The 57,671-nt window shown below is 42.1% G+C and carries 36 protein-coding genes and 1 pseudogene (1 of these 37 running past the window's edge); 25 read left to right on the top strand and 12 right to left on the bottom strand.

What is annotated here, in order from left to right:
• Window positions 1-1,906, top strand: the 3' portion of a protein-coding gene (gene katG, locus F9Y84_RS09890; RefSeq protein WP_147391013.1) for a catalase/peroxidase HPI. 281 nt of this gene lie to the left of the window's left edge; 1,906 of the gene's 2,187 nt are visible here — the last part of the coding sequence; the start codon falls outside the window, past its left edge; its stop codon occupies window positions 1,904-1,906.
• Between the two features lie 159 nt (window positions 1,907-2,065).
• Window positions 2,066-3,976 carry a S9 family peptidase gene (locus tag F9Y84_RS09885; protein WP_147391014.1) on the top strand — a complete coding sequence of 637 codons (1,911 nt, stop codon included), beginning with the start codon at window positions 2,066-2,068 and terminating at the stop codon, window positions 3,974-3,976.
• A 183-nt stretch (window positions 3,977-4,159) separates the two neighbouring features.
• On the opposite strand, the gene F9Y84_RS09880 is transcribed toward F9Y84_RS09885, so the two are convergent.
• A complete protein-coding gene (locus F9Y84_RS09880) occupies window positions 4,160-5,044 on the bottom strand; it encodes a LysR substrate-binding domain-containing protein (RefSeq protein WP_147391015.1) in 885 nt (294 codons plus the stop codon).
• Window positions 5,045-5,158: 114 nt separating this feature from the next.
• Here F9Y84_RS09880 and F9Y84_RS09875 point away from each other — a divergent pair, with 114 nt between their 5' ends.
• Window positions 5,159-5,464, top strand: coding sequence for a hypothetical protein (locus F9Y84_RS09875; RefSeq protein ID WP_147391016.1), 306 nt, complete (start codon window positions 5,159-5,161; stop codon window positions 5,462-5,464).
• Between the two features lie 388 nt (window positions 5,465-5,852).
• A complete protein-coding gene (locus tag F9Y84_RS09870) occupies window positions 5,853-7,544 on the top strand; it encodes a hemolysin D (RefSeq protein WP_147391017.1) in 1,692 nt (563 codons plus the stop codon).
• 642 nt (window positions 7,545-8,186) lie between these two features.
• Here F9Y84_RS09870 and F9Y84_RS09865 read toward each other — a convergent pair.
• The 5 genes from F9Y84_RS09865 to F9Y84_RS09840 all read right to left on the bottom strand — a co-directional run bounded on the left by F9Y84_RS09865 (window position 8,187) and on the right by F9Y84_RS09840 (window position 15,562).
• Window positions 8,187-9,320: a hypothetical protein gene (locus tag F9Y84_RS09865; protein WP_147391018.1), complete on the bottom strand. Its 1,134-nt coding sequence runs from the start codon at window positions 9,318-9,320 to the stop codon at window positions 8,187-8,189.
• Between the two features lie 1,279 nt (window positions 9,321-10,599).
• Window positions 10,600-10,974: a hypothetical protein gene (locus F9Y84_RS09855; RefSeq protein WP_147391259.1), complete on the bottom strand. Its 375-nt coding sequence runs from the start codon at window positions 10,972-10,974 to the stop codon at window positions 10,600-10,602.
• A gap of 24 nt (window positions 10,975-10,998) precedes the next feature.
• Entirely contained in the window at window positions 10,999-11,769 is a 771-nt protein-coding gene (locus tag F9Y84_RS09850; protein ID WP_128730117.1) for a hypothetical protein, read from the bottom strand.
• Between the two features lie 189 nt (window positions 11,770-11,958).
• Window positions 11,959-14,955, bottom strand: a complete 2,997-nt coding sequence (locus F9Y84_RS09845) for a DEAD/DEAH box helicase family protein (protein ID WP_147391260.1) — start codon at window positions 14,953-14,955, stop codon at window positions 11,959-11,961.
• Window positions 14,956-14,959: 4 nt separating this feature from the next.
• Entirely contained in the window at window positions 14,960-15,562 is a 603-nt protein-coding gene (locus F9Y84_RS09840; RefSeq protein ID WP_147391261.1) for a class I SAM-dependent DNA methyltransferase, read from the bottom strand.
• A 616-nt stretch (window positions 15,563-16,178) separates the two neighbouring features.
• On the opposite strand from F9Y84_RS09840, the gene dgt reads away from it, so the two are divergent.
• Together dgt and F9Y84_RS09830 are read left to right on the top strand one after the other, a co-directional pair.
• A complete protein-coding gene (gene dgt / locus F9Y84_RS09835; protein WP_147391262.1) occupies window positions 16,179-17,702 on the top strand; it encodes a dGTPase in 1,524 nt (507 codons plus the stop codon).
• A gap of 1,898 nt (window positions 17,703-19,600) precedes the next feature.
• A complete protein-coding gene (locus F9Y84_RS09830; RefSeq protein WP_147391483.1) occupies window positions 19,601-20,995 on the top strand; it encodes a hypothetical protein in 1,395 nt (464 codons plus the stop codon).
• A 482-nt stretch (window positions 20,996-21,477) separates the two neighbouring features.
• Here F9Y84_RS09830 and F9Y84_RS09825 read toward each other — a convergent pair whose 3' ends face one another.
• The 4 genes from F9Y84_RS09825 to F9Y84_RS09810 form a co-directional block, all read right to left on the bottom strand.
• Window positions 21,478-22,854 (bottom strand): glycerophosphodiester phosphodiesterase family protein, encoded by a 1,377-nt coding sequence (locus tag F9Y84_RS09825; RefSeq protein ID WP_147391464.1) that lies wholly within the window; start codon window positions 22,852-22,854, stop codon window positions 21,478-21,480.
• Between the two features lie 207 nt (window positions 22,855-23,061).
• Window positions 23,062-23,697 (bottom strand): thiopurine S-methyltransferase, encoded by a 636-nt coding sequence (gene tmpT / locus F9Y84_RS09820; RefSeq protein ID WP_168756753.1) that lies wholly within the window; start codon window positions 23,695-23,697, stop codon window positions 23,062-23,064.
• A 506-nt stretch (window positions 23,698-24,203) separates the two neighbouring features.
• Entirely contained in the window at window positions 24,204-25,505 is a 1,302-nt protein-coding gene (locus tag F9Y84_RS22400) for a methyl-accepting chemotaxis protein (RefSeq protein ID WP_147391477.1), read from the bottom strand.
• Window positions 25,506-26,205: 700 nt separating this feature from the next.
• Window positions 26,206-28,107 (bottom strand): M6 family metalloprotease domain-containing protein, encoded by a 1,902-nt coding sequence (locus F9Y84_RS09810; RefSeq protein WP_147390068.1) that lies wholly within the window; start codon window positions 28,105-28,107, stop codon window positions 26,206-26,208.
• Between the two features lie 505 nt (window positions 28,108-28,612).
• Between F9Y84_RS09810 and nudB the strand changes: the two genes are divergently transcribed.
• The 19 genes from nudB (at window position 28,613) to F9Y84_RS09715 (ending at window position 55,847) form a co-directional block, all read left to right on the top strand.
• Entirely contained in the window at window positions 28,613-29,065 is a 453-nt protein-coding gene (gene nudB / locus F9Y84_RS09805) for a dihydroneopterin triphosphate diphosphatase (protein ID WP_125251686.1), read from the top strand.
• Window positions 29,066-29,345: 280 nt separating this feature from the next.
• Complete coding sequence (locus tag F9Y84_RS09800) at window positions 29,346-30,296, top strand: SPFH domain-containing protein (RefSeq protein WP_125251687.1); 951 nt, start codon at window positions 29,346-29,348, stop codon at window positions 30,294-30,296.
• Between the two features lie 5 nt (window positions 30,297-30,301).
• Window positions 30,302-30,754 (top strand): NfeD family protein, encoded by a 453-nt coding sequence (locus F9Y84_RS09795; RefSeq protein ID WP_147390067.1) that lies wholly within the window; start codon window positions 30,302-30,304, stop codon window positions 30,752-30,754.
• Between the two features lie 366 nt (window positions 30,755-31,120).
• Window positions 31,121-31,807, top strand: coding sequence for an ABC transporter ATP-binding protein (locus F9Y84_RS09790; RefSeq protein WP_125251689.1), 687 nt, complete (start codon window positions 31,121-31,123; stop codon window positions 31,805-31,807).
• Window positions 31,789-32,739 (top strand): HlyD family secretion protein, encoded by a 951-nt coding sequence (locus F9Y84_RS09785; RefSeq protein WP_147390066.1) that lies wholly within the window; start codon window positions 31,789-31,791, stop codon window positions 32,737-32,739. The genes F9Y84_RS09790 and F9Y84_RS09785 overlap by 19 nt, the downstream gene beginning before the upstream one ends.
• Complete coding sequence (locus F9Y84_RS09780) at window positions 32,729-33,883, top strand: efflux RND transporter periplasmic adaptor subunit (RefSeq protein WP_128732393.1); 1,155 nt, start codon at window positions 32,729-32,731, stop codon at window positions 33,881-33,883. Before F9Y84_RS09785 ends, F9Y84_RS09780 begins: the two co-directional genes overlap by 11 nt.
• Window positions 33,880-35,070: an efflux RND transporter periplasmic adaptor subunit gene (locus tag F9Y84_RS09775; RefSeq protein WP_147390065.1), complete on the top strand. Its 1,191-nt coding sequence runs from the start codon at window positions 33,880-33,882 to the stop codon at window positions 35,068-35,070. The genes F9Y84_RS09780 and F9Y84_RS09775 overlap by 4 nt, the downstream gene beginning before the upstream one ends.
• Entirely contained in the window at window positions 35,070-36,305 is a 1,236-nt protein-coding gene (locus F9Y84_RS09770) for an ABC transporter permease (protein WP_128732391.1), read from the top strand. Before F9Y84_RS09775 ends, F9Y84_RS09770 begins: the two co-directional genes overlap by 1 nt.
• 241 nt (window positions 36,306-36,546) lie before the next feature.
• Window positions 36,547-36,801: a hypothetical protein gene (locus F9Y84_RS09765; protein ID WP_147390064.1), complete on the top strand. Its 255-nt coding sequence runs from the start codon at window positions 36,547-36,549 to the stop codon at window positions 36,799-36,801.
• 555 nt (window positions 36,802-37,356) lie between these two features.
• Window positions 37,357-39,774, top strand: coding sequence for a PAS domain-containing hybrid sensor histidine kinase/response regulator (locus F9Y84_RS09760; protein ID WP_147390063.1), 2,418 nt, complete (start codon window positions 37,357-37,359; stop codon window positions 39,772-39,774).
• A gap of 625 nt (window positions 39,775-40,399) precedes the next feature.
• Entirely contained in the window at window positions 40,400-40,936 is a 537-nt protein-coding gene (locus F9Y84_RS09755; protein WP_147390062.1) for a hypothetical protein, read from the top strand.
• Window positions 40,937-41,444: 508 nt separating this feature from the next.
• A complete protein-coding gene (locus F9Y84_RS09750; RefSeq protein WP_147390061.1) occupies window positions 41,445-45,128 on the top strand; it encodes a PKD domain-containing protein in 3,684 nt (1,227 codons plus the stop codon).
• Window positions 45,129-45,138: 10 nt separating this feature from the next.
• Window positions 45,139-47,088, top strand: a complete 1,950-nt coding sequence (locus F9Y84_RS09745) for a Hint domain-containing protein (RefSeq protein WP_147390060.1) — start codon at window positions 45,139-45,141, stop codon at window positions 47,086-47,088.
• 57 nt (window positions 47,089-47,145) lie between these two features.
• Window positions 47,146-48,387, top strand: coding sequence for an internalin (locus F9Y84_RS09740; protein ID WP_147390059.1), 1,242 nt, complete (start codon window positions 47,146-47,148; stop codon window positions 48,385-48,387).
• Window positions 48,388-48,398: 11 nt separating this feature from the next.
• Window positions 48,399-49,238 (top strand): GEVED domain-containing protein, encoded by an 840-nt coding sequence (locus F9Y84_RS09735; RefSeq protein ID WP_147390058.1) that lies wholly within the window; start codon window positions 48,399-48,401, stop codon window positions 49,236-49,238.
• Window positions 49,239-49,249: 11 nt separating this feature from the next.
• Complete coding sequence (locus tag F9Y84_RS09730; protein ID WP_147390057.1) at window positions 49,250-50,758, top strand: hypothetical protein; 1,509 nt, start codon at window positions 49,250-49,252, stop codon at window positions 50,756-50,758.
• 234 nt (window positions 50,759-50,992) lie between these two features.
• The gene (locus tag F9Y84_RS09725) at window positions 50,993-52,129 is read left to right on the top strand and encodes a hypothetical protein (protein ID WP_147390056.1); all 1,137 of its coding nucleotides are present in this window, start codon (window positions 50,993-50,995) and stop codon (window positions 52,127-52,129) included.
• Window positions 52,130-52,280: 151 nt separating this feature from the next.
• On the top strand, window positions 52,281-54,956 hold the full coding sequence (locus tag F9Y84_RS09720; protein WP_147390055.1) for a PKD domain-containing protein: 2,676 nt from the start codon (window positions 52,281-52,283) through the stop codon (window positions 54,954-54,956).
• Between the two features lie 354 nt (window positions 54,957-55,310).
• Window positions 55,311-55,847 carry a YaeQ family protein gene (locus F9Y84_RS09715; RefSeq protein WP_128731641.1) on the top strand — a complete coding sequence of 179 codons (537 nt, stop codon included), beginning with the start codon at window positions 55,311-55,313 and terminating at the stop codon, window positions 55,845-55,847.
• 133 nt (window positions 55,848-55,980) lie between these two features.
• Here the strand turns inward: F9Y84_RS09715 and F9Y84_RS09710 are convergent, their stop codons facing one another.
• Window positions 55,981-57,258, bottom strand: coding sequence for a hypothetical protein (locus F9Y84_RS09710; RefSeq protein ID WP_147390054.1), 1,278 nt, complete (start codon window positions 57,256-57,258; stop codon window positions 55,981-55,983).
• Window positions 57,259-57,270: 12 nt separating this feature from the next.
• Window positions 57,271-57,671 (bottom strand): annotated as a pseudogene (locus F9Y84_RS09705) (hypothetical protein); the annotation flags it as partial.

Below are 57,671 nucleotides of genomic sequence, written 5' to 3'. Positions count from 1 at the left end.
AATGGCATGGCATGCCGCTGGAAGCTACCGTGTAGCCGATGGTCGAGGAGGTGCAAATACAGGTAATCAACGTTTTGCGCCACTAAACAGCTGGCCAGATAACGGCAATCTAGACAAAGCACGACGTTTACTTTGGCCTATTAAAAAGAAATATGGCAACCAAATTTCATGGGCGGACTTAATCATATTAGCAGGCAACGTGGCATATGAATCAATGGGTTTCAAAACCTTCGGTTTTGCCGGTGGTCGAGAAGATATCTGGCATCCAGAAAAGGATACCTACTGGGGCAGCGAAAAAGAGTGGCTCGCGCCATCGGCTAATCCAGATAGCCGCTACCATGGAGAGCGAGAGCTTGAGAACCCACTTGCTGCGGTGATGATGGGACTTATTTATGTGAATCCTGAAGGCGTAGACGGTAACCCAGACCCACTTAAAACTGCTGAAGATATGCGAGTCACCTTTGCTAGAATGGCAATGAACGATGAAGAAACGGTCGCACTTACCGCAGGAGGTCATACAGTGGGCAAAGCACACGGAAATGGCAATGCTGATGAGTTAGGCCCAGCTCCAGAAGGAGCAGATCTGCATGAGCAAGGGTTCGGTTGGATGAACCATACATCAAGAGGGGTCGGGGCAAACACAGTCACCAGTGGCATTGAAGGTGCTTGGACAACCAACCCAACACAATGGGATAATGGCTACTTTTACTTGCTATTTAGCTACGAATGGGAGCAAACTAAAAGTCCAGCGGGCGCGTGGCAATGGCAACCTATCAACATTAAAGAAGAAGATAAGCCAATTGACGCTGAAGACGCATCCAAACGCTGCATGCCAATGATGACAGATGCCGATATGGCGTTGAAAATGGACCCTGCTTATCGAAAAATTGCTGAAAAGTTTTATGCCGAACCTGACTATTTTAACGATGTTTTTGCCAGAGCTTGGTTCAAACTTACTCACCGTGACCTTGGCCCTAAAAGCCGCTACCTCGGACCGGAAGTCCCTAACGAAGAACTACTTTGGCAAGACCCAGTCCCTAGCGTTAACTATACCCTAAATGACAATGAAATTAGTACGCTCAAGCAACAAATTCTAGCTACCGATGTCACTATTTCAGAATTGGTAGCCACCGCGTGGGATAGCGCCAGAACATTTAGACACTCCGACTTTAGAGGTGGTGCAAATGGGGCAAGGATCCGCCTTGCCCCGCAAAAGAGTTGGCTCGCCAATGAACCGGAACGCCTAGCGAAGGTCCTCACAGCATTAGAAACCGTGCAAAGTAACTTTACGCCGACCATAAGCATGGCTGATTTGATTGTGTTAGGAGGCTGCGCAGCTATTGAGCAAGCCGCGAAAAATGCTGGTGTATCAATTCAGGTACCCTTTGCTGCGGGGCGAGGCGATGCCACAGACGAGCAAACTGACATCGAGTCATTTGACGTATTAGAGCCTGTCCATGATGGTTTTCGCAATTGGCAAAAACAACATTACAGCGTAAAACCAGAAGAAATGCTGCTCGATAAAGCCCAGCTAATGGGGCTGACAGCCAAAGAAATGACCGTACTTATTGGTGGTATGCGTATGCTCGGCACCAATCATGGGCAAACAACCCATGGCGTATTCACCAATAATGTTGGTAGCTTAAGTAATGACTTTTTTGTTAACTTAACCGACATGTCATATATCTGGCAGCCTATTGAAGAAAACCTCTATGAGATCAAAACACGTGATACGGGCACAGTAAAATGGACAGCCACTCGCGTTGATCTCGTCTTTGGTTCTAACTCTATCTTGCGTGCTTACGCCGAAGTGTACGCACAAGATGATAGTAAAGAGAAGTTTGTTCGTGACTTTGTTGAGGCGTGGACCAAAGTGATGAATGCAGACCGATTTGACCTTAAATAATTACTCCCCCTAAACTTAGTATGTGATTGGCCTTTTGACTGGAAAGCCAATCACATACCAACCCTACATTGGTTTACATAAATCCTCGGTGAGACGCTTGCCATTGATTTCTATCGTTATATGCTAGAAATCAATAACAATAACGAAAGCAGGGAAATTATGTTTAAAAAATCACTCCTAGCATGTGCGTTGCTCGCGTCACTCACAGCATGCAATCAAACCAGTCAACAAGTTAATCCACCGCAAACTACTCAAGCTATCTCTGACTTTAAAACGTATTCGGCAGAAACATTTTTTGACACCACAGATATTCAAGGTAATGCGTTTCGCCCTGATGCAAAGAAAATCTTGGTGGCCTCTGATGAGTCAGGCATATTTAACCTCTATGAAGTTGATGTTAAAACAGGCAAAAGAACACAAATAACCGATGCCGCAGACTCAACCTATCCAGTTGGATACTTTCCCAGCGATCCCCGTATCTTATTCACCCGAGACGGCGGCGGTAATGAACGATTTCATCTCTTTGTCCGTGACGAAAATGGCAATGTTAAAGACCTCACACCAGGAGAAAAGGTCAGAGCAGGTTTTGTCGGCTTCTCTGAGGATAACAGCGCATTTTTTGTGTTAAGTAATAAGCGCGATGAACGCTTTATGGATCTATATCGCTTTGATGCCAGCACTTACGAAAGTGAACTTATCTATAAAAATGACAAAAACTTAAATGTCCAAAAAATGAGTGAGACGGACCGCTACCTTGCACTTGTCAATGCCCAAGGTAATAAAGACAGCGACCTATTCTTACTCGATTTACATAACCCAGATGCCCCACTCGTTGAGATCTCAAACGTGGAGCACGAGGCAAACTTTTTCGCTTCAGCATTTTCTAAGGACGACAAGTATTTATACTACAGCACTGATGCCCATGGTGAGTTCTCTCAAAGTTGGCGTTATGAAATCGCGACAGGTAAACACACACCCTACATCGTAAAAAATTGGGACGTACGATTTTTGTATTTCTCCGATTCCAACCGCTACCGCGTAGTGGGTGTAAACGAAGACTCCAGTATTAAAGTGACGATCACCGACCTGAAAACAGGCAAGGATATCAATTTACCCAAGCTCCCAGCTGGTAGCATAAACAGTGTTAACTTCTCTGATGACGAAAAGCTGATGACTTTTTATTTAAATTCAGATACATCACCAAATAACTTGTACGTATGGCAGGTTGGAAGTGACAAAGTTAAGCAACTCACCTCGACGTTAAGTGAAAAAATCAATACTGACCACCTGGTCGAAAGCACTATCGCTCGCTTTAACAGTTTTGATGGTTTGGAGATCCCTGGAGTACTTTATAAACCAAAACTCGCAAGCTCAACAAATAAGGTACCGGCACTTGTATTCGTTCATGGCGGCCCTGGAGGCCAGAGCATGACAGGTTATAGTGCACTTACTCAGCACTTAGTTAACCAAGGATATGCCATTTTTGCCGTAAACAACCGAGGTAGCTCTGGCTACGGTAAAACCTTCTTCCACTTAGATGACAAGCGTCATGGCGAAGATGATTTACAAGATATCGTTTGGAGTAAAAAATACCTACAACAACTGGACTGGGTCGATGCTGACCGCATCGGCATCATGGGTGGAAGCTATGGTGGCTATATGACAGCTGCGGCATTGGCATTCGAGCCGGAAGAGTTTAAGCTTGGGATCAATATCTTTGGTGTAACTAACTGGGTCAGAACTCTTGAATCTATTCCTGCTTGGTGGGAGGCATATCGCAAGTCACTGTATGATGAGCTAGGCGATCCAGCTACCGATAAGGAACGTTTGCATCGTATATCACCGCTTTTCCATGCTAAAAATATCACTAAACCACTGATGGTGGTACAAGGTGCAAACGACCCCCGAGTACTGCAAGTTGAAAGCGATGAATTAGTAGAAGCAGTTCGCTCAAACAATGTACCGGTCAAATACGTCTTGTTTGAAGATGAAGGACACGGATTCTCGAAAAAGGAAAATCGTATTGAGGCCTCTCAAGCCTATCTCGACTTTCTTAAAAAACACCTTTAATTAATAAGCCTTTGGATCTGAGCATATCGCTTTGAGTTATCTCGCTCAGATCCACTTTGGTCATATCTATTTGCGTTATTAACCTAATTCAGTCTCCTGTATGAAGACAAAAGAAGCTTATTCATAACACTGCTACTGCGTCTTACTGCCGTCAAAGCAAACTGGCATTATCCAAAGTATAAGCTAAATACTTGTCCTTAATTCAGCCACTAGCCAGTTTCGAAATGCCTTTAATTTTGGCCACTCAAAATGCCGTTCAGGTGCCACTAAGTAATAACGATATTCGCAAGGCCACGCAAAGTCAGGGTAGATCTCTAGTTGTCCAAGCTCCAAAGATTGGTTAACCAAACGTCGGCGCAATAGCGAAAACCCTTGCCCCGCCACCGTCGCTTGTTGTACCAATGCCGCATTATCTATTTTGAGGTTACTCACCGTATGCCCCATTAATCCAAGCTGCTGATTTAATGCAAGCCAAGCCTTTTCATTATCGCGCCCTTCGTCATAGATAAAATTCAATTTAGACAATTGCATGCGAATGGGCTGACTTGGGTCTATTAACCCCGGGCGATACGCAATAACTAGCTCATCTTCTGCGAGTAGTTCACTTTTTAAACCTGGATAGTCACCTAAACCAAAGCGGATCCCTATATCAATATCATCTTGATGGAAATCGACTAGCTGCTCTGTAGGGTCGATGCGTAACTGGTAGTTTGGCAACGCCTTATTAAAACTGGCCAAACGAGGTAATAGCCAACATGTCGCAAACGATGGCAAAACGGTAAGATTAATCGTCGACGGACTTGGATCGGCTTTAAGGGTTAATAAGCCCATTTCAACTTGGCCAAATGCTTTGTGTAAATAAGGCAGTAACGCGTGACCCTGTTGTGTCAGCATCACTTTCCTGGTTTGTCTTTCAAAGAGCAAAATACCCAGTTGTTGCTCTAATAGTCTGATCTGTTGACTCACCGCAGCTTGGGTAACAAATAACGCTTCAGCTGCCTGCTTAAAACCGCCAAGCTCAGCAGCGGTTTTAAAGTACCAGAGTCCTTTTAATGGCGGTGCTTTCATTCTAAACATACTTAACAAAAACTTAACTATAGTGCACAATTTCTCGTTTGTCAGTTTTATGAATACGCACAATACTTCTTAGCGTTTAAACCAGAGACGGAAGGAGTCTTTATCATGAAATACGCAATTATACTGGCATTTCCCATGGTTGTATTTTCATCGCATGCAATATCAACACCGGCCGAGAGAGTATTTACTGACGCAGGTTACCCTTATAAAAACTTAATTATGAAAGCGGAAAAAGTGGAGCTTATTTATTCAGAAGAACAAGATAAAACCACATGTCAGGTTAATGTATACAGCGGTGATTTATTACATCAAGGAGAAGCCAAGGAGGTGCCCGCCAACAAGTTTTTACGTATGCCAGTGCAAAGCTGCCTTTCAAGGGAAAATGCCAAGCGTATTTTGAGCTTGTTGTAGTGCTAAACCCCACTTGAGTATAGCAAAACGAATACTTCAACCTCGAGTGTACTTATGGTCAGAGTCCGACTTTACCTGCAAGATACACTCATTTTTTACGGTATTAAAAAGTAAGAGTAAGTGCGTGGCATAGGATAATGACGTATTTTCTAAAGCCCACTAAAATAATTTTAAATAACAAAATAATAAAACAACACCATATTATGCGAAGCGATGACACCTAATCACATCAACCCCAAAATAACCCCCACCAAGTTTACAAGTTAAACACCAAAAAACACTTTAAAAATAAAAATTAAACTGTTGAAACATTTTAATCACAAACTATAATCGCCACCAATATAGAGCACTTGCACTATTTTTAGCTTTTAATTTTCAAGGAGTAGATATGAAAATAAAGCCGCTTGCGCTGGTATGTGGATTAGCGCTCACCTCATCTGTCAACGCATTTACACAATTTGGTGGCCAAGGTGTCATGCCTATGGGTCACGAATGGCTAACTCGAACCGCTGCACTTGAAGTGCTAGATGCCGAGCATGTCATCAGTCCAGATCCAAACGATCCACGCCATACATGGCGCGATGGTCTTGCAAAAAATATTTCGCTAAATACCGCACTTAACGAAGTGTCAAAGCTGCAAGCAAATCTAAACAACAACGCACTATATGAGCCAAGATATGATAGTGTAAATTCAGCCATTGTTGGGGAGCGTTGGGTTGATATTGCAGGTTTTAATGTCACCAATGCAAGCATAGATCCGACTGGTCCGAATTGTTTCAGCGCTGTCTCTCAAGAGCCTGCAGATATTCAACTTGACCATTTTATGCGCCGTTATGATGATATTGGTGGTCAAGGAGGTGTTGACGCCGCATATCGAGCTCAAAAACGCTTTATTCAACACTTTATTGATGCAGCGATGGCGGAAGAAAAACGCTTGAAGGTATGGGATGGCGGCGGTCATTCAGCGCTCACAGAAGTTGACCATAATTATTTTTTATTTGGTCGCGCTGTGCACTTATTCCAAGACTCGTTCAGCCCAGAACACACCGTTCGGCTACCTAATGACAATTATGAAAAAATATGGCAAGTCAAAGCGTATCTTTGCTCAGAAGGCGCAGAGCAACATAGTCACGATACCAAGGATGTCTTGGACTTTTCCAGTGGCGACGTAATTTGGCAGCCCGACACAAGATTAGAGTCAGGTTGGCAGTCATACCGAATTAGCAGCATGAAACCTGTGGCAATTGTTGCACTTGAGGCCAGCAAAGATCTGTGGGCTGCATTTATCCGTACCATGGCAACGCCAAAAGCACAAAGACGTGACATTGCCGAACAAGAAGCAAAACAGTTAGTTGACCACTGGTTATCTTTTGATGAAGCAGCAATGCTGGCTTGGTATCAAGACGAGGATAAACGCGATGGTACTTATGTGCTTGCACCGAATGAGACTGGAAAGGGAAAATCCTTAGCGGAATGTATGGCAGAGCTGAATGTGGGGACAACCAATCAAGCTGAACGTGTTGCTCAATTAGAAGCCCAACGCAACCAATGCTTATATAACATTGAAGCTGAGCCAGGCTATGAAGATTTAAACGATCCCCACCTTGATATTCCTTATAACTGGCGCTGGAAGTCAATCACTTGGCAAACGCCACCAGCGGGTTGGACATACCCACAACTCCGCCCAGATACAGGTAAGCAGGTTGCTATAAAATCACCAGTTAACAACCAGTTTATGGCTGCACAGACGCTCACAAATAATGCGCCCGTAACATTAAGCCAAAACGAGCCGCTAATGCTAACAGAAGTCACCAGCCCACAAGGTTACCACTACTACAGAAGTACACAGGCACCGTCTTTGTTCTTAAGCTACAGCAGCAAAGCAAGTGGTTATTTAAAGTTAGTAGATTCGCCCAACCAAGCGATGTATTCGTTAATTTATCAAGGTGGCCTTTGGAACATCAAAAATGAATTTTGGCAGCAGTACATTTGGTTTAATCAAGCACAAGAGCGGCCAGAGCTAAACCGTCATGGCAAGCCAGAAAACTTAAACGCAAAATGGATGCTTGAAGCGCTATAACTCCCCAACCAAACGGCTCTATAGCATCATTTTATAGAGCCTTTTATGCTTTTAATGTAAAGGGGTTTGCACCATGTATTCAAGCCTACTAGCTTAAAAAGGATCAAACCAATTAACACCGCATTTAAGGTTACAGCTTGTAGTGACCACCTTATCGCCAGCCATAAAAAAAGACCCTAATAAATTAGAGTCTTTGGTGACAATGGTCACATGAGATTAGGTATAAACCAACGTATGTACCCGTTAGCTTGATGGTGACAGCGTCGTTATTTGCAAAATATCAAGGTGTTTTAGGCTGTTATTATTTTACTGCAAACACATTTATTCATTATGACGTAAAAATGAAAATGACCGCACCACCATAAAAAACAATTTTTTAACAGTAACGTTGCGATGTGGCCGGTGTATAGCAAGGGCCGTTATAGCTATTAGAACCCCCTGCAATTTTATTAGTAACCAATTGGCTCAACATTTTACTATCAATTTGTTTTATAACTTTTTTATTTAGGTTTAACGGTAACTTTTTATTGTTCATTTTTGTGTTTTTCCTTAGTGTCGATAGTTATAATATAACCATTTTATAAAGGAATATGGAAGTATAGGTACATTATCCTTTGGTCTAATGGGTAACATTATTTTAACTCAGAGACGATGTGGTTCTACCGGGCTCTGTACAAACAGTAAAAATCTGTCATGTAAATTTGGGAAATGCTCAGCTAGCAACTTGCTCGATTCTTGATGGTTGAGCGATCTGCAACGCTCAATTTGCTCGTACAACATTAATGCCTTGAGGCTCTGCCGCCCCTTGGCTGTCGACATCAAAAAGTGAATCGCTGCCCAGCTACTCTTATACATTAAGTCCGTATTATATGACTTCCAGTCAGACTCCGCGTTAAGAAGGTCATAAGGCGGTAAAATATTTCCCTTTATATAGCCACTATCTAGTCTTGCAGAATTTGGATAAACTGTGCCAACCTGCATGTTAACTTTTATGGTTTGAAAGTAACCTGCAAGCCCTTCATTTAACCAGCGCGGCGTATATCCAATTACAGCTTGATTGATTGCATGCACCGCTTCATGAACAGCAGTTTGCATCGTTGCGTATTGACTTCTTTGCTCAACCAAGGCGAGGTTATGCCTGCCAAAATAAATCCCGACACTTCCTTTTGGATCACCACCATACGACCTCACCGCTTGCTCGTACTCACGCCTGTTTGGCAGCACTTTGATGGTCAACGTCACCTTTTGCATTGCATCTAACCCCACGATACTGGTATAGCCGCGAAATACAGCATTTAGTTTAGTGCTCAACACATTTTTAAACTGATTGGTGATATGGGTCCCAGAAATATTCAGTTCAAAGAAATCAATAACCTGATTACGTTTTGGTTGGTAAGATAGCGCTGAAGAGTCTGGCTTTTTATCCGAGTAATTGGTGATGCCTTTTTCATCTACCCAAGTATATATTCCATTTTCAACACGATACTTAATCCCTGCTTTGGGCTTAGATTTACACCGCCCAAACCGTCTCAAATTGGCTTGATGATCACAAGTATCACTATTCGTTAATCGAGCTAAACTTGGCTTTTTGAACCGTTGCTCAGGAGCCACTGGCGGGTTATCTACCTCAGCTTTTTTATTACTGATTACATGGGTCAATTGAGGTTGTATCTGGGTGAGCCAAAACTCACGACCATCAAAAAAGAGAAACAACAACACCGATATTAAAACCAAACTGGTCTTAAAAATAGTCTCCCTCCATTTATTCCAACCCATCTTCATTCCCTTATCCTTGACTCTCTTTTTTATTGAAATATCGTAACTCTAAGCAGAGTAGCACCGCTACTACCACATTAGCTCCCCACCGATAGGAGCCGCTTTATGTGGCGCGCTCTACAACACACATCGCGGAATAAATCCGCTCCCACCACACCAGCCCCACCGGTAGATGCCACTTTACGTGGCGATCCATACAGCAAACATCGCGGAATAAATCCGCTTCCACCACACCAGCCCCACCGGTAGGAGCCACTTTACGTGGCGATCCATACAGCAAACACCTCGGAATAAATCCACTCCCACCACACCAGCCCCACCGGTAGGAGCCACTTTACGTGGCGAACCATACAGCAAACACCTCGGAATAAATTCATTCCCACCACAACAGCCCCACCGTTAGATGCCGCTTTACGTGGCGACCCATACAACACACATCGCGGAATAAATTCACTTCCACCACACCAGCCCCACCGGTAGGAGCCGCTTTACGCGGCGAACCATACAGCAAACACCTCGGAATAAATTCATTCCCACCACACCAGCCCCACCGGTAGGAGCCACTTTACGTGGCGAACCATACAGCAAACACCTCGGAATAAATTCATTCCCACCACACCAGCCCCACCGGTAGGAGCCACTTTACGTGGCGATCCATACAGCAAACACCTCGGAATAAATCCACTCCCACCACACCAGCCCCACCGGTAGGAGCCACTTTACGTGGCGATCCATACAGCAAACATCGCGGAATAAATCCGCTCCCACCACACCAGCCCCACCGATAGGAGCCACTTTACGTGGCGATCCATACAGCAAACATCGCGGAATAAATCCGCTTCCACCACACCAGCCCCACCGGTAGGAGCCGCTTTACGCGGCGATCCATACAACACACATCGCGGAATAAATCCGCTCCCACCACACCAGCCCCACCGGTAGGAGCCGCTTTACGCGGCGATCCATACAACACGCATCGCGGAATAAATTCACTCCCACCACACCAGCCCCACCGGTAGGGGCCGCTTTACGTGGCGAACCATCCAGCAAACATCGCGGAATAGATTCACTCCCACAACATCAGCCCCACCGGTAGGAGCCACTTTACGTGGCGAACCATCCAGCAAACATCGCGGAATAGATTCACTCCCACAACATCAGCACCACCGGTAGGAGCCACTTTACGTGGCGAACCATCCAGCAAACATCGCGGAATAAATCCGCTCCCACCACACCAGCCCCACGGTAGGAGCCGCTTTATGTGGCGATCTCTTGCGCACTATTCTTGAAAACCAATCCCTCGCACAACCTTTCGACGCTCCCAACCCCAACAAAGTGCCAAAGCAAACACACCACTTGCGTAAGTGACATACAAAGGCGCTGAGGTGTCGGCATCCTCAGCATACATAAACACACTCGACATCACCCAAGCGACACCTGCACCAATCAATAACCACACCGCCGCAGAATACAACTTATACACCGGCGCACTTATATAACCCGACAACACCACACAAGCCGCTGCAACACCACCAATCACCGGCTTCTTCCACCAGCCCGCATACTCCGCCAACATCCCGGCCAAAGTGGCTGACACGATAAAAGTTACGACGACGGTCATAATAGACAGTAAAAATTTAAGGGCTTGGTTCATAATTCACCTATACAAAACCGCAGACTACTGAATATAGTCTACAACCTTCATCGCTCTAAAATTGAGATGCTTTTCTTCATGATGTTCTGCATCCAGCACTACTGACAAGTACGGAGCAAACACCATTTTTTCATCCGATGAAAGCTCAAACTCCATTTTAAACATTCGCTTACTGCCCACTGGCACAGTAAAGTAATCAGAGTTATAACTACCATATCGCTTTTCACCTACATAATATGCGAGTAATCTAGCTTGACTATCTTTATGATCAATCGCATAACTTTTATTTCTAATTCTAAAAGCATTATCACGGGGAAGCAGGTTAATAGCGTAAAAGGAGCAAGTAAGATTTTTACCGCGCTTTTCACATCTATCTTTCTTTACTTCAAACCCCGCATAGTGTTGAAAAGTTTTGACGGGGCCATCGTATTCATTGTTGAACATAGAAAGGGATATCCAAGGGTCTTTTAGAAACATCCCTGCTGAAAAAAATGCTGCACATACAAAGACAGTTGAAATTGATTTTATGAATCTCCTAAAAGTGCTTAGTCCAGCTCGCTCAAATTGATAATACAAATAACTTATCATCACCACACTAAGCACCAAAATTGGTATAAAGCGGATCAAGCTACTACCAGAATAAAGCACGTAGGCCTTTGCTATCTCAACAATATCAGTTGCATAAGCACCAATGATAATACTGGTTATAAAAATGGTAAAAGCAACAAATTTATTAAATGAAAATAAAGCCGCTTTTTTTACTGTGTTGTGTTGTTGTGACGCTGAGCCATCCATTTGTTTACGTGTCCTAATTACTAAAGTTGTGAAATACAATCAAAGTTTTTATATATAAACAAATTTACAGTTCATTTACATTGAGTTCAAGCTATAACCTTTCACCCGCTCTGTTGACAGAGAAGCCTACCTGGTTGTTAAATCAATACCAGCTACCCTTTGACGCTGACAGCTCATATCCACCCTGCGTTAGTTCACTGAAGGTTTAAAAACTTCTCTCAACCGCGCAAACGTCACAAACTCATCGTTGGCTTCCATTACTGCATACTCTGGGTTTCTTGCCACAAGTAAGTAGGTTACTTCACCTTGCGCATTAATCTGTTTTTTTACATCTCGTAATAAAAATTGTTCGTCGCCAGCTGCGTCAAAGCGCTCGATGGCAATAGTAGTATTTGTAATTGATCCCGCATTGCTTGATGTGATCCGCTCGAGTAATAACAAGTCTCCATCGAAGATAGGGTGTTTCCCACCATTCATTGAATTGCCACTGGCATGAGCTAAGAAATGTTTTTCAGGGTCGACTTTTCCACCCCCCGGTGGTGCAGGTACGAAGGACATTTCGCTACTTTCACCTGTTTTAAAGTGACCACAAGCAATTTTTAAATTAGGAAAATATGGCAGTTGTACCACGTGTTCCGCAACATCTGTGCTTTGTAGCTGGTTTGGTACCGCATCATCTGTCACCGTCTGTGTACTTTCGGGTTCGGCTAGCCTGTCACGTTTGGTATGAAGATATCTAGCAAGGCGATAGCGACTTAACTCCAATATACAGTCGGTCAGTTGTTCAATATCTTGCGTTTCAACTTTAAGGTTTAGTTTGAACTGCGCTTCTTCAATGGATTGATTTGGTGCTTGTTCAATTGAAAACCAGTGGTGTGTTTTGCGCTTATGTGCAGGTTTTTTTGTTTCTGTGAAAGCGTTAATCGGATTATCGAACCAATAGTTGAACCAAGCTTTACTACCTTTACTTTTGCTTCTGTCCTTTTCTGATATATCTAGCTTTCTTAACTGAGGATAGTGCAATAGCACATCATAACTCTTATCTGCCAACGCTCTCAATGTAGGAGGGTAAGCTATACCATCGAGCTGAACAAAGGCTTCAAGCAAAATGGCTTTAAAGCATTTTGTCATGTTGGTCACTTCGACACCCTCTTTTAAAAACACCTTGTAGGGCGCAAGCCACGTAGTTGAAATACGACTAACGCTCTTTGCTTTTACAACGAGTTCAAACCAACTTCCATAAGCCTTTACCTTCTTAAATTCACCAAACTCATGGAAAAACTTACACGCATCGGGCGCATGACCTAGTTGCTCTGTTAAATTTTGATAATCATCAAGAGCCGTGGTTCGCTGTTCTTTAGCGAGTTGCCGCCAAAAGTCGGTAATTTCTAGGTCATAATTTACAAAACATCCTTCAGGTAGCTGAACTACTTGGTTATCTTTATTTAGTTTTGTAACTAAATCTCTAGGTGAGTGCGTAGCAAAAAGTGCATAAGGCTTGTTCAAAAAACTGTGGTGGTTGCCAATAAAATCTAAGACGACCAAATGCGTTTTCTGTTGATGGGTTCTCAGTCCACGGCCTAATTGCTGTAAGAATAAAACCTTAGATTCACTGGGCCTCAGCATCATCACAGTGTCGATACAGGGTAAGTCAGTGCCCTCATTAAACAGGTCAACACTAAAAATAATTTGTAGTTTTCCAGATGCTAAATGCGCTAAAGCCTCACTACGTTTTATGCTTGACTTTCCATGTACCGAAGCCGCGTCAATTCCCGCTTTTTTGAAGTAGTTTGCCATGTAGTCGGCGTGTGCGGTCGAAATACAAAATGCCAGTGTGCGTGTTTGCGCTAACTGTTTCCAGTGCTGTAAAGCATGCTTTGCCCTATGCTCTGTGGCAAATTGGTTGTTTAGAGTGGTTGGATCAAACTTGCCGTTACGCCAAGGAATTGCGGTATAGTCAACGCTTTTATCCCAAATACCATAGTAGTGAAACGGTGCGAGCGTTTTGGCGTCAATCCCCTGCACCATATTCCGCTCATAGACGAGGTTGTTGTCACATAGACTTAAAATATCGGCTTGGTCAGTTCGCTCTGGTGTAGCAGTTAACCCAAGTAAGAATTGCGGCTCAAAATAAGACAGCAAATTTCGGTATAATTTACTACTCGCGTGGTGAAACTCATCAACAATAATGTAGTCAAAGTAATCAGTTGCAAACTGCCTCAAACTCTCTGTTTTACCAATGCTCTGTATAGAGGCAAACAAAAAATCGGCATCACTTTGTTTTTGCTTGCCAGTATAAAACCCTGCGGTACAATCAATTAATCGTGCAAACGTCTTGGCCGCTTGCTTGAGAATCTCTTCTCTATGTGCCACAAATAGAACTTTTTTCGCAGCGACTTGCTGAACATCAAAAGCAGCAAGCCATGTTTTGCCCATTCCTGTCGCTAATACCACTAAGCCTCTTTTATAGCTTTGTGCTCTTGAGTTATTCAGTTTTTCTAGGGCTTCTTGCTGTTCTACTCTTGGGCTAATTAGCTCAATACTTATGTCGTCATCGACATTATTGCTAACGGTTTTAAACTGTGGCTTCTTACGGCGCTCTTGATAGTGCTGTATCCATGGGTAGCTTAAACATGCTGTTTGAGAGTGAGTAAATAAACTGGCAAACGCAGCCTTAAACTGCAAGAATGTTGCCTTGTTATTAGCACTGTGACTAGCTATAAAATCATGCCGAAAACACCACTCTAACCCTTGAGTTAGTGCCACTGCACTTATATTGTTTGAACCAATAAACGCACTACCCTCATAAATTTGGCCATCTTCACCTTTGGTTTTGGTGAAAATGTATGACTTCATATGGAAACTCTCATTTCCGCGTGTTTCATATACTCGCAGCTCAGCCCCTAAAGTATGTAGTGTCATCAATTCTTTAAGTGCGAGCGGGCAAGTGAAGTCTAGATAGTCTGAAGTAAGTAACTTTAAGGTGGTGCCGTTTACTAGGGCGTCATACAAAGCATCAAAGAGTAAATCAAGACCAGAGAGCTGAATAAATGAAACGGTAATTTCAATCTCGTCAGCTTGCTCGATGGCATGAAGCAACGCAGGCAGTAAGGGGTCATCGCCCCCTACATAAAGTTGCTTATCCGTGCACAGCGCAAGTTCTCCTCCTTGGTAATTACTGCTCACTTGATTAATCCTTCCTAAGTAGAGCGTTTAACCAAAGCTCATTATCTCGGTTGGGTCTTCTATCTTCCGTCACCCATAGCTTAATGATGTTGAGGTTTGGACATGCTGCGATAACTTTTGATAACCCCTCTTCATTGAGATCTGTAAATCTGCGACCATTGTGCCCTCGTTCACCAGAACCATATTTGAACGAAACATACAACACGCCATGAGATTTAAGCGCGTCTTGTAACTTCACAAAAACATTGGGTAGATCTTGCTCTGCGACATGTAAAAGACTGGCACAGGCCCAAATACCATCGAAAGCAGCAATATCTTGTATCTCTTCAAAGAATTGGTGCCTCACTGGCTGGCCTAGTTGTGTAGCGGCAATCTTCACTAGCTTTTCGCACGCATCCATTGCGCTGACTTCAAAGCCAAGTTGCTTAAACGCTACCGCGTCGCGGCCACTGCCACAGCCTGCGTCAAAAATATGGATATGACGTTTCTCACGCTTTGGTAATTCAGGAAGAAACTCCCGATAAAGCGGTTGCATGTCCACATTGAGTGTTGAGTTTGCAAATTCTTCTGCGTGTTGATCGTAATAAGCGAGCGTAATTTTGGACATTTTTTACCTAACATAACTTCATTTAGTGGCGCAGTGTAAATGACGAAAAGTATGATTTCCATGTCGCCATTGAAACTCCGTCAGCTCACATTTGCTGTCCATTACCAATGTGATGCCACAGTAAAGCTGATATTACTAATCTAAATGGTTAGATAAACGTTCAAACACATAAAGATCCTGTTCGTGAGCGGTTACTTCATCCTTAACCGCTGTGTATATTCATTTGAAATTAGATGTAAACGAATGCTGTGGGTATTAAACCCGAAAATCCATACGTTTTGTAGTGATTTGCGTCAAATTCCGATGCTTTTGTCACAAAAGTGTTAGATATATTTTGCTAACCCATTAAAGCCAGAGTTAATTTAAATTGGTAAAAGTAACAAATATAGATGAACTAGCCTATTACAGTACATTACAGCTATTTTTATCGATTTGCTGATTCTATTGGTATTTGTTGTGTTTTTCCTGCGGTTACTTCAGTTCAGAGGTACTGCGCAAGCTTGTCTTGTATGAGGGCTTGCTTGTAGCCTGGCTAAGCGAAGTGTCGCTACGGTTTACAACTTTTCCACATTCACCTACATTGGAAATGTAGCTTGGGTCTCAACAGGAAAGTCGCATGCACTTCAAAAATAAAATAACAAACGAGCGTTCTTATAATACCGGTGGCAGTGAGGCGAGTAGCCTTGAAAGCGACCGTGGGCGAATTATCAACAGTGCTGCGCTTAGACGGCTGCAACAAAAAACTCAGGTATTTCCGCTTGAGCGCAATGCGGCGGTGCGTTCGCGCTTAACGCACTCGCTGGAGGTACAGCAAAACGGCCGTTACATTGCTAAAAAAATTGTTGATGCGCTGGTGCAGCAAGGTAGGCAAGATTTGTTGCAATATGAAGATAAAAACGGCCAGCTAGTGGATTTGTCTGAGTGTTTGGTTACTCTGTCTGAAATGGCCTGTTTGATGCACGATATTGGTAACCCTGCGTTTGGTCACTTTGGCGAGGCCGCCATCAATGATTGGTTTAAACGCTATTTGAGCCAGCATCAACAGTTTGCAAAAAGTGCTCGGGCGGCACTTAGGTATGGCTCAAAGGAGAGTAAATCGTCTGATCTGGCTGTACTGAATCAAGAAATGGAGTTACTGCTCGATATTTGTAGTTTTGAGGGTAACGCGCAGGCCATTCGCGTTATTCATACGCTTTCTCGGCTTAACCTTACCTATTCACAATGCGCCACGGTGATGAAATATACCCGCTGCGCAACTACACCTAAATCAACTGTGGCTACTGACAAGTCTTATCTACAAAAGAAAGTTGGATATTACTTTAGTGAAAGTGGGTTTGTCAGTGAGCTGTGCGACAAATTGCAGATACAAGTAGGTAATCGCCACCCTGTGGCTTACATCATGGAGGCGGCTGACGACATTGCTTATTGCCTTGCTGATATGGAAGACGCTGTAGAAAAAGGCATTATTTGCGTAGATGAGTTAACGGGCTGTTTAATAGAGGAATATCAAAATATCGCCGCAGGGTTTGGTATTACTGATGATAAACACTTGGAGCTAATGAGTAAAAAGCTCCACTATGCCAATGATAAAGCCAGTAGGCATATGGCAAATTTTGATAATGAGTTTTTTATTTGGCTCCGCGTGGGGTTGTTACACCCACTTGCCGAACATGCCAAAACACGTTTTATCGATAATATTGAAGCGATCTACGAGGGGAGTTTTAACGCTTCGTTATTGGAAGATAACAGCCACCTTCATGCTATTGTAAAGTCGCTGAAAACGGTGGCAATCAAAAACGTATTTTCGAACAAAGAGGTAGAGCAGTTGGAGCTTCAAGGTTATAAGATCACCAGCAGTATATTAAACGAATATCAGCGGGTGCTTGATTTAGATGCTGATGATTTTCACGCTGCATTAAATGGCGAGCATAGTTTTGCGATAGAGTCGCGATTGATTAATCGGATTTCCAAAAAGTATGTTGCGGTATACCGCGAGACCATAGCGCAGCTTAGTGATGCTGAACGAGCCGAGCCGATTTTTGAGTTTTATTATCGCTGCCGCCTTATTCAAGATTTTATCAGCGGCATGACTGACCAGTTTGCTTATGATACCTATCGTGCGTTGACCGCTTTGGATTGAGGTTGATGTTTGAGCCTTGTTGAAAAGATCGCCGCGTAAAGCGGCTCCTACCGGTGGTGGCATTTGAAGAATTATCCAGTGGTCATGTTATGTGTTGGGGCGAGTTTACCCCGCATTCTTGTTGAAAAATCGCCGTGTAAAACGGCTCCTATCGGCGGTGGCATTTGAAGAATTATCCGGTGGTCATGTTATGTGGTGGGAGCGAGTTTACCCCGCGTTCTTGTTGAAAAATCGCCGTGTAAAACGGCTCCTACCGGCGGTGGCATTTGAAGAGTTATCCAGTAGTCATGTTATGTGTTGGAGCAAGTTTATCTCGCATTCTTGTTGAAAAATCGCCGTGTAAAACGGCTCCTACCAGTGGTGGAATTTGAAGAGTTATCCAGTGGTCATGTTATGTGGTGGGGTGAGTTTACCCCGCGTTCTTGTTGAAAAGATCGCCGTGTAAAGCGGATCCCACCAGTGATGGCATTTGAAGAGTTACCCAGTGGTAGTGATATGCTGTAGGAGCGGGTTTACCCCGTGATATTGTTGAAAGATCGCCGTGTAAAACGGCTCCTACCGGCGGTGGCATTTGAAGAGTTATCCAGTAGTCATGTTATGTGTTGGAGCAAGTTTATCTCGCATTCTTGTTGAAAAGATCGCCGCGTAAAGCGGCTCCTACCGGTGGGATATTCGAAGAGTTACCCAGTGGTCATGTTATGTGTTGGGGCAAGTTTATCTCGCATTCTTGTTGAAAGATCGCCGCGTATAGCTGCTCCTACCTGTGGGGTATTCGAAGAGTTACCCAGTGGTAATGATATGCTGTAGGAGCGGGTTTACCCCGCGATATTGTTGAAAAATCGCCGTGCAAAGCGGCTCCTACCGGTGGGGTATTCGAAGAGTTACCCAGTGGTAATGATATGCTGTAGGAGCGGGTTTACCCCGCGATATTGTTTAAAAATCGCCGTGTAAAACGGCTCCCACCAGCCGTGGCATTTAAAGAATTATCCAGTGGTAATGATATGCTGTGGGAGCGGATTTACCCCGCGTTCTTGTTGAAAAATCGCCGCGTAAAGCGGCTCCTACCTGTGGGGTATTCGAAGAGTTACCCAGTGGTAATGATATGCTGTAGGAGCGGGTTTACCCCGCGATATTGTTGAAAAATCGCCGTGCAAAGCGGCTCCCACCAGCGGTGGCATTTGAGAGTTATCCGGTGGTCATGTTATGTGTCGGGGTGAGTTTACCCCGCGGTATTGTTGAAGAATCGCCGTGTAAAACGGCTCCCACCAGCGGTGGTATTCGAAGAGTTACCCAGTGGTCATGTTATGTGGTTGAGGTGAGTTTACCCCGTATTCTTGTTGAAAAGATCGCCGCGTAAAGCGGCTCCTACCGGTGGGCTATTCGAAGAATTATCCAGTGGTAATGATATGCTGTAGGAGCGGGTTTACCCCGCGATATTGTTGAAAAATCGCCGCGTAAAGCGGCTCCTACCGGTGGGCTATTCGAAGAATTACCCAGTGGTAATGATATGCTGTAGGAGCGGGTTTACCCCGCGATATTGTTGAAAAATCGCCGTGTAAAACGGCTCCCACCAGCCGTGGCATTTAAAGAATTATCCAGTGGAAATGATATGCTGTGGGAGCGGGTTTACCCCGCATTCTTGTTGAAAAGATCGACGTGTAAAGCGGATCCCACCAGTGATGGCATTTGAAGAATTATCCAATGGGTGGTGTTTGAGGTTTATCCGTCTGTGAACGTTTTTAGTGCGCCGCCCCCAGCCGTAGTATGATACGATTATTCTAAAACTTGAAATTCACAAGTGGTTTACTAAAGTTACAAACAAGTCTATTTCGACTTTCTCGTCTTTAGTCATGCTGTATAAGGACAGCTAACAACATAATAAAAATAAGGAATATCCAATGAAACATTCCATTTTGGTATGTTCAATACTTCTTGCTGGCTGTAGCGGTAACCCAGAGTATTCTCATACAGGGGACAATAGAGTAAATATGGCTGGTGCATCACAGCTATTTCCTCATGGAGAGTTTGTTACCATCGACTTGGCACGGCAAATTGCCAATGACACACAACTGCAAAAGTGGGAAACAGATAACGGTTATATGGTGTTAGGCTATGAAATTAGTCAGGGGTCTCAAACCCCTCCAAAGGGCAAACATAAAACTGTCATTACCAGCAAAAAATTATTTTGTGAACCAGACAGTGATCCAAGTAGCAGATCTTGTATCCTCGCTCGGGCGAGACTAGATTACGCTTTTGAACTTTACACTCAGAAGCAACCAAAAGCACAAAAAAAAATCAGAAATGAATTACAAGATCGTATTATCGCGGCATCAGAGCAGCGCTGTAACGTGTATAAAATGTATTTGAAACGCTCAGAGTCACGAAATAACTTTTGGTTGGGCACATTAACCACTGTACTTGGTGGTGCAGGCGCACTTTTTACCAACCAAGTTGGTAATCGCATTTTATCGGGTCTTGCAGGTATAAGCAGTGGTGTTCGTGCTGAGTTTAACCAAGCTTACCTTGCCAGTCAGGCCGCGCAAGTAATCACAAAAGGTATTACCTCTCGGCGCAATGAGTTACGCAAAAAATTACAAGCTAAACATAATGAAGATACAACCGTATATACATTACAAGCCGCGATAGCTGATGCTATTGAATACCATGGAGCCTGCAATATTTTAACTGGCCTGGAAGCTGCTGAGTCAGCTATCGAAAAAGTAGAGAATCCAGGTCTGGATATGATGGCTAAAACGTTATACAAAAGCCGGCACATTGAAGAAATTCTCAAAGGCACAAACCCAGAACAATTTACATTTGATAAGCTGGCTAATGTAGGCGCGGCTTCTCAGTCTCCAAGCCAAGACACGGTAGCCATGCCATTTGCAACGCACTTTGTTTCATTAAAAGGAAATTTAATACAAGCGCTGTATACAAAAGCATATACGAAGCCGGAAATAAGCGAAAAGCTATTTGCACTAATGGATGAAGAAAAGTCGGCAGGCAAAACTTGGTTAGATGCAATTGATGAAAAATATAATGACTTTGAGACAAAAATCCAAGCGGCTTATATTGATGAATTAAATAAGCTTAAAACACCTGCTTCCGATCAAGAAAAACTCAAGGCAGAGTTAAAGTTACAGGCTTTAGATGCACAGTTAACAGCACAACGCCTGTACGTTTCGACACTACTCGAGCAGTTTTATCAGGCGCTAGACACTGTCGACAACAAAACACAATCTATTGCAGCTTATTTTCAGTCTTTGTTTGACGGGTTACCAAGCTATTCGTAGTGTGTTTTTATGTTTCTATTTGATAGGCTGCCAATTCATGCGTAGCCTAATTTTTCAGTCCTGTTCGATGGACTACCCATCTATACAAAGCCTATTTTTTTCAGTCTCTATTTAATAGGCTATCAACTCATGCCTAGCCCAATACCAATTTTCTTAATTAAGTGGTCTATTTTGAGACCAGAAGATCTTGTCGATAACCCCGCTACCGCGTCCTGCTATCGCTAAGGTACCGACATCCATACAGGCAAGGCAAAAATTTCTTATTTAGTTGTTCTCAATAAGAAATTTTTAACGCGGTTAGCGTCAGATTTACGCATTCAAATTGAGCAAGTATTAAGTCAAATTGGTATAATCTTTCAATCTCCATTCGACGAGCTACCAAGTTGTTCGTAGCCCGAGGGCTGGGAAAGTTTATGCCGCTAGCGCTAAAACTAGCGGCGACAAGGTGTTAACTATTTGCAGCGAAAATTGACCGTAAACTATCAAATACTCGCAGGCATACCCATGCAGCTGGCATAGTAAGTCGTTGTTGCCGGCCAATCTGAAAACACACCTAACACACCGACTTCTTTTGCCAACACATCTAATACTTCGAATGTATCGCCATCGTTGTTTATCATCGTTTCACCCGCTAGGCTGCCGTTAATGCTTTGGTAATACCAGCCGCCACCATTGGCTAAGTGACCTGAACGCTCTAATGTCCATGTTATTATGTCAAGTCCTGCTGCTTTGGCTGCATTGGCATATGCTGAAGGTACGATTTTTCCATTTTCTTCTGTTAATAACATCCAAAGTGGTGGCGCAATAATTTTCACACCATCAGCCGCAAGCTCCTGCATGGTTGGTGATAATAGCTCGGGGCTATGTATTATTTGTTCAGATGAGAGCATTGCTTCAGCAGCAACCGATTGTGCCTCATATCTATCGTCAAGATACACCGCTTGCGTGCCAAACTCAGGCGCTTCTTTTATCCAGTAAAGTACATCTTCTAGGTTAAATGACTGTGCTAAAACATCTTTGGGATCAACGTTGGCAGCCTTGTACTCATTAATCATTTTTTGCGCATAGTCAGTTTGTGTAAACCCATCAAAAGGCATCGATACTGAGGGTGCTTTTAGCTCAGGTGTCATTTTGACACCTAGGCTTTTGAATAACTCAATACTTTGCGCATGTGTCATCAAAGTCCCTCGACTTGCGTATAAGTCTGTGCGCCAGTTTGCGGTACCATTTAAATATTCATCTACTGTAGTGGCATTTGGGTTTGCTGCATCCATCTTACCTTGCAGCGTAATAAACTCCGCAAGAGTGATGTCACTGGTACAACATTTTGCTTGCGCGGCAATGCCATTGGCGGGATCAGCGGGTACAAACGGTGTTGTGCATTTCTTACCAAGCTCAGTGGCTAAAATATTGGTTGTAGTATGTAAATCACATTGAGAGTGGCGACACACAAGCGCTTTGTCTTTTGTGAAGGTTACGTCACATTCCAACACGCCAGCACCCATTTTTGCAGCTGCTATATAAGACTCTTTGGTATGTTCAGGAAACTGCATCGGTGCTCCACGGTGCCCGATAGAAAAGTCAGTTTTGTAAAAAGGTCCGTTAGCACATTGGGCTAACTTGGTTTTCAGTGGGCTGCTTTGCATGTCTTGCACCAGAAAGTCTGGTCGTGTACCAACTTGTATGTTGTCAGCACTGCCCGCAGATACTTCAACAATGACAGGAACCTCTACTACCTTCACCTCGGTTTTTGTCGTAACGACTGGCTTTTCTACCTGTACTACTTCGACGGAGTCGTCATCACATCCACAAAGTACGAGCGCCGCTGTCAGTGCTGACAAAATACTAATCTTATTCATTGTAAACCTATGCTTATTTTAAAAGGGATTAACATAAATTTGCTGACCATCTGTTCTGAATGAGGAGCGACATGTAAAGCTATCGGCTCAGAATATCGGTAAATCTCCCAAAAAAGGGACGATTACCGTAGCAAATTTGGTCATACGCTATAAGTAAAAGGTGACAATTGTAAGAATAATTAGTGATATTTATGTTAACCCAATAGGTTAACTACTCAGTAACCACACACTCTCAAAGGCGTGGCTCACTTCTTTTAACCCTCCTTCAAGAACCGTGCGTTCTTGAAGCTCGATGTGGTAGTGGGCACCATAATATCGCTCAACCATTTCCGGTGATACAGCAAATGGTGGTCCAGACATTAAACCTTGCTCATATTCAAAACAAATGAGAAGTTGCTTAGCTGCTTTAGTCAACGATACTAAGTGTTTTGTATAATCAGTCCGCATTGGCTCAGGTAAGGCAACTAATGCAGCGCGATCGTACACAGCATCAATACGCCCTAATAGCTGCGCACTAACAGCAAAAAAATCGCCGACAAATATAGTTAAGTTTGGCGCTTGATATACTCGAAACGCACCTTGTTGGTGAATACGAGGACTGACCTTTAATGATTCAAATAGCGCTACAACGGCTCCTTCATATAGCTCTACGCCAACCACATGTTGGCCGTGCGATAAGAAATGGGTGATGTCCATAGATTTACCACAAAGTGGTATTAGCACTCGCTCCCCCACTTTCAAATCGAGTAAGTGGTAGTACTTGTTAAGCATCCTATTAACTTGCCCTTCATGAAACCCGGTTTGGCCACTTACCCACAAGTCTTGCCAATATGTTGCTTCCATCTTGCTCTCCTATTATCAATACCTTTATTTGTACCAATTATCTTAATTAAGTGGTCTATTTTGAGGCGAGAAAATCTTGTCGGTAACTCCACTACCGCGTCCTGCTACCGCTTTGGTACCTACATTCATGTAGGCAAGGCAAAAATTTTGCAATTTAGTGTGCTAAATAAGAAATTTTTAATGCGGTTAGTGTCGGGTTTACTCCTTCAAATTGAGCAAGTATTAGGTCTAATTGGTATTAGACCTAATACTTGCTTTTTTTACATCTTCTATCTAGAGACAAGGTGAAAAAGTTTATGAGTTAACCTTAGGTTTGCGTCAGGAGTAAACTAAAAAGACATTAACTATCCAGAGCTCAGGTTGTTTAGTCGCTCTAAACCTGAAATGTTTCACGCTATTTGCACCTAATCTTCTCCTATAATTGAACACGTATTAAGACAACTTGGTATTACAGGCACGATGCTACTACTTAAAGCTAACTTGAGGTCAAGAGTTTTTAGTTGCAACTATTTGTCAGCGAGTCGCTTCACAGTATTGGTTAGGTTTTCAGCGCCTTGCTGTATCTCAGTCATGACTTTATTAACCTCATCAACTTGCGCCAACCCAAGTTCTGTACTTTGAGATACTGTATTCATGAGTTCAGTCGCCTCCTTCGTTAGTAATTCGTTTTTCTTTACGACTTCATTGATCTCATTTGTCGATTGTGAAGTTCTAGCAGCAAGGCTTCTTACCTCATCAGCAACCACAGCAAATCCTCGACCTTGCTCTCCTGCACGCGCAGCCTCAATAGCAGCATTAAGCGCTAATAAATTTGTTTGTTCAGCTATAGCACTTATCGTCGAAACAATAGATGAAATCTCTTTCGATTGTTCATTAAGCTGGGCAATCGTAGACATTGCATGTTGAACCTGTTCAGAAATCAGGTTTGAAGTATTCCCTGAATCTTGTAATAGGCTTACTGCTCGTCCTGCGATATGCTCTGTTTGCTCAGAAGTCACTTGTGCCATCTCGGCAGCCTGTGCAACTTGATGCGCCCTTTGCACTCTTTCAGTAATATTGGTTGCAAATTTTATGACTTTTGTAACATTACCCTTATCATCAAAGATGGGGTTGTAGGTCGCTTCAATCCAAACATCTTCACCCTGTTTGCTGATACGATGAAAACTACCACTTTTATACTGTCCCTTCGCAAGCTCTTGCCAAAAGTGTGGGTGTGTTTGATAAAAGCTCTCATTACAGAATACTTTGTGGTGTTTACCTTTAATTTCATTGAGTGTGTAACCAAGGGTTGTCACAAAGTTTTGGTTGGCAGTTAAAATCACACCATCAGGCGTAAACTCAATAGTTGCCATAGATTTATCAAGTGCTTGAGCAATGGCAGCTTGTGCTTTAATGGTTAGTTTTTCTTCTGTAATATCAGTGGCTATTTTGACGATGCGTGCTACTTTGCCATTCTCTTCAACGGGAAAATAAGTGGCATCCAACCAAACAGTCTCACCATTTTTAGCGATTCGCTCAAAGTGACCAAACTGAGCTTGCCCGCGCTGTAAGTCAGACCAAAAGGCTTTATAAGCAGGTGAGTTAACATATTGAGTGTTGCAAAACATCCGATGATGTTTCCCAATGATTTCTGTGCTTGAGTAGCCAATGACTGATAAGAAATGTTGATTGACCGCGATGATCTGGCCATCAGGTGTAAACTCTATTTTTGCTACTGCTTCATCTATTGCTGATAACAGTGCCCGTGCTCGACTGAGCTCCGTCGTTAGGCTTTCAACTTCTTGGGTTGGTTTGCGAAAAAAGAACATAAATAAACTCCAAAGCAAATCTGATACAGGCAAATTAGCTTTATTACGTAGTGTGTTTGTAGGCTGGGAAACCTTATCGATACCTAATGCCATTTTTAACCAAACCGCTGAATGTAAAAGCAGAGTTAAAAAACGGGCATATTCGTATCTAGACCACTCCCCTGTAGATACCAAGCTATTCTATACACTTGCTCGATATTGGATTTAATCTTTATCAATCCAACATCAAAAAACTGCATCTAGTACTATCACACTTTTGACAATAAAGTATGAATTATAGATGAAATATAAAAATGGGTGATTTGAAGTAATAAGCTCTGTTTATATAAACAAAAAGTTGATACGAGGTAGATAAACAAGAATCAAAATTGAGCTAGCCCACACTCAGCAGGTGTTATTTTTGACACCAAACACTTTTAACACTGTTACCAAACAAAACAGCAGCGATAAACCACGCTGCTGCTCAATTCTTAGGTTATACCAATTTGACTTAATACTTGCTCAATTTTAAGGAGTAAACCTGACGCTAACAGCGTTAAAAATTTCTTATTTAGAACAACTAAATAGCAAAATTTTTGCCTTGCCTACATCTACTCGGAGGTAGGTACCTTGGCGATAGCAGGACGCGGTAGCGGGGTTATCGACTAGACTTTCTCGCCTCAAAACAGACCACTTAATTAAGAAAATTGGTATTATTTAGCTATTTTTGTACGGTTAAGCGGTAATCCCCAGCTCCACGGTAGGAATAAATGATAATACGATAATAGCCAGCGCTTGCGGTATAGCGTATGGTTTCTTGTGACGAGGGAGTCTCAGAGATAGCGACCTGCTGCCATTGGCCATTTTTCCATGCTTCCAGTTTTAAATCAAAATCAGCACTTGCAGGCCCTGAGAGTACGGCGTCTATCACGCCGCCATTATATTGAAACCAGCGACCATTTGGCTGGATAGCTTGCTCTTTATCAGCCAAATATCCGCTATAAATATCTCCTTTAGGAGGAGGCGGTAGTGTAGCACTTACGGTAAAACGGATCTCAGCAGCGGGATCTGAAATATTACTGATCCGCAAGCCCGAAGCATCACCATTCCACCACAAGGCATTGGTTCCTCTTTGCGCTAGCGCATTGGGTAAAGTAGCACTAAACTCCCCTGCTACATTGAATAAGTCACCGTTATCACCACGATTTCGACCGTTTTCTGGATCACGGCTCGCATCGCCATGCTCCATCTGTATATATGGATACCATTCATTTGAGTTGTTCCCAGCTGGGTCTACATGCCAAATCGCCAGGCCCGAGTCCAATTGCTGTGAATGCTGCCCTGATTGATGAATCGCTTCGATATAAAACGCTTCATTGGTGTTATTGGGATTACTCCATTTATAAGAGGTATTCGAACCTGAAATATGGCTTAGCTGCCCTGATGGTGCATTACTATTTAACGCGGGGTTTAGTTCAATCACGTTATCCCATCCAGCAAGCGCTCTGAAGTGTGCAACCGGCGGTGTAGGTTCAAAACGGTTTGACGTACCGATAGCACCAAAACCCATCACCCCAAAACTTGCTACTGAACCTTCCGAGCTCCCATCATAATCATATAAGTCAGGCCAATTTGTGATCAGATGCCCAGACTCATGTACAAAGGTGCCTATTGCTAAGCTATCACCCATATCTGTAATTTGATACCGATCTGTGCATACACCGTCGGCACAAAAACGTGGGCTTAACCTTGCCATATGCGGCCATAACCCTTTAGACCAAGCACTATCAGAGTTGCCTGCATAGAAGATGTTTAAGCCTCGGATCTGGCCGCTGCTGTTGGTTGTCAACGAGCGAAAGTCGAACCCTTGGTTAAACTCCAACCAATTCAATGCTTCTTTAATTAACTCTTGTGACCGAACCGTTGAGCTTAACGAACTGTCAGCATAGTATGCTTTATTATTTTTAGCTGTGTAGTACGCCGTTACCGTATTGGTATAGTCTAGTTTGCCGCCCGACACGGACGTAAAATAGCCCCGCACAGATTGCGCATTGCCAAATTCAGAGTAATTTTCGTCATTCAAAAAGCGCTCAATCTGCGCTTTTGTGATCGTACCGCGTTCATCAGGGAAATCGATAATAATCGTAAGTCCTTTTACTTTACCTGTAATTGAGGTGTTCAACTGTGTAAGCTCGGTTTTATGCTCTTCGTGTCGACGGTGAGCCAAATCGTGACTTAGTAGCCCTAGCATGCTTTGCTGAGCAGTTTTTACTTTTTTTGCAATAATGGCTGACGATAACCCTTGCTGGTAGTCCTCCGACTGACGAACTTTTACTCCCTGCTTAGCGCGATTTGAGACTAAAACACCGGTGGAAATTAACGCCTCGCCGTCTGCCGATAACTGCGCATAAGCCATACCTCGCAGCGCATCATCATAGACAACTAATTTACCTCCTACTGTGCGCTGCTGAGCAAAATAGTTATTACCATTCAAGATTAACGTAATAGTCTCGCCATCTGGTTGAGTAAATTGGTAGTGTTTATCTTGGTAAGGGATAGCAGCGTTTACTAGCGTAGTACAGGTCAGTAATGCCACAGTCATTGCGGCTGATGTGAGTTTCATATTTTTGTTCCTAGGTTACATGTTGTACAAACCATTAACATAGAACCTACATACAAAATTGCAACATCCTTTGAATAATTACAGGTACAAATTTCACCAATCACATAAATAACAATTAGTTACGAGATTAGGTTAGATAGTATATTTTTACAGCTCAGTATTTAAAAGTGAACAAAAAAAGGGCATTTAAACTATTTTTTTCAATTTTTAGTTTACAAGAGATAAACATTGCATTAGCATTGGTTTCGTTCCTTTGGGGCTGCACCTTTTTACCTGCGTACTTAGGCGTGCCTAAAGTCACAATTGAACTCCCGAGAAGTAGAGCTTGCTAACCAGGACGTTGGCATTATTGGGATTTCCTTGGCACAGCTTGTTGCTATTGGAGTTTTTATGCAGGCCAGATGGCCTGCTTTTTTTTGCAGAAATGCCATCTCGTTTTAGTTGCTCCCCCCTGTTCATCTCGCTACACTCAGACCTAGACTTTTAATCTCTATAAACTGTATCTATGTTACGAAAACCTTTTTCAGTTTTAGTTGTGATTTATAATGAGCTTGAGCAATTTTTGTTGCTACAAAGAGCTGATGACCCTGATTTTTGGCAATCGGTTACCGGAGGTATAGATCATGACGAGCTGCCAATTGAAACTGCCTATAGAGAACTTAAAGAAGAAACAGGGATCGACGCAAAAGCGCTTGGAATAGAGATACATGCCCACCATAAAACCAACCGATACCAGATCAGGCCGCAGTGGCTTCATCGCTACGAACCCGGTGTAACACTCAATACCGAATATGTTTTTAGTGTTCAGGTGCCGTCGAACACCCCTATTCAACTTGCTAAAGACGAGCATACGGACTTTGTTTGGCTAGATAAACAACAAGCATGTGAACGCGCATGGTCACCGAGCAATAAAGAGGAAATACAAGCAATTACCATCGTTGAGCCACAGAAATGCTAGCACACATCCACGCTGCCAAATGTGCTTCCTATTGATAAATAAAGCCGTCTCCTAACCAGATACACGATAGACTACATTCGCCTAGATTCAAGGTAACAAATTAACTGACTCAATCCATGCAAATTAATATAAAGTTGTTGATTATCCAGAATTTAAGTTATTTAATGCAAAGAATAACTCAAACTTCATCTATCTGAAGCTCAGGTTACCTATACCAATCAACTAAGCTTAATATTCAAAGTACGAAATTATTAAGACTTATAGACTCGGGAGAACTTACATGGATTTAGTCACATTTATCATTGAATACCTTTTTACTATTCAAGCATTTTTGCTGATTTTTGTCGTTGTCGTACTTAAAGGGAGTATCAAATTTGTGCCACAAAACCGAGCGTGGATTATTGAACGTTTCGGTAAATACCAATCTACCAAAGAAGCTGGCCTTAATTTTATCCTGCCATTTATTGACCGCGTTGCCGCTGATAGAAGTTTAAAAGAGCAGGCTGTTGATGTACCTTCGCAATCGGCTATCACCAAAGACAATATCTCACTGATTGTTGATGGCGTGCTTTACTTCAGAGTGCTAGACCCTTACAAAGCAACTTACGGTGTGGACGACTATATTTTTGCGGTAACACAACTTGCGCAAACCACCATGCGAAGTGAATTAGGCAAAATGGAACTAGACAAAACCTTTGAAGAGCGAGACCTACTGAATACCAATATTGTCGCCGCCATTAATTCAGCATCTGATCCGTGGGGGATCCAAGTATTACGCTACGAGATCAAAGATATTGTACCGCCAAATTCGGTAATGGAAGCAATGGAAGCGCAAATGAAAGCTGAACGTGTAAAACGCGCTCAAATTTTAGAGTCGGAAGGTGACCGCCAGGCTGCTATCAATGTTGCAGAAGGTAAGAAACAAGCACAAGTGCTGGCTGCTGAAGCAGAAAAAGCAGAGCAAATCTTACGAGCAGAAGGTGAGGCAAAAGCCATCATTGCCGTCGCTGATGCTCAAGCAGAGGCACTTAGAAAGGTGGGTGAAGCAGCAAACACTGACGAAGGACAAAAAGCGATCCAGCTCGACTTAGCAACAAAAGCAATTGCAGCAAAAGAAGCGATTGCTAAAGAGTCTTCGGTGGTCTTACTTCCTGATAATGGAACCGATGCCAGCTCATTAGTTGCCCAAGGCATGTCGATTATCAACTCGTTGAACAAAAAACAAGGGTGATCTTCATGGCCTTTTTACTTGAACATTTAGCTCAAGCTTTAATTGTTGTTGGGATCGCCTGCCTAATTATTGAAGTGACGGTGCTAGGCTTTGCCACTTTTGTATTGTTTTTTCTAGGCTTATCTTTAGTCATAAGTGGTGGATTAATGTATGCAGAGTTGCTAGAGCAAACTTGGCTTACCGCACTGTGGTTTAATGCTTTAGTTACAACGTTATTGGCTATCTTTTTATGGGAGCCACTCAAACGAATGCAAGAAGTTACCGACAACAAAGAGGTAAAGAGCGACTTTGCAGAGCTCACTTTTACATTAGAAAAGGATCTCAACACAGACAGCCGAATATTCCACAATTATTCAGGGATTGCTTGGCAACTAAAAAGTAAGCAGCCAATTAGCGCAGGAACAGAAGTCAAAGTAGTAAAAAAAGAAGTTGGTGCGTTTTGGGTGGAGCCTAACTAAAACCAAGTTGTCAGAAAGCCGACGCAATTTTATAAAGTTACTATGACGCTAATTAACCTGAACTCGAGTTCAGGTTAATTAAGACCTGCTTTGAACAGATCAGTAGCTAAATTTTTGTCTGCCTTCAAAGCAGTAGCAAGGCGCACAAGTCATGTTGTCGCCTAGGCTTTCTTGGCTAACAACCTAACAGTAGAAAGCTTGCTTTAGCAAATTGATATTATAACTGTCAGCCGTTCTTATCTCCCTTCGCTTTGTGTTTGCTAGATTTACTCTGAGTTAATGGCTTGTTACACTGAATTTAGGGACTAGGTTCAGCACCACTAAACCAACTATAAAACCAATAAAAAACAAAGGATTAAAATAAAAATGATTCGGGTCGAAAACTTAAGTCGCGTGTACGGAAGCGGAGAAACGCAAGTGCATGCACTAAAATCCGTTTCTCTTGAAGTGATGGAAGGCGAATTTGTCGCAGTGATGGGCTCTTCTGGCTCTGGAAAGTCCACACTGATGAATATACTTGGCTGCTTAGACTCTCCAACTTCCGGTGCTTACTATCTGGCAGATCAAGAAATTCAAGCTGTAGAAGATGAAGCGCTGTCACAAATTAGAAATCAGAAAATCGGCTTTATTTTTCAAACATTTCATCTGCTCACTCGACTAACTGCACTGGACAATGTCATCTTACCACTGAGGTACACCAATACCTCTCCATCAGAGGCCAAAAGTCGAGGGCTTGCTATGTTAAAAAAAGTGGGCCTTGACAGCAGAGCACATCACAAACCTTTCGAAATGTCTGGAGGACAACGCCAGCGTGTTGCAATTGCTCGTGCGCTTATCAATGAACCTAAAGTTATTTTTGCCGATGAGCCAACTGGTAACCTAGATAGTAAAACTTCACATGAAATCATGGAATTACTTTGCCAGCTGCACCAGCAAGGCCATACCATTGTGATGGTAACGCATGAAGACGATATTGCCGAATATGCTGAACGAATCATCAGAATGAAAGATGGTGAGAAAGTGGAGGATAGCCAATGCGCAGTTATATTATAAGCTTAGCCCTGCTCACCTCTTCGCAGGCTTTTGCCAAGCAAATTATTATCTCAGGTGTTATTAAAGCTGGTGAAACTCAAGTCTTTCACGCACCAATGAGCGACTCTTGGAAAACGCAAGTTCAATGGATGCTACCCGAGGGAGAAGTAGCCAACAAAGGGGATGTTGTGGTTGTCTACGATTCAGGCTCCATTGCTACCTCAATCGACCAAGACAAAGTCGCGCTTGACGCCGCAAAAGATGAATACAAGCGAATTGAACAAGACGGCGCCCAAAAGATACTCGAAGCCCAGTTTCAGTTGAAAAAAACCATTTTGCTCGTTGAAAGAGCCAAAATTGATGCAAGCGTGCCAAAAGCCAATATCAGCACCTACGACTACGAGCAATACCAGCTGAAGTTAGAAAAAGCGATCATTGAAAACCATAAAGCCGAAATCAGTTTAAGCAAGGCCGAAACTGAAGCAAAGGCAAATACTCAGAAACAGCGGCTGGAGATAAAGCGATTAGAAGCAAGTCTCACGCACAACCAAGAGCAGCTAGAAAAAATGAGTCTAATGGCCAGTAACAGCGGCCCCATTCTGTATGCGGATCACCCATGGAATGGCAACAAATTATTTGCAGGTGCAACCGTACAACCAGGGTGGAAAGTAGCAGAGATCCCTTCTATAGCGGGCCTGTATTTAGAAGCTTGGATACATGAAGTGGATGCTGCTGGTATCAAAGAAGGTCAAACTGCTGATTTAAAGTTTGATGCATTTCGCCCCTCATCAACGCCAAGTACACTTACAGAATTATCAACACAACCTGAAAAACGCCAAGACTGGGGCCAAGGTATGTATTACCGAGCTAAATTCACATTCAACACCGATTTGCCACTACTACCAGGCATGAGCGGAAGCATCACTTTGCCAGGAGGGAAAAATGAAAAGTAAGGTACTGGCATTTATCATTCCACTCTATTTACTTGGCTGTACCCAGGCTCCCAGCGATACACATATCGTTAAGTCACAGACAATCACTATCACAGTAGAAGCGAATGGTGAATTAGAATCAAAAAGCCGAGCGTTGATAGCACCTCCTTCAATCAAGCGTATGTGGCAATACAAGATAAAACAGTTAATGCCTGAAAATACCCCAGTTCAAAAAGGCCAAGTTGTTGTTTCGTTTGACGATCAGAGCGTGAGAGATCGCCTGATGGAGTACAATTCGAAGCTTAGCCAAGCACAAAAAGAACTGGAAAATAAACAAGCTCAAGTCGAGGAGCAAGAAGAAGAATACAAACTTGCACTAGCTGAGGCGCAGATGAACTTCGATAAGGCAAAACGACGGGCAGAGATCATAGATAACTCACGCTCAGACAACGATCGTAAAAAAGCGCAAATCGACTTCACCATTGCAACTAATGAGTTAGAGCTTGCCCGCAGCAAACTTGCTTTTCATCTAGACAACAAAGAACTGAGTATCCAATTGGCAAAAAGTAAAGTTGCACGAACAGATGCTGAAGTAAAAGCACTAAAACGTGATATTGAGCGTTTAAAAGTTAAAGCACCAATGAATGGCTTAGTTGCTTATAGAGCAAATAGAGCAGGTGAAAAACCCAGTGTAGGTGAGTCCATGCAGTTTGGCCAGCCTGTGGTCGAGTTGTCAGTTATTGAACAAATGCAAGTAAAAGCGCAAATAAAGGAAGCCGATTTTGGGCGGATTAAATTAGGGCAAACAGTAAAAGTGACCATTGACAGTGCCGACGGTTATGTCATAAGTGGAAAACTCGTTGAAATAGGAAAGGCCTTCAGGGAGAAGTCATATCAAGATAAAAGCCGCATTGTTGATGCGATTATTGAACTGGATAAAATCGATACTGATAAGCTAAGGCCCGGATTAAGCGCTCGTGTAGAGATAGTGACGGCCCAACTCGATAACGCCTTAACCGTTCCGCTTAACGCTTTAAAACAAAGTGCTGGCAAAGTGCTGCTAAACACAAATTACGGTGAAAAAGAGGTGACAATTTCTCATACAACACCGACGCTTGCCGTGGTTTCTTCTGGCATTAGCCAAGGCACGGAGGTAAGGCTATGAGCAAAAAATTACTCGCATTGCTTGTCCCTGTTTGGTTGCTTGGCTGTCAAGAAGCATCGGATAAACCAACACAACTGCTCTACACTGTTGAGTCAAAACCATTTTCGATAACAGTGGATGCCGAAGGCGAACTAGAAGCAGCAAGCGAAACCGTGATATCTGCCCCAACTTCAGCCAGAGGAGCGCAAACACTTGCTTGGATAGTACCGGAGTATTCTCAGGTGAAAAAAGGCGATGTGATTGCACGCTTCGATGGCAGCCAGTTAGCAAGACGAAAACGTTTTAGCGAATTCGACAAAGGCAAAGTAGCGCAAGACATGACCGTGACAGATAGTGACTTAACGACAAGAAAGTCCCATTTAGATAGCGACAAAAGCATTGTCAGTGAAGAGAAGCGCTTTGCCGAAACCTTTTCAATAGATGACGAACGGATCCGCTCAAAGCTCGATATTTTAGATCAACTACAAAATGTTGAGTATCTCAACGCAAAAGAAGCATATTTTGAGTGGCAGACAGACCAATTTTCCTCCTCTGCACTGGGAGAAATGGAGCTACTGAAACTGCAATCAAAACAGCATGAAAGCAAAATTGCGATGTACAACGCAAATTTGGAAAGTCTCGAAGTTATCGCGCCACATGACGGCTTACTTACCCTAAACGCAGATTGGCGTGGAGAGAAGCCAAAGGCAGGCCAAGCATTATGGGCAGGGCAAAAAATTGGCGGGTTACCAGACATTTCGTCTCTGCAAGCTAAGCTTTTTGTTCATGAAAAAGAAGCGCTTGGCCTTGAGGTTGGGCAAACAGTTAAGTTTACTTTACTCTCCAATAGTGATGAACGCTTTGATGGTAAAGTCACAAAAGTATCGCCCTATCCACAATCTATTCGCCGTGGAGATCCACAAAAATACTATGAGGTTATAGCTAGCCTCAACGAAACTCCAAGCCACTTTACACCTGGCAATAAAGTACTCGCTACATTGCTTGTTCAAGAACGTAAACAAGCACTACTTGTGCCGAAACATAGCATTATCAATGACAACAATGCGTTTTTTGTGCTAGTGAAAGACGGTAGCCAGTTTCAACGTGTAAAAGTGGAGTTAGGGCAAAGCAACCTAAGCCACACCGAAGTACTGGAAGGTTTGTCCCCTAACCAACAAATTGCACTGGTCGCGAATAAGGAATTGTAATGAAATATGTAGAGTTATTTACCGACGCCATGGTGCAATTAAAGCAGCATAAGCTCAGAACCCTATTGACCTTGCTCGGTATGATTTTTGGTGTGGGCGCCGTGATTGCTATGTTAAACATAGGTGAAGGTGCTGAACGAGAAGCGCTTAAAATGATTGATTCCATGGGGATTAATAATGTTATTGTCAGCGCCAAAGACATTGAAGAGAATGACCTAAAAGAACAACGAAAACACTCGCAAGGTCTTAACCTATTAGACGGCCAAGTGATAGTCGATGCTTTGCCCTTTGTTAATGATTTTTCTGCTGAACGACTAGTAGATACCTATCAGATTTATAGCGAGTTCGGCAGCTTTGAAGGTGAAGCTGCCGGTGTCACTGCCAACTATTTTAGTCTTGCCCATTATGAGCTTGCGGATGGTCGCCTACTTAATGCGGAAGATAGTAAAGAATATAGGCAAGTTGCGTTACTTGGTGAAAATACCGCAAAAACGCTTTTTCCCTTAGGAGACGCAGTTGGTCAACAAGTAAAAGTAAATCATTTATGGTTTGAAGTTGTTGGTATTTTGCAAGCACCACACCTAAATAAAAAGGAGTTTCAGGGCGTGGCATTAGGTGGTGAGCAAAGTCGTATTTTTGTACCTCTGACAACCGCTATTTACCGTTTTAATAAGGGGCTACTGGAGCCAGAGATCACTGAGTTGAAACTGGCCATCGACAAATCTCACAGTCCAATTTTAGCATCTCAAGCTATTGCTAACATTCTCATGAATCGCCATAGCGACATTGACGACTATAAGTTAACCATACCAGCTGCCTTGCTTGCTCAGCAAAAACAAACGCAGGCCATTTTTAATATGGTGATGTCTTGCGTAGCCGGTATATCCCTCCTTGTCGGTGGCATTGGTATTATGAATATCATGCTCGCGACTGTACTTGAACGAACTAAAGAAATCGGATTATTACGTGCAATAGGTGCCACTCAGAAAAATATTCAGGTTCAGTTTATTACAGAGAGCTTTACTATCTCAATCTTAGGTGGGCTGCTCGGGGTGGTGTTTGGCATTGTGCTTTCAGAGATCATTGCATTTTATTCAAATTGGGCTGTGTCTTGGTCTCTCAGTGCAATTGTGCTCTCTTTTAGTATTTGTGCATTAGTTGGCTTAATATTCGGTGTATATCCCGCCATTAAAGCCTCAAAGCTGGATCCTATCGAAGCATTACAGAGTGACTAATTTTATATTTTGTATGCGCTTTAATTTTGTTTTTGAAAGCTAAATGAAAAATAGAAAAATTAAATTATGTTACAAGGACTTAATTCTAGCGCAAAGAAAATCTAAACACCGACAGGCCTGTGCTTTGTAATGATACCAATTAGCGTAAATACTTGCTCAAGCTGAAGGAGCAAGTTTGACACTCACGGTCTTGAGGTTGCCTTATTTAGAGCAAAAATAACCAAACTTATCAAGGATAGACATGAATAGAATAAAAGATTTAATCATTTTTTTATTAATCACAACAGTACTTTACCTATATTTCCAGCCCTCAGTGAATGGTTCTGACCTGATAGTCGAGGATGACAAGCAGATCCTTAACGCAACTGAGCCTGAGGCGGGTTCAAATGCTTATAAACAGGAAAAAAGAGACGCGAAAGCAGCAGTAAAAACGGTCTCAATAGAAGGTGTTCCATATTCAAATGAAGGCTTTACGCATGAGAGCGCAAAAGCTTAGTCAACGCTACTGACGAAACAAACTCCGGTAACGCAAGTGACTACGAAAAAACAGAGATTGAACATCAAGATGAACTATTCCATTTTTTGCGTCAAAATGAGCGGTTAGCCAAGATAAGAATTGACGACATAAAATGCTCAAAAGAAACATGTACTATCGATTTTTACACCCCAGATAACGGCTCATCTGTTGAGTATGCAATAAAGGTAATATCAAACTTAAAAGAGAATAAAAACTGGAAAGACAATGCGATATACTCAAATGTTCAAGACCAATCATTTAGGATTGAGATTGATAATAGCAAACACTTGGACAAATAAGTGACGAAGTGAGCGCTCCTTGTCTGAGTAGTTTGCCAATCTAGGCTTACCAAATTACACATTACTAAACTGACACTCTCTTCCTCTCTCACAGTTATTAATGTGAAGCGCCTATTCAGTGTAATTTATTCGTGAGGTTTGGTATTTATTTGCTACATTAATAGAAGAACTTACCCCCAAGTAACGCGGCGTCAATCTGAGTGCTTTTTCATTGATGCAAGCTAGGACATAAAGAATGAATCGTAGCCCTCAGGAATTGGAACAAGAAATACAAACGCTAACAGCGCACTTGGCGGCGACCACATTTGAACGAGATAAATATAAATCGCTATTTCTCGCCTCAGGCGACGCGCAGTCTATTGTTGATTTAGATTCAGGGAAGTTTGTGGAATGTAATCAAGCCGCTGTAGACTTACATGGCATTGATAGTAAGGACACCTTTTTACAGCTTGAGCCTTCTGATATATCCCCTCCATATCAACCTTGCGGTACATCATCCAAACAATTAGCCACCTATTTTATACAAAAGTGTTATCAAGATGGCGCACAGCTTTTTCATTGGAACCACAGTAAAACTGATGGCACGGTATTCCCCTGCTCTGTTTCCCTTACTGCCGTGCACATACAAGATAAACGCTTGGTGCTCGCTACTGTGAGAGATATCTCTGAACTTATTACAACGAAAGAGAAATTAGATAAAGCCAGTACCGATGCTAAACAGTATAAAACTGCCTACCAGACAGAAAAAATGAAATTCGAGCGCTTTGTTAATTCCGCGCCTATAGGGATAGCGGTAAATGCTATGGACGATGGCACTTTCCACTACGTGAATGACGAATTTAGTGAAATGACGGGCTACTCAGTGGAGGAATTAAACAATACTGACTACTGGAAACTCACTCCCGATAAATATAAGGCACAAGAACAGGTACAGCTCGATAATTTGCAAAAAACTGGCCGTTACGGCCCGTATCAAAAGGAATATATTCACAAAAGTGGTCAAGTATTTCCAGTTCTCTTGTCTGGCATTAAAGTAGCAGATAGTAACGGCAAAAACTTCATTTGGTCAGTTATCCAAAATATATCATCACAAGTTGAAGCGCAAAAACAACTCAAAAAAGCGAGAAACCAAGCGGACTCGTTGGCACTGAGAATGCAGCTTGCAAATAACTCTGCCCAAATCGGGGTTTGGGAGTGGGACTTACTCACCAATGAGCTGATTTGGGATGATTGGATGTTTAAATTATATGGGATCCAAAAAGCACAATTTTCAAAGGTATATGAAGCGTGGGAGAGTGCTGTTCACCCAGATGATATAAAGTTCGCCAGCGCACAATTACAAGACGCCATCGCTGGAACTGGTGAATATGAACCCGAGTTTAGAGTCGTCCATCCAAATGGAGAGATTAGAACGATAAAAGCCAGTGCCCAAATTATCCGCGATAAAGATAACATGCCCACTAAAGTGGTTGGTGTGAATTATGATGTGACAGAGAAAATCAAAGCTATCGAAGTATCTGAAACAGCACGGCTTGCTGCTGAACATTCTTCTAAAGCAAAAAGTGATTTCTTAGCGAATATGAGTCATGAGATCAGAACCCCTATGAATGCGATTTTAGGTGGCTTGCAGTTACTAGAAAATGCAAACCTTGACAGTGACTTAAAGAAAATACTCACTAACGCGATATTTTCAGCAAAAAGCTTGCTAACCATCATCAATGACATCCTGGATTATTCAAAAATAGAGTCTAACAAAATAGAGCTAGAAAGCGCGCCGATTTCAATTCGCAATATTCTCGATTCTGTTAAGTATGATCTTGATGCTTTAATTAGTAATAAAGGGGTAGACTTTGTTGTCAACATTGATAAACACTTTAAAGATGGTTGGCTTGGTGATTTGGTTCGAGTCAAACAGGTAATACTAAACCTAGCATCAAATGCGGTAAAGTTTACACACAAAGGTAAAGTGTCTATCACAGCAACTAACGTCATACACAATAACAATGCGGCAATTCATCTAAGTATCCAAGATTCAGGGATTGGTATGGATGAGCAAACCCAAAAGCGAATATTTGAGCGGTTTTCTCAAGCAGATACCTCTACTACTAGGCAATACGGTGGTACAGGATTAGGTATGTCTATCACCGTTAATTTGATCAAACTTATGAACGGTACGATTAATCTAACCAGCAAGGCAGGAAAAGGGACCACCGTTGATGTAACACTTCCGCTTGAACAGTCCAACTCTCAATCACAAATAACACAAACAAAAGCGCTGACGCCACCAAACTTACAAAACCTCGAGATCCTGATTGCTGAGGATAACCCGATTAATCAGATATTAGTGAAAACCATGCTAAAAGAAACGGGAGCAATTATTACGGTTGTTGAAAATGGCGACCTTGCTGTTAAAGCCTGCCGCGAAAACTCTTTCCATCTAATACTGATGGATATACATATGCCAGTAATGGATGGTGTTGATGCGCTTAAAGCGATCAGAAAACTAGATATTAAGGTACCAGTGATTGCCCTTACTGCTAATGTGATGGTTGAAGATGTAAAGCGATACTTTAAAATTGGTTTTAACGCCCATATTCCAAAACCAGTTGAGTTGTCTATCCTCTACGGAGTGCTATCGGACTATACGAGCTAAAGTCGACATCGCTGCGGATTGTAATGAACAGCTCCCCCTTATACCACCTCTCACCACTTTGTTATTCGACTCCGCCAAAGTAGCCATTTACTGGAATCAATAAGTCTAAGTTAGACAAACACACCACTGTTTAAATTGATCGGATGATTAAGCTTTTTGATCCGCTGGAAAATTAACCTAACCCAATAAATAATCCGCTTTTTATTGGACTTTTTTTCACCACACGGTAAACTTTTGTGCGATTCTTATCAAAAATAACACCAATTATCTTAATTAAGTGGTCTATTTTGAGGAAGAGAACTGGTATTGAATTAAGATTAGGTAAGGAGTGGTTGAATATCAGTCTAGTCGATTAAGTGAGTAACCTAGTGAATTAAAGCCCCCCATATTGGAAAGTAGGCGGTAAATTTAGCAAAATTAGCTCTTAAATAGTTGATTAAAAAAACCAGTTACTCAAAAGTCAGATCACTAACAATGAAAAAAACCACATCACAAGAATAAATACACTTTAGAGCTAAATGCTCATACTCTCACAAAGACTAGCACCATGATGTATGCAATAGTTGTACAGTCAGGGGCAAGCAAGTGAGCAGTGGCGATACTCATGGAACTTCAAGGATAAATAATGAAAAGACTTACGCTTATTGCGCTTTCAATGGCCTCTCTAACCGCATGTAAAAGCAACGATATAAACCGCGTGGTTAATGATGGTGTAGACGGTGCTATCAACGGTATTTTTGGCAGCTCTGGCACCGTAGTGTCAGCAAATAGTAGTGGTTCGAGCAGTGACTACTCAGTTAAAAAGGAAAAAGTATGGACACATCACGCGGAGAAAACTCCGCGTAACTATGGCTCACTTGCGTTTGTTAAAACCGCTAAAAACCCTGATGGGAAAACTAGGCTAAAATTTAATGAGTGCAAGCACCCTCGGATCGGAAATATAAAATGTAGGGGCTACTTATATGAGGTCTCACCTGAGGGGTGGCTTGTAAAAGGTGATACCATTCATTTTGGTACAAACCATTATTCAGACATTGTCATCCCAGCCGGTCAATATTATATTAAAATTGAAGGCAAGGACGTGAGTAAAGATGTTTATGCCACAGGTACTATTGAAATAGCGCCTTTTGTGACCAACTATATTAACGTCACTGTACAATAATATAGCAATAAAAAGTACCTAGCCCACCCTTACAGCCTAGGTACTTTTTACCAGAGACTGATAAATCTAATTATCCCACTTAAAAGCGACTTTCCTTATTCATTTTATTTCATCAATATTGTAAAAAAGTTCCTAATAAAAGAACAACCGCCACTACAAAAAATAAAAAATAACGTTTTTTTACATTAACTTAGTGATTAACTCCACACTTCCGTCAAGTCCCCACAACTTTTACAGCACAAAACCGTTGAGATTTAACTAACAATAACAACCACTAACGTTAATTCATAAAAAACCAATGTTAAAATCTAAATTACCAAAGAAAACAAGAAGATGTTAAATTGTTTATTTTTTGTTATTTATTTATTTGAAATTCTTTATTACCGTAGAGTTTGTGCTCAAAGTAAAAGCACTAATCGCAGACCACACTCATTCGCACAGAAGTAGTCTCAAATTGAGCAGTGACGTTTAGGTGGGAAGGAATCTTAAAAATAATTATGGAGTTAATATGCAAGGGTTTAAATATCTGTGCGTTTTAGCGTCAATGTTTTCGTTGCATTGCCACGCAACTGAACGAATTTTTCTATTTAATAACGCAGATCACATTACATCTGCATTACAAAAAAAACAACCACTGTTGGGGCGTATGGACGTGCAACAGCATAACTATTTGCTCGCATTAAACACATTCGCAACCCAATATACAGGTCAGTCGTTGGAGTTTCATCAAGAACAAATAAGCGAAACACAGCACAGCCACACAATTACTCAAAAATATCACAACATCCCAATTTGGGATCAGGATCTCGTTGTACTAACTGATAATAATGGTGTTGTCGAGCAAGTATACGGCGACATTATCGTTAATATTGAAAAAGATATTCCTCACATTGCTGAAGTAAAAGCGCAGCAACTGGAAGATGCTTTAGCCGCTGTTATTGCCCAATTTCCAGCAGAGCGCCCACGGACTTTTAAACGCAAACATGCTGAAGAGGTGATATACATTGATGATCAAGGCAAAGCCCGACATGCGGCAAAAGTAAGCTTTTTCACTGACTTTCACTCAGCGCCTTATCAGCCTCAACGAATTTTAACTTTTGTGGATCTCACCAGCAACGAAGTTATAACTCAGGCAGATGTATTACAAAAAATCGTTCATGAAGGTGGCAGTGGTCCGTCTGGAAACGACAAAGTTTCTCGTCAAGATTACAAACAAGCCGACTATGTATCATACCCACCAAAAACTTTTGTAGTGTCTATGCAAGCAAATGGACAGCAAACCAACTGCTTGTTCGATGCAAAAAATGTTGAAACACGCAACTACAATCATAGTACGGCACAGATAAGTGTCCCCTATAGCTACGATTGTTCAAATTCAACAAGAAACGACTATAAAGAATATCATGGCGCTCGTTCGGCATTGAATGATGCCCACCACTTTGGTCAAACAGCGAGCTTGATGTTTGAAGCTTACCTCGGTCAGAAACCCTATTTTGATAAAAAGATCATTCAAAATGTCCATTACGGCCTAAACATGGATCAAGCATTCTATGAAAGTGGTGAAGTGTATTTTGGTGATGGTGATTATCTCTTTTACCCTATGGTTTCTCTTGATGTAGTCGCGCATGAAATAGCTCATGGCTTTACTGAAGAATATGGGTCAAATACACCAAAGTCTATGCTCACTGGGCAGGCTCGAGCAATTAACGAAGCATTTTCAGATATGGCTGGAGAAGCAGCTGAGTTTTTTTATTCCGGTGTCAATGACTGGAAAAGTAATCATGAAACGTTTCGGCTCGGTGATGCTTTGCGTTATTTCAAAACCCCCACCCTCGATGGCAACTCGATTGATCATATAGATGATTATGATGACTCCATCACGTCTCACCATGGTGCCGGTGTATCTAATAAGGCGTTCTACTATCTCTCTACAGCAGAGCTTGCCAATGAACCTTCGCCATGGAATACCAAATATTCTTTTATTCTTTTCGCCAATGCTAACAAAAACTGTTGGACGAGTAACAGCACCTATCTTACAGCCGCAGATTGCGTGATGCGACAAGCCAGCAGTATAAACGATCGATTAAGACAAGACGGCGTCAGCAAGCAAGACGGAAGCCAATGGCAAACCTCTGAGCTGAAAAACCATGTTCGTAAAGCTTTTTCACAAGTGGGAATTAAGCTCACAGTTAATCAAGGGTTAGAGTCCGAGCTTAACTTTGATCGTAAATTTTTATCTTTTGATTTTAAGAACTTAACCAGAAAAGATGGACAGCACATTTCCGCAGAAAACAGTGAAGGTTGGCAATGGGAATGGAACTTTGGAGATGGTAGCGCAACCAATAGTGCCTTTGAAATCAGCCATAGCTATAACGCCGCAGGAAAGTATGATGTCTCCTTGAAAGCAACCGACCCATCTGGTCAGTCAGATACCTACACACTCCCTATTGACGTGTACGCTGACTATTGCTCGGCACAAGGGGTTAACCATAGTAAATACTACCTTTCTTCAGTCACATTGAATGATTACATAAATGAATCTACTTCTAGTAATTACAGTGATTACTCAAGCAATGTCATTGATATTAAAGATGGAAAAGCGCTGAACATCACACTCGTGGCAGCCCCTCATCCAGATACAAAGGATAAAACTAAAAACTTTTATGTCTGGTTGGATAGGAATAACGACGGCCTGTTTCATAAAACTGAAGAGCTGGCACTTTTTGGCAGCAATAAAACACAGTTGAGCGGAGACATTTCACTAAGCGGCGAATTAAACCAAACTTATCGCATTCGTACCATGGTGTCATTTGGAATTGTTAAGTCGGCATGCGGCGATATCTCTTGGGGTGAAATCGAAGACTACACCGTCAAGTTAATTGAAAATAACGATCCAGTAGAGATGAAGATCGCTGCAAATCAAGGTGTCAACCAGATCAACTTTGTTAATAACACTGTTGATGATCGCGTTAAGCGTTGGCAATGGCAGTTTGGAGATGGAGCAACAAGCTCGAAAATGTCGCCATCACATGCCTACGCAAAATCAGGAAGTTATGCCGTTAGTGTAAAAGCGTACGACAGATTTAATAAAGAAATCGGTAGCTGGAATAAACAAGTACCGTTTAGCACCACGATTACGCCATTGTTTACTCCGCGTGTTTCAGGCAACACTGTGTTTGTAAATACTGACCAAAGTGTGATGCCAGCAGGAAGCACCGTGGAGTGGCAATTTGGAGATGGTGCGACTTCGTTGGTGCAAAATACCCAGCACACCTATCAAAATGATGGCGAATATACGATCACGCTAACCATACGCCATGAAGATGGCGAGCAAGCGCTCAGTAAAGCAGTAAAAATAGGCCAATCTTCTTTTACTCCAGAAGTCAGTTTTACAGTAACAGAGTTGAGTGATGGTACGTTTGAAGTCACATTTAATAACACTACCTCAAAACCAGATAATGCCGCACGCAACCCAGATGTCACCCTAGTCTGGAACTTTGGCGACGGTACTACGCTGACCCAACATGGCGACTTTGGCCAAGATACACAACACATATATCAGTCTGCCGGAGCGTTTAGTGCCAGTCTCTCAATCAGTTATGACAAGCCTTGGTGGGATGACTGGGGAGATAGAGTGACAGGCACCAAGAATATGTTGATAACGCTTGAGTCTGCGCAGCCTGTTGAATATTGCACAGCCGCCGGTCTGACCGATTATGAACACATTGCAAACGTCACCTTTAACCAAGATGGGCCATTTGATAATAACCAACAAGCTGGTGTGGTAAACCCTAACAACCCCATCAAGCTATACGCAACACAAAATAATACCTATCGAATTGAAGCAGGTTATGCCGGTAGTGAGGCATTCGCGGAAAATTACCATGTTTGGATAGACCTCAATGGTGACGGCCAGTTTGGCAATGGTGATTGGAGAAATGACAAGTCTGAATTACTCATTATGGACTTTGATCAAACAAACCAAGACTACGGTAAAGGCTATGTTGAGGGAGAGTTTAGTATCCCAAGTAATCAACTCTCACAACCTGTCACAACAACACGAATGAGAATTTTGCAGTACTACGGATTTAGCAGAGTAAATAGTATTGACCCTTGCTCTGACTATAGCAGTGCCGCTACCTCGGGGAGCGGAGAAATTGAAGACTACTTAGTAGAAATTTATAAGAATTAAGGAAAATAATATGAAAAAGTTTAACAAAAAGATATTCATTCCGCTCACAGTCGCGCTGGCCGTCAGCAATGCAGTAGCAGCCAACACTATCAACGAGTCGCACTTAGACAGTAGTATAGTGTCAACTCAATCAGGGCCTGCTGCTTTATATGGTCAAGCAGTTACAACGCCCGATAAATTCGGGATCCGTAAATTAGACATGAGTAACCCGCTTCATTATAAGTTGGCTACATCACGCCTCAATCAAGCTGGGCGAAAAGAAAGTCAGTTCCCACAGCTACATAAAACACTAGAGGTTGCCAAACAGCAACATCTCGTAGCAAAAACAGCGAAGTTGACAGCAACGCCACCACCGGTAAGTGAATCAGAAGTTGATATTATCAAAGAAGCACATTTCTTTATGGATATGAACTTGGCTATCTCAGCAGATACCAATGAGCCTTACATCATTGTCAGAGCAAAAAGCACACGGTTTGGAGGCACTAAAGCGACTTATATTGACCTACTACTTGAAGATGAGCACGGTAACCAATTGGCACCAGCGGGGTCTACATTGAATGTGCTTGACGGTAAAGATACCACAGCTGTTTCGACTATTTCACTTAAGTCTTTAAAGAAGCACTTTCCAAACATCGACACTATCTATGCTAGCTCTTTTGTAGAATTAGAGAATGAAGATGGCACCATCAGCTCGACCATAAAATATACTGAGTACCCATTCTCATGGGAACACGCTGAGACAATATATGGCGCGGTTGCTAAAGACAGTACAAATAACTCCAGTGTAGCAGAAATGGGTATTACACCAGCGCTTTATGATGGTCGCCCTCAATACAACGCAACGGCACCAATAGATAAAAATAACGACGCAGTAATTAAAGTTTGCTTAAACCGCCAACACTCAGACTGTGATTACATGCCAGATCAAGTTGGCGATCCAAATGAAATCACCGATGTAAATATTCCGTTCAATGGTGAGCTTCGTGTCCCTCATGAAATTTTAGAGATCTACCCTACTGAGGGCGCGTTACCAAATGGTATTGATGAACCTACTAATATCTACCTCCAAGAGGGGGTATACGGTGGGGCAACAAAACAAAGCTACCGAGGTATCGAAAATGCAATCAAGCAATTCTCTGACTATCTAGACGTGGAAGTCGATCCGGTCAATAAAGAATCCATTATTCGCTGGAATATCCCTCGCAACGAAGGACGCTTTGGCAACGCGAAATTGTTTTCCAATATTGCAACAGCAAACTGGTACATGACATTTGCAGTTAAAGGGAACCCATATTTCAAAACAGGCCGACGTGGGCCGGTGGCTTTCCAAGTTTCATTAACGTCTGAGGCGTCAACGCGTTTTGGTAACTTCTATAGTGAAGTACTACCTATGATGAAATTGGGTTATAGCTGCCTGGCAAAAGGTACGTTAATCACCATGGCAGATGGCTCTCAGCAAGCTATTGAAAATATCGGTAAAGGAGATCTTGTGCTTGGGGCATTGGCTTCCAACGCAAATGTGAAAGAGCCGATGCAAGTGGTCGATGTGTCAGTCGGTATCGAAGCTATCAAAATGTACCGCATTAAAGGTGCAGATGGCTCTGATATTTTAATGACAGAAACACACCCAATCTCCACGTCTAACAAAGGCATAGTATGGGCAAAAGAGCTTAAAGTGGGCGACCGTATTTTAACTGAAGGGGGTTCTGTACTCGTCACAGACATAACCAAAGAAAAATATAAAGACAAGATATACAACTTAAAACTTGCGCCAACAGCGGAGTCTGTATTGTCTGAGTCTCGTAACTTTGCCATGTTTGCCAACGGTATGGCGGTTGGGGATTTAGCAACTCAAGATGAGTTTAACTATAAAGATCAGGAAATTCGCATGTCAGAAGAAGAAATCCTGCAACGTCTTCCTGAAAAATGGAAAACAGATTACATCAATAGTTTGAACTAATCACTACCCGGTGACCTTTCTGCTTGAAAGGTCACACTTCTCTGTAAGGAATTCAATATGAAATTTAGTTATTCTCCATTGGCACAGGCCATGGGGGTAGTGGGACTTTTTGCCTGTAGTTTGTCAGCAAACGCAGCTGATACCAAAGAGTTCACTGCCCAAAAAAACAATGCAAGTCTAGATTCTGTAACATTGGGCACTGCCTATCATAGCGAAAAAGAAGGCTTTTATGCGTTGCAAAGTGTACAAGGAATGGTTGATGAGACCTATGGTAACACTGAAATGGATTTTGTCGTTGGCGTCGACATGAGTTATAGCCAACTCTCTAGTATGTTGGACGGTAACTTAGGTGCAGCACTAGATGTTCCCGTTATCAAAGTTGGAGTCGGAGCCAGCTACGCCAAGCAAAACGCCGCTGATAACTACACCGGTACTTATACTCTGTTTCTTTCTTTGAAGCCAAAAAAACGCATGCTGGTTGCCGATCCGCAAATTGGCTTTCGACCAACTCAAGTTGCATTGGACTTAGCAAACGCCAATCCTGGCGACAAATTTAACAATATTGGTAATGAGTTTGTATCAACGATTGAGTATGGCTCTCAAGTGATGATTAACCTCAAATTTCAATATAAAAATGATGAAGATAAGGTGAAATGGGGAGGCCAGCTTGGTGTTGACTGGGCCGGCAAAGTCAGTGTCAGCGGTAAACTACAAAAAGTTGATGAAGACGTAAAACGTAATATTAAAATCACCGTTTCAGCGTTGCAGCTTGGTGGTGACCCTACTGAGCTACTGAAGGTGATCCCAAACCAGCTCGTAAATTGTACGATGGAAAATCCTACACCATGTTTCGATGTGTTCAAAAACAGTATTGATTACATCAAAACCAACTATGTCACTCAATTTGACACTTTAGACAAATATAACGTCAGCCGTGTATTCACTGAAAGCTATACCGATTCAGGACCAAGTTTATCTGCATTGGTACCAGATGATATCTACCCTGCAAAAAGTATCTTAACCAAACTGGCACTTAAAAATATGAGCGATGATTGGGTGCAGGCGATCCTTGATAACCGTCGCGCCGACAACCTCCTGAATTACTATGCAAGTGAGCTCAATAACGCACACCGAACAGCATTAGAAACCATTCGTGATAATGCGTTATTCAATTCGTTCATCCTTGCTGACGCAGTTGATTATTGTAAACGTAATCCAATTGGTAATTACTGCCGCGATAGAGAGCTACAAACCCGTGATCGCGTTCATCAGTATGACCGCAAATGGCTAGAATTATAAGGAATAAGACTATGTTAAAAGTCATGCTTACCAGCACATTTATTGCCTCTGTTGCGGCCATTATTGCGCCGACCGTACAGGCAAATACAACGCTATTTGAATCCCGTGATGTGTTAACTCCCCAGCAGGCGCTTGGGCGTTTTCAATGGTTAGAGAAATGCTATCCGGGGTTACTGGTGGAAGTCTCTGACAATATCTTTGATCCCACAACCCCAATTCCCAACGAAGAAAAAATTGCTAACCTCAAAAAAGTCATGCTGTATAAGAATAGCGCGCTGAGAAATGATGCGAAGTACCTTACCTTTGGGGATGAAGACAACGCCAACCCAAAAAATTGGTTTGCTGGCATATCTCCAACAACCTCCTGCTTACAAATCCCTTCAGATTACCGTATCAGCGCTGTAATGGTCACCCCAGCAATGCCTAACTATTGTGAGACTCGTTCGCGCGAGCGCGATTATGAACACATCAAATCGGTGAAGTTTTCAAATCTCGATAACACCAGTAGCAATACTTTCTACAGTAATTATGTTGGTGATACGGCAAAAATATATGCGGACAAAAGCTACCAGCTGACACTTACTCCAGGGTTCAGTGGTGCTGAAACATACCCTGAAACTTGGCATGTTTTTATTGACTGGAACCAAGATGGTGACTTTAAAGATAGCAAAGAGATGCTATTTGCAGGTGTCTCTGAACAAGCGCTACAAGTTGAAATCACTCCTCCGACAGGAGCGAAGAAAGGAATGACAAAAATGCGCGTAACTATGGACTACTTAGGTGGCAGTAATGACGCATGTAAAGAAGTAGACTCAGGTGAGGTAGAAGATTACCTCCTTTACGTGAAGTAATAGGTGGCAACATGAATTTATACAAAAACACTATCGTGGCACTACTTGCAAGCTCAGCTCCATTTGTTTGGGCTGAAACCAACTTTGTAAATGAAGCCACATTGATGCAAAAAGCACAAAATGTAAATACGTTTCAAAGTGAAATACCCGGCTTGATGAATGATCACGTGGTATTGGGTACCGCGTTTAATAGCGACCAGAAACGATTTCTGAATGTACAAACTGTTGCTGGTGAAACCGTAGAAACTCTTGGTAATACCCGCGTACAATTCGAACTCGTTAATAACGGCAGCTACGATGAAGTTCTGCGCCAACTAAACGGAAATGTTGATGTTGATGTAGGCTTTCCCGTCATTCGCGTCAAAGCTGGAGGCCACTTAGCTAAAGAAATGTCCTCTACTGAGTTTTCAAATACTTACACCTTTCAGGCATCATTAACACCGAAAAAGCGTGTGCTCATGCCCGCCGATCCTAATATCGGTTATACCCTGACTCCATCAGGAAACACATTAGCCAATGAATATCAAAGCAAGCTAATGAGTATGGCTGGCGATGCGTTTATCAGTGAAATTGAATATGGTGCCCAGCTACTCATTAATATGAAAATTGAATATTTGAGTGAGCAGCATAAAAGCGAAATTGGCGGTTACTTAGGCGTCAGCTACGGTGCTGGAAATATAGGGATAAGCGTTGATGGTAAACTTAACTATATAGATGAAGACCTCAAAAAGAGTGTCCGAATTACCGTCAGGGCGTTACAAAAAGGCGGTGATCCGAAACAACTGTTGAGCATCATTCCAAACAATATTATCACCTGTTCGCTTGATAACTACGAACCTTGTTTTACCTTGTTTGAGCAAGCGGTAAATTATGCAAAAAATGACTTTGGTGATCAGTTTAATGCGTTATCTGATTACAACGTAGTGCGTTACAAAGCGACTCCATACGAGATCAGCTCACAAGATGTTCGTCGTTTAGATTCTGGTAATAAAGATATTCGTTTTGAAACGACCTACCGTACTTTGTGGCTGGAAGATCAATTTAAAAAGTCAGTTAATCATGAACATCGTGCTAGAGGCGTACTTGCACAATACGCCAGTTGGATGAATGATGAGCAAAGACAAAAAGCGCAAGGGGTGCAGACCGCGGCGTATAACAATGCGTGGATCTACGAGCAGTATGCCAGAATTTGTCGTGATAACCCTTATGGTACAGCATGTACAGATGCCTGGAATGATTATCTAAATATCTGTAGTGGCAGCGGTGTTGGCTGTATTCAGAATTACACACTGGCTGATTTGAATATTCCTTCAGATAATATGACGCAATATTTCAAATGTGAAAATGCGCGAGAAGCAACGGCAAACTTCGGTGTCGAGGAAAGTCACGTTTCACTCGGGTTTAGACAGCTTGGTTGGGCACCGTCTTTTGTTGATGCTAACGACCCAGCAGCTGGAGTGATGGTGTGGCTGCCATGTAAATCGGCACTGCCCACTTACGGGACTGCCTTCGAAAACTAAATGCCATTTGTTCACTGGGGTATACTTGCGCGTCGCTGTGAGCATACCCCTAATACCGTTAATCATACCGATTGTATTGATTTAAAAAGTAGCTTGGAAGCAGAGCACTCCTCGGCAACAAAGTTAACGTTAGCCATGTTGATATGAGTAAATATAAATGTGGCTTAACGCAGTTGGATCAGCTCCAAGGCGCAGCGAATTAAGTCAATTGGTTTCACCTACAGGAATGTATGTATGCACTTAAGATCCATACTAATAGTGTTCTGTGGCCTGTTGAGCTCTACTGCAAATGCACACACCTACTACTCATTAAACACAGCAAAAGAAACGCTAGGTCAAGGGTTCGAACAAACGCTTGGCATTCCCTTAGAGCCCTGTTTGGATGGTCAATGGCAATTTCAAGGAGGCAGCATGGGCGACTTGGCTTATCGTGGCGATTTTGACTCTGACACCATGATCAATACCATTACGGGTAGTGTAAAGGCTGGTATCAACTTGGTTATTTTTGGTGGCTCAGCCAAATTTTCCATGCGCAGAAAAGTAACAAAAAATAGAAATTCAGCAGCTTCAGCGGTCGAGTTAACTTATGAAAAAGGCAGCTACAACTTTGAAAATAGAACTACAAAGCCCAACATCTCTGACCTATTGAACACCCGCCCCTCTGAAGTCAGAGGTCGCTGCGGCGATAGTTTTATCCACAATATAAAGCTAGGTTCTCGTATTTATGTCACTGCAAAACTTCATTTTGCAGATAAAACCAAATACGAATGGTTTCAAACTAAAATCAAAGTAAAATTTTTATTTTTTAGTAAAACATTTACCAAAACAAAAGTGTTCCAAGATGCAACCAAAGATGCCGTATACACCATTCAAGTAAATACCGACGGTGGCATGACACCAGAGCTGGCAAGGCTAACTAAAAATGGCACCATGCACTGCAAAACCGATAATCTAACTCCTTGCATAACATACGCAGACAACTTATTTAGCTATTTGTTAGATGGTGGAGATTATGTAGACGACCTTAAAGATGAACATTTAAACGTTTTAAAATACGAAGTCGAAAGCTATGAGGATTCCGGCCACTATGACCTAGCTTACGCAGGCCAACCGGCAATATCAGAGCGTTATATTGCTCTATCGGCTCGACTAAGGGGTTATCAGGACCTGGTATACGATGAAATTGAACGCTTAACTGCTTTTAGAGCTGTATCTGAGGATCCCAGCGAAATTGCACAGCTCAATACTCGCCTTCAAGCTCGAGAAAACCAGCGTATCAGCTTAGAGCAAGCGGGAGAATACTGTGCAACTTTACCCGGCACAACCTTATGTGAAAATAGAGTTGAATCAGCCATCGCCACTGTAGATTAACACCGACTCTCCCCTACTTTATGAGGCTAAAGAAGCCTCATTTCACCTTAATAACCCTCATTAAATTGTTCATCTATTGGAAACATTTACCCTAATCACGTACACTACGCCGGATAAACAATTTAACAATAACACTAAGTAAGATATCAAGATGATAAAAAGCTCTATATACAAAGGGATCTTCGCTTCTCTCCTAGTATCTACTCTCGCCGCCTGTGGTGGAGGCAGTAGCGATAATAATACAGATAGCACTCCACCTCCGCCAACAAACAAAGCCCCTGTTATTGCAAGTCTAGCCCCAGTCACCGCCATGGAACGAGACAATATCACCGTTGTAGCGAGTGCAAATGACGAAGATGGCAGTATTGCAACATTTCTATGGGAACAAACAGCAGGTACAACTGTTGAGCTAGCAAACAACAATAGTGAGACGTTAGAATTTAGAGCTCCTGATATTGATGAATCAACTACGTTCACGTTTAAGCTAACGGCTACCGACGATAAAGGAAGCGCAAGCTCACAAGAATTAACGGTCAACCTAAATGCTTACGCTCCACTTTCAAGCTTAACGATTTCAGACGCAGCACTAGCGCAATGTTTATCAGATACACATCAAGACGTGGGTATTTCTGTTGTTGATTGTACAGACTACCCAATTGCAACATTAGCAGGGCTCTCTGGTATTAGTGGTTTATCTACGGTATCTATTAAAAACGCAGAATTGGATAATCTCGAAGAGTTAGCTCAAATTTCTACGCTCACCGCGTTAAAGCTCGATAACGCGTTTGCCGCAGCCCAGAACGGCTCAAATAATGACGCATATTTAGAACAAATTAGTAAGCTCAATAAACTTGAGTCATTGTCTATTGTTGAAGCCCAAGGAAGTGATAATTATAGTAAACGCCTAGATTTTTCTTTGTTAGATTTATCAGGCTTGGCACAGCTTCATACGCTTGAAATAGACAACGACAGTAACCAATATGAAACGATACAGCTTAGTCAACTTCCAAGTGATAAGCTCACTCGTTTGGCATTACGTACTCTAGAGATTGATGATAAAAATACTCTAAAACGCTTTAGTAACTTGCAAAGTTTATCTTTGACATATATATACGATCTGAGCTCGCTGTCATTTTTAAACTCTATACCTAACCTCACAGCATTAACACTTAATAATATCGAAGCCGCTGACTCAACGGCAATAGAAGCTAAAACAAATCTGACAACTCTTGAACTCAACAGGACGCAGATTGAAGATTTCTCATTCTTAGAAAAGTTTAGTGAGTTGGAAAAACTAGATCTTCGTACTTATTCCGACAATGTTAAGCTTGATATCGCGGACATCAGTGGTAATGCGAAGCTGACATCTCTGTCATTAGACAATTTAACCGTTGATAATGCCGGCAAGCTTTCAACTTTTACGGAACTACAATCCTTATCTTTGGAGAGCCTGAACCTTTCTTCTCTTCGGTTTTTGCAAATGATGCCGAAGCTAACATCATTGAAGCTCAATCAGTTACACAGTGTTAATGACCTAGGCTGGCTAAGTTTCACACCAAACCTAATCGAACTGTACATTCGTAGACTGGATAATAACACAGATTTTAGCGCATTATCTGAGCTTGAAAATATGCGCGACCTGACCGTCTACAACGATTACTCAAGCTTTGCACTAGATACGTTAAGTAAAATGCAAGCATTGGAGAAGGTTAACCTGAACGTTAGTTTCGTTGAGGCTTCAAATGCGGCAACATTACCGAACTTAAAGACATTAAACGTAAAAGGTAACAGCTATTCAAACATGGTCAACTTGGCTAACTTTCCTGCGCTCGAATCAGCTGAGTTATTAAAAGTATACCATTATAGTAATAAAACCAAAATCACAACACTTGACGCTTTAGGTGTAAACACAAGTCTGAAATCGCTAAAGATCGGCGGCTTTACAGAACTAGAAGATATCACCCATGTATCTCAATTTGACAATTTAGACACCCTCTTTATTGACTATGCTCAAGCGGCTGATATCTCAGAAATAGCATCACTAACTAAACTTAAGTCATTAACACTAAGCAACTTTTCTACGTTTTTTAGAGCTGACATGCTTGCCAGTTTAAACACACTGGAAAGACTTGAAATAAACAGTAGTGCCATTTATTGTGATGATCAGGAGCTATTAAAATCTCTTGATGGTGTCACAGCAAGTGTTTCTAACTATAACTGTATTATGAAGCCGGTCGATTTGAGCTTAATTACCGATGAAGCATTTAAGCAATGTATTGAAAAGCGCGGATACCAAGATGCTGTACGTAATACCTCACTCTCTTGTGATGGCTCAGCAATCGAATCATTAAATGGAATTACACAGTTTGAAGCTATTAATAGTTTAACACTAAGTGGCTCCGTGAACAGTGCGTTGTTGCGGGATCCTAGCTTAGCTCAGCTACACACCTTAAAAAGTCTAGATATCTACAGACTCACGGGTGAACTAACGGCTAAGGCTACACTCCCTCCATCATTGACCTCCTTTGAGTTAAATACAAATCGCCAAACCGTATATGACTTCGCGCTTTTTAGCTTGCCTACTACCTTAATTTATTTAGACTTGGATAGCACCAAGCTGACAAACTATGGCTCACTTAAAGATTATGCCGAACTTACCCGCTTAGAGTTGAACTATACCAACGTTTCAGATCTGTCGCCGCTATTCAAGTTGACCAATCTGAATTATTTAAGTCTATATGGAAACCCAAATATCGACTGTGCTCAAGTAAGCACACTAAAAGAGTCGTTACCCAATATTTGGAATATCTCAAGTAGCTGTAATTAACTGCTAGGACGTTAGGTAATTCAAACAAACACAGTCTCATTGCGAGGCTGTGTTTCATATCCACAATCGCATTCTGTAGTGTTGTTATTTCGACCCCTGATTAAATACCAATTGAATTAATTCTCTAATCAATTTGAAGGGTTAAATACCCTCTTAGCTTCGTTAAAATTGCTCATTTGGAACAACTAAACAGCAAAATTTTTACCTTGCCTATATGGATATAAGTAACTTGGCGATAGCAGGACGCGAGAGCGGTGCTACTTAAGCTATTGCCCTGCCTCAAAATAACGCATTTACTTAATACAACTGGTATAAAATCCGCTATACTGGCGCAAAAAATTTTTAAGCAAGTTTATGGCGCTCAAATCTACAATTATCAAAGCCCAACTATCTCTCAGTGATATGGACAGGCATGTTTACCAAGATGTTAATTTAACACTGGCTCAACACCCCTCTGAAAACGAGCAACGTTTAATGATCAGGCTACTTGCTTATGCACTAAATGCCTGTGAAGGACTTGAGTTTACAAAGGGCTTATGTGCTGATGATGAACCTGAGCTATGGGTTAAGAATTACAGCGAAGAGATTGAGCTTTGGGTTGAACTAGGACTGCCTGATGAAAAACGCCTTAAAAAAGCGTGCAATAAATCAAAGCGAGTGATCCTTTATACTTATGGTGAGAACAATCAAGCTATTTGGTGGCAAAAACATCAGCCTAAGTTATACGACTTTAACAATCTGAGTATTTTCAGCTTGGATTATAGTGCGACTCAGGCTTTAGCCCAGTTAGCAGATCGCAGCATTAAGCTTACTATTACTATTCAAGATGGCGAGGTATGGGTAAGCTCTGATAGCGCTAATATTGAAATCAAACCACAGCAGTTAATGTAAGCTCCAGCCACAAAATTACGACTAAGAATGTGTGGTGCTGACATTTGTACCTGAATTTTATGCTAGGTTTGCACAAGTAAAAATCCTCCCTCATCAAGCCAAGGGTGACATTTGATGAGGGAAAAATCAGCACTTACAACTGCTTAGCAACGTCTCTTAACAAGCTTGAGTAAACAGAGCTATCACCCAAGCGTTTCGCCTCTGCTCGCAAACGCTCACTGATCTGCAACCGGGTATATTCATCAGGTAACAATGTGTTTAATTCATAAGGTGAGCGGCTTAATAGAATGGCTTGCTCAAGTAGGTTAGTGGTATTATTTATTTGCTTTTTGTATAAGCTCTCACTGCTATGTAAGTCGTTTCCTTGCAACTTAGCCATGGCTATTGATAAATCTGCATATAGCATAACCGCATCGTAATTAAACTCAGTACTTTCAACTTCAATCTTTGGTAATTCGGCCACTAAGAAATCTTTTACCGTATTTTTAAACTCTTGTGGTGCTTTAGCAATAAATCTATCTATTTTAATAATATTAAATAAATCCTGACGTAAAGCTTCCTTTTCTATCGTCTTTTTAGGGTCTGCACTTAACGATTCAATATATTGCGGTAAAAACTCATTGCGAGAAACAGGGTTAGCCAAAGCGAGTCGATTGTAAATTCCAGCTTTTGTTGCTCGTGAGGTTTCACCCTGTTCACCTGATACAGTCATAAAGTGGTCATCAATCAGTAATTTGGCTTGGTCAAATGGAAGATATCCAACCACAGTTTCTAAAATTGAAAAACCGAGTTCAACATTATTGTCTACATTGACTAATTGAGCACTGATAGTATCGAGCATTTGCTGCTTAGCTTGGGCTAAATGTTCAGCAGAGACTTTTGCTGCAGTGTTGTCCAAACGTAAAATGGACTCCATCACGTAAAGAAGGCCCAGTTTTGCTCGCGCCGAAACATTTGTGAATAATACTGTAAGCTCCTCGGACAACTCAACCGGCGCTAACGTAGCCATATATTCAAGTACATATAGACCTTGCTCTGTTTCTACTCCCAGCTGGTGAACCATCGTCCATAAAAGGTTTATTTTGTCTTGTCGAGATATTGCCGGATTTTTCAAAATAGCAATAAGCTCAGCTTCAAAATCAAGCATGTCTTTTTTCCCGAAGCTGTGCCTAATCTTGGATACTAAATTATTTGCTAATATTTCTTTATTTTTGTCGCCATCGCTTATTTCCTTATCCATTACATAAAAGTCAGGTAAAGTTTCAATAAGCTCAGACTGGCTTATAAAAGGAGTAGTCGGCTTATCTGGCGAATTTATATTGTTCTCATCAGTTGATGTAGATATGAAATAAAGGACAACCAAAATAACAGCCAGAGATATACCTAGTAACAATCTTGCATTTAATTTCATATCCACTCTCACTTATCGACTGCTAGGGAAACTATTATATAGATTTCTAGGAGTGAAGACGGTAACCAAGTTACTACCAGTTACCTTTTTAAAAGAATAGTTCACAAATGTATCACAGCGGAACTTTGCTTTTATTTTAACTAGACGACCATTTACTTCATCCCATTCACCTTCTCTATATTGTGCAGTGATAGTGTATTCAGGATCGAAATCTTTTTGAGCCCACCCAGCATTAATTATTTTATCATGCTGAGAGCCACGACCATATTTTGCTCCCAGGGCGGGACCCGAATTCAGATAATAAGTGCACCACTCATGGTTAATCGGTGAGGAGAGATCAACTGCCTGTTGGTGGTACTCTGTAATCGCCAAAAAACAAGAGTAGTTACCATGAGTTACAAGCAGTTGATCGA

It is taken from the genome of Pseudoalteromonas peptidolytica, assembly GCF_012641745.1.
Classification (GTDB): Bacteria; Pseudomonadota; Gammaproteobacteria; order Enterobacterales; family Alteromonadaceae; genus Pseudoalteromonas; species Pseudoalteromonas peptidolytica.
Note: the sequence above shows the minus strand (reverse complement) of the source record. Positions and strands in the feature narration are given on the sequence as shown.

Excerpts from the sequence above, each read along its gene's own strand:
- F9Y84_RS09855 (WP_147391259.1), bottom strand. The coding sequence starts at position 10,974 with ATGAACCAAGCCCTTAAATTTTTACTGTCTATTATGACCGTCGTCGTA.
- F9Y84_RS09750 (WP_147390061.1), top strand. The coding sequence starts at position 41,445 with ATGCAAGGGTTTAAATATCTGTGCGTTTTAGCGTCAATGTTTTCGTTG.
- F9Y84_RS09760 (WP_147390063.1), top strand. The coding sequence starts at position 37,357 with ATGAATCGTAGCCCTCAGGAATTGGAACAAGAAATACAAACGCTAACA.
- F9Y84_RS09875 (WP_147391016.1), top strand. The coding sequence starts at position 5,159 with ATGAAATACGCAATTATACTGGCATTTCCCATGGTTGTATTTTCATCG.
- F9Y84_RS09885 (WP_147391014.1), top strand. The coding sequence starts at position 2,066 with ATGTTTAAAAAATCACTCCTAGCATGTGCGTTGCTCGCGTCACTCACA.
- tmpT (WP_168756753.1), bottom strand. The coding sequence starts at position 23,697 with ATGGAAGCAACATATTGGCAAGACTTGTGGGTAAGTGGCCAAACCGGG.
- F9Y84_RS09720 (WP_147390055.1), top strand. The coding sequence starts at position 52,281 with ATGATAAAAAGCTCTATATACAAAGGGATCTTCGCTTCTCTCCTAGTA.
- F9Y84_RS09795 (WP_147390067.1), top strand. The coding sequence starts at position 30,302 with ATGGCCTTTTTACTTGAACATTTAGCTCAAGCTTTAATTGTTGTTGGG.
- nudB (WP_125251686.1), top strand. The coding sequence starts at position 28,613 with ATGTTACGAAAACCTTTTTCAGTTTTAGTTGTGATTTATAATGAGCTT.
- F9Y84_RS09710 (WP_147390054.1), bottom strand. The coding sequence starts at position 57,258 with ATGAAATTAAATGCAAGATTGTTACTAGGTATATCTCTGGCTGTTATT.
- F9Y84_RS09755 (WP_147390062.1), top strand. The coding sequence starts at position 40,400 with ATGAAAAGACTTACGCTTATTGCGCTTTCAATGGCCTCTCTAACCGCA.
- F9Y84_RS09735 (WP_147390058.1), top strand. The coding sequence starts at position 48,399 with ATGTTAAAAGTCATGCTTACCAGCACATTTATTGCCTCTGTTGCGGCC.
- F9Y84_RS09770 (WP_128732391.1), top strand. The coding sequence starts at position 35,070 with ATGAAATATGTAGAGTTATTTACCGACGCCATGGTGCAATTAAAGCAG.
- F9Y84_RS09775 (WP_147390065.1), top strand. The coding sequence starts at position 33,880 with ATGAGCAAAAAATTACTCGCATTGCTTGTCCCTGTTTGGTTGCTTGGC.
- F9Y84_RS09715 (WP_128731641.1), top strand. The coding sequence starts at position 55,311 with ATGGCGCTCAAATCTACAATTATCAAAGCCCAACTATCTCTCAGTGAT.
- F9Y84_RS09730 (WP_147390057.1), top strand. The coding sequence starts at position 49,250 with ATGAATTTATACAAAAACACTATCGTGGCACTACTTGCAAGCTCAGCT.
- F9Y84_RS09745 (WP_147390060.1), top strand. The coding sequence starts at position 45,139 with ATGAAAAAGTTTAACAAAAAGATATTCATTCCGCTCACAGTCGCGCTG.
- F9Y84_RS09800 (WP_125251687.1), top strand. The coding sequence starts at position 29,346 with ATGGATTTAGTCACATTTATCATTGAATACCTTTTTACTATTCAAGCA.
- F9Y84_RS09725 (WP_147390056.1), top strand. The coding sequence starts at position 50,993 with ATGCACTTAAGATCCATACTAATAGTGTTCTGTGGCCTGTTGAGCTCT.
- F9Y84_RS09830 (WP_147391483.1), top strand. The coding sequence starts at position 19,601 with ATGAAACATTCCATTTTGGTATGTTCAATACTTCTTGCTGGCTGTAGC.
- F9Y84_RS09790 (WP_125251689.1), top strand. The coding sequence starts at position 31,121 with ATGATTCGGGTCGAAAACTTAAGTCGCGTGTACGGAAGCGGAGAAACG.
- F9Y84_RS09865 (WP_147391018.1), bottom strand. The coding sequence starts at position 9,320 with ATGGGTTGGAATAAATGGAGGGAGACTATTTTTAAGACCAGTTTGGTT.
- dgt (WP_147391262.1), top strand. The coding sequence starts at position 16,179 with ATGCACTTCAAAAATAAAATAACAAACGAGCGTTCTTATAATACCGGT.
- F9Y84_RS09810 (WP_147390068.1), bottom strand. The coding sequence starts at position 28,107 with ATGAAACTCACATCAGCCGCAATGACTGTGGCATTACTGACCTGTACT.
- F9Y84_RS09825 (WP_147391464.1), bottom strand. The coding sequence starts at position 22,854 with ATGAATAAGATTAGTATTTTGTCAGCACTGACAGCGGCGCTCGTACTT.
- F9Y84_RS09780 (WP_128732393.1), top strand. The coding sequence starts at position 32,729 with ATGAAAAGTAAGGTACTGGCATTTATCATTCCACTCTATTTACTTGGC.
- F9Y84_RS09740 (WP_147390059.1), top strand. The coding sequence starts at position 47,146 with ATGAAATTTAGTTATTCTCCATTGGCACAGGCCATGGGGGTAGTGGGA.
- F9Y84_RS09870 (WP_147391017.1), top strand. The coding sequence starts at position 5,853 with ATGAAAATAAAGCCGCTTGCGCTGGTATGTGGATTAGCGCTCACCTCA.
- F9Y84_RS09785 (WP_147390066.1), top strand. The coding sequence starts at position 31,789 with ATGCGCAGTTATATTATAAGCTTAGCCCTGCTCACCTCTTCGCAGGCT.
- F9Y84_RS09850 (WP_128730117.1), bottom strand. The coding sequence starts at position 11,769 with ATGGATGGCTCAGCGTCACAACAACACAACACAGTAAAAAAAGCGGCT.
- F9Y84_RS09840 (WP_147391261.1), bottom strand. The coding sequence starts at position 15,562 with ATGTCCAAAATTACGCTCGCTTATTACGATCAACACGCAGAAGAATTT.
- F9Y84_RS22400 (WP_147391477.1), bottom strand. The coding sequence starts at position 25,505 with ATGTTCTTTTTTCGCAAACCAACCCAAGAAGTTGAAAGCCTAACGACG.
- F9Y84_RS09765 (WP_147390064.1), top strand. The coding sequence starts at position 36,547 with ATGAATAGAATAAAAGATTTAATCATTTTTTTATTAATCACAACAGTA.
- F9Y84_RS09880 (WP_147391015.1), bottom strand. The coding sequence starts at position 5,044 with ATGAAAGCACCGCCATTAAAAGGACTCTGGTACTTTAAAACCGCTGCT.